General features: G+C 54.8%; 60 protein-coding genes and 1 other annotated feature (1 of these 61 cut by a window edge). Of the genes, 18 read left to right on the top strand and 42 right to left on the bottom strand.

The genetic code is table 11. The features are described 5' to 3' along the window. Together GYRE_RS10385 and smpB are read right to left on the bottom strand one after the other, a co-directional pair. A protein-coding gene (locus GYRE_RS10385; protein ID WP_038255082.1) for a BapA/Bap/LapF family large adhesin crosses the window boundary here: on the bottom strand, positions 1 to 8,622 show its 5' portion. Its footprint begins 2,622 nt before the window's first position; only the first 8,622 of its 11,244 coding nucleotides appear in the window; the start codon lies at positions 8,620 to 8,622; its stop codon lies beyond the left edge, outside the window. A gap of 719 nt (positions 8,623 to 9,341) precedes the next feature. After that, on the bottom strand, positions 9,342 to 9,824 hold the full coding sequence (gene smpB, locus GYRE_RS10380; RefSeq protein WP_006817446.1) for an SsrA-binding protein SmpB: 483 nt from the start codon (positions 9,822 to 9,824) through the stop codon (positions 9,342 to 9,344). 150 nt (positions 9,825 to 9,974) lie between these two features. On the opposite strand from smpB, the gene GYRE_RS10375 reads away from it, so the two are divergent. Further along, a complete protein-coding gene (locus GYRE_RS10375) occupies positions 9,975 to 10,412 on the top strand; it encodes a type II toxin-antitoxin system RatA family toxin (RefSeq protein ID WP_038255080.1) in 438 nt (145 codons plus the stop codon). Then, on the top strand, positions 10,402 to 10,692 hold the full coding sequence (locus tag GYRE_RS10370; protein ID WP_006817448.1) for an RnfH family protein: 291 nt from the start codon (positions 10,402 to 10,404) through the stop codon (positions 10,690 to 10,692). Before GYRE_RS10375 ends, GYRE_RS10370 begins: the two co-directional genes overlap by 11 nt. A gap of 66 nt (positions 10,693 to 10,758) precedes the next feature. Here the strand turns inward: GYRE_RS10370 and bamE are convergent, their stop codons facing one another. The 3 genes from bamE to nadK form a co-directional block, all read right to left on the bottom strand. Beyond that, a complete protein-coding gene (gene bamE / locus GYRE_RS10365) occupies positions 10,759 to 11,097 on the bottom strand; it encodes an outer membrane protein assembly factor BamE (RefSeq protein ID WP_006817449.1) in 339 nt (112 codons plus the stop codon). Positions 11,098 to 11,245: 148 nt separating this feature from the next. Next, positions 11,246 to 12,907, bottom strand: coding sequence for a DNA repair protein RecN (gene recN / locus GYRE_RS10360; protein ID WP_006817450.1), 1,662 nt, complete (start codon positions 12,905 to 12,907; stop codon positions 11,246 to 11,248). 85 nt (positions 12,908 to 12,992) lie between these two features. Next, entirely contained in the window at positions 12,993 to 13,871 is an 879-nt protein-coding gene (gene nadK, locus GYRE_RS10355) for an NAD(+) kinase (protein WP_038255078.1), read from the bottom strand. A 122-nt stretch (positions 13,872 to 13,993) separates the two neighbouring features. On the opposite strand from nadK, the gene grpE reads away from it, so the two are divergent. Then, positions 13,994 to 14,587, top strand: coding sequence for a nucleotide exchange factor GrpE (gene grpE / locus GYRE_RS10350; RefSeq protein ID WP_038255076.1), 594 nt, complete (start codon positions 13,994 to 13,996; stop codon positions 14,585 to 14,587). 52 nt (positions 14,588 to 14,639) lie between these two features. Here the strand turns inward: grpE and GYRE_RS10345 are convergent, their stop codons facing one another. Together GYRE_RS10345 and GYRE_RS10340 are read right to left on the bottom strand one after the other, a co-directional pair. After that, complete coding sequence (locus GYRE_RS10345) at positions 14,640 to 15,926, bottom strand: HlyC/CorC family transporter (protein ID WP_006817453.1); 1,287 nt, start codon at positions 15,924 to 15,926, stop codon at positions 14,640 to 14,642. Between the two features lie 18 nt (positions 15,927 to 15,944). Next, positions 15,945 to 16,736, bottom strand: coding sequence for a cytochrome C assembly family protein (locus GYRE_RS10340; protein WP_006817454.1), 792 nt, complete (start codon positions 16,734 to 16,736; stop codon positions 15,945 to 15,947). Positions 16,737 to 16,901: 165 nt separating this feature from the next. Between GYRE_RS10340 and ffh the strand changes: the two genes are divergently transcribed. From ffh to GYRE_RS24720, 6 genes are all read left to right on the top strand, one after another. After that, positions 16,902 to 18,263 (top strand): signal recognition particle protein, encoded by a 1,362-nt coding sequence (ffh, locus tag GYRE_RS10335; protein WP_006817455.1) that lies wholly within the window; start codon positions 16,902 to 16,904, stop codon positions 18,261 to 18,263. 114 nt (positions 18,264 to 18,377) lie between these two features. Further along, positions 18,378 to 18,626 (top strand): 30S ribosomal protein S16, encoded by a 249-nt coding sequence (gene rpsP / locus GYRE_RS10330; RefSeq protein WP_038255074.1) that lies wholly within the window; start codon positions 18,378 to 18,380, stop codon positions 18,624 to 18,626. Positions 18,627 to 18,644: 18 nt separating this feature from the next. Next, positions 18,645 to 19,193 carry a ribosome maturation factor RimM gene (rimM, locus tag GYRE_RS10325; protein ID WP_038255072.1) on the top strand — a complete coding sequence of 183 codons (549 nt, stop codon included), beginning with the start codon at positions 18,645 to 18,647 and terminating at the stop codon, positions 19,191 to 19,193. A gap of 45 nt (positions 19,194 to 19,238) precedes the next feature. Beyond that, positions 19,239 to 20,006: a tRNA (guanosine(37)-N1)-methyltransferase TrmD gene (gene trmD, locus GYRE_RS10320; protein ID WP_038255070.1), complete on the top strand. Its 768-nt coding sequence runs from the start codon at positions 19,239 to 19,241 to the stop codon at positions 20,004 to 20,006. Positions 20,007 to 20,046: 40 nt separating this feature from the next. After that, a complete protein-coding gene (rplS, locus tag GYRE_RS10315; RefSeq protein ID WP_004104634.1) occupies positions 20,047 to 20,394 on the top strand; it encodes a 50S ribosomal protein L19 in 348 nt (115 codons plus the stop codon). Positions 20,395 to 20,446: 52 nt separating this feature from the next. Continuing rightward, complete coding sequence (locus GYRE_RS24720; protein ID WP_167829687.1) at positions 20,447 to 20,623, top strand: hypothetical protein; 177 nt, start codon at positions 20,447 to 20,449, stop codon at positions 20,621 to 20,623. Here the strand turns inward: GYRE_RS24720 and GYRE_RS23700 are convergent. The 27 genes from GYRE_RS23700 to GYRE_RS10185 all read right to left on the bottom strand — a co-directional run bounded on the left by GYRE_RS23700 (position 20,540) and on the right by GYRE_RS10185 (position 38,910). Next, positions 20,540 to 20,758 (bottom strand): DNA-binding transcriptional regulator, encoded by a 219-nt coding sequence (locus GYRE_RS23700; protein WP_072009061.1) that lies wholly within the window; start codon positions 20,756 to 20,758, stop codon positions 20,540 to 20,542. The two genes, GYRE_RS24720 and GYRE_RS23700, sit on opposite strands and share 84 nt — an antisense overlap. A gap of 62 nt (positions 20,759 to 20,820) precedes the next feature. Next, the gene (locus tag GYRE_RS10310; protein WP_038255066.1) at positions 20,821 to 21,996 is read right to left on the bottom strand and encodes a phage late control D family protein; all 1,176 of its coding nucleotides are present in this window, start codon (positions 21,994 to 21,996) and stop codon (positions 20,821 to 20,823) included. Beyond that, entirely contained in the window at positions 21,993 to 22,478 is a 486-nt protein-coding gene (locus tag GYRE_RS10305) for a phage tail protein (RefSeq protein WP_038255064.1), read from the bottom strand. Before GYRE_RS10305 ends, GYRE_RS10310 begins: the two co-directional genes overlap by 4 nt. Before the next feature lie 14 nt (positions 22,479 to 22,492). Then, positions 22,493 to 24,937, bottom strand: a complete 2,445-nt coding sequence (locus tag GYRE_RS10300; RefSeq protein WP_038255062.1) for a phage tail tape measure protein — start codon at positions 24,935 to 24,937, stop codon at positions 22,493 to 22,495. Continuing rightward, positions 24,930 to 25,067 carry a GpE family phage tail protein gene (locus GYRE_RS10295; protein ID WP_006817463.1) on the bottom strand — a complete coding sequence of 46 codons (138 nt, stop codon included), beginning with the start codon at positions 25,065 to 25,067 and terminating at the stop codon, positions 24,930 to 24,932. The genes GYRE_RS10300 and GYRE_RS10295 overlap by 8 nt, the downstream gene beginning before the upstream one ends. A 14-nt stretch (positions 25,068 to 25,081) precedes the next feature. Continuing rightward, positions 25,082 to 25,417: a phage tail assembly protein gene (locus tag GYRE_RS10290; protein WP_038255060.1), complete on the bottom strand. Its 336-nt coding sequence runs from the start codon at positions 25,415 to 25,417 to the stop codon at positions 25,082 to 25,084. A gap of 64 nt (positions 25,418 to 25,481) precedes the next feature. Beyond that, positions 25,482 to 26,000, bottom strand: coding sequence for a phage major tail tube protein (locus tag GYRE_RS10285; RefSeq protein ID WP_006817465.1), 519 nt, complete (start codon positions 25,998 to 26,000; stop codon positions 25,482 to 25,484). A gap of 15 nt (positions 26,001 to 26,015) precedes the next feature. Beyond that, positions 26,016 to 27,203 (bottom strand): phage tail sheath protein, encoded by a 1,188-nt coding sequence (locus GYRE_RS10280; protein WP_038255057.1) that lies wholly within the window; start codon positions 27,201 to 27,203, stop codon positions 26,016 to 26,018. Positions 27,204 to 27,355: 152 nt separating this feature from the next. Continuing rightward, positions 27,356 to 27,883, bottom strand: coding sequence for a tail fiber assembly protein (locus GYRE_RS10275; RefSeq protein ID WP_244922371.1), 528 nt, complete (start codon positions 27,881 to 27,883; stop codon positions 27,356 to 27,358). Positions 27,884 to 27,885: 2 nt separating this feature from the next. After that, positions 27,886 to 30,018, bottom strand: a complete 2,133-nt coding sequence (locus GYRE_RS23205) for a phage tail-collar fiber domain-containing protein (protein ID WP_051860946.1) — start codon at positions 30,016 to 30,018, stop codon at positions 27,886 to 27,888. Continuing rightward, on the bottom strand, positions 30,015 to 30,557 hold the full coding sequence (locus tag GYRE_RS10265; protein WP_038255055.1) for a phage tail protein I: 543 nt from the start codon (positions 30,555 to 30,557) through the stop codon (positions 30,015 to 30,017). Before GYRE_RS10265 ends, GYRE_RS23205 begins: the two co-directional genes overlap by 4 nt. Then, complete coding sequence (locus GYRE_RS10260; protein ID WP_038255053.1) at positions 30,550 to 31,458, bottom strand: baseplate assembly protein; 909 nt, start codon at positions 31,456 to 31,458, stop codon at positions 30,550 to 30,552. Before GYRE_RS10260 ends, GYRE_RS10265 begins: the two co-directional genes overlap by 8 nt. A 6-nt stretch (positions 31,459 to 31,464) precedes the next feature. Next, positions 31,465 to 31,812, bottom strand: coding sequence for a GPW/gp25 family protein (locus GYRE_RS10255; RefSeq protein ID WP_038255051.1), 348 nt, complete (start codon positions 31,810 to 31,812; stop codon positions 31,465 to 31,467). Then, a complete protein-coding gene (locus GYRE_RS10250) occupies positions 31,809 to 32,450 on the bottom strand; it encodes a phage baseplate assembly protein V (RefSeq protein ID WP_006817475.1) in 642 nt (213 codons plus the stop codon). Before GYRE_RS10250 ends, GYRE_RS10255 begins: the two co-directional genes overlap by 4 nt. An 89-nt stretch (positions 32,451 to 32,539) precedes the next feature. Continuing rightward, positions 32,540 to 33,007 (bottom strand): phage tail protein, encoded by a 468-nt coding sequence (locus GYRE_RS10245; RefSeq protein ID WP_038255049.1) that lies wholly within the window; start codon positions 33,005 to 33,007, stop codon positions 32,540 to 32,542. After that, entirely contained in the window at positions 32,970 to 33,215 is a 246-nt protein-coding gene (gene lysC / locus GYRE_RS10240; RefSeq protein ID WP_081874645.1) for an Rz1-like lysis system protein LysC, read from the bottom strand. Before lysC ends, GYRE_RS10245 begins: the two co-directional genes overlap by 38 nt. Then, positions 33,115 to 33,528, bottom strand: coding sequence for an Rz-like lysis system protein LysB (gene lysB / locus GYRE_RS10235; protein WP_038255047.1), 414 nt, complete (start codon positions 33,526 to 33,528; stop codon positions 33,115 to 33,117). The genes lysC and lysB overlap by 101 nt, the downstream gene beginning before the upstream one ends. Further along, on the bottom strand, positions 33,525 to 34,022 hold the full coding sequence (locus tag GYRE_RS10230; protein ID WP_038255044.1) for a glycoside hydrolase family 24 protein: 498 nt from the start codon (positions 34,020 to 34,022) through the stop codon (positions 33,525 to 33,527). Before GYRE_RS10230 ends, lysB begins: the two co-directional genes overlap by 4 nt. Next, complete coding sequence (locus GYRE_RS10225; protein WP_006817480.1) at positions 34,009 to 34,305, bottom strand: phage holin family protein; 297 nt, start codon at positions 34,303 to 34,305, stop codon at positions 34,009 to 34,011. Before GYRE_RS10225 ends, GYRE_RS10230 begins: the two co-directional genes overlap by 14 nt. Before the next feature lie 5 nt (positions 34,306 to 34,310). Continuing rightward, a complete protein-coding gene (locus GYRE_RS10220) occupies positions 34,311 to 34,514 on the bottom strand; it encodes a tail protein X (RefSeq protein WP_038255042.1) in 204 nt (67 codons plus the stop codon). Then, positions 34,511 to 34,939 (bottom strand): head completion/stabilization protein, encoded by a 429-nt coding sequence (locus tag GYRE_RS10215; protein ID WP_081874648.1) that lies wholly within the window; start codon positions 34,937 to 34,939, stop codon positions 34,511 to 34,513. Before GYRE_RS10215 ends, GYRE_RS10220 begins: the two co-directional genes overlap by 4 nt. Before the next feature lie 351 nt (positions 34,940 to 35,290). After that, positions 35,291 to 35,473, bottom strand: a complete 183-nt coding sequence (locus GYRE_RS10210) for a hypothetical protein (RefSeq protein WP_038255040.1) — start codon at positions 35,471 to 35,473, stop codon at positions 35,291 to 35,293. 138 nt (positions 35,474 to 35,611) lie between these two features. Beyond that, positions 35,612 to 37,594: a replication endonuclease gene (locus GYRE_RS10205; RefSeq protein WP_245939512.1), complete on the bottom strand. Its 1,983-nt coding sequence runs from the start codon at positions 37,592 to 37,594 to the stop codon at positions 35,612 to 35,614. A gap of 1 nt (position 37,595) precedes the next feature. After that, positions 37,596 to 37,817, bottom strand: coding sequence for a TraR/DksA family transcriptional regulator (locus tag GYRE_RS10200; RefSeq protein WP_038255038.1), 222 nt, complete (start codon positions 37,815 to 37,817; stop codon positions 37,596 to 37,598). Further along, the gene (locus tag GYRE_RS10195; protein ID WP_006817487.1) at positions 37,817 to 38,044 is read right to left on the bottom strand and encodes a DUF2732 family protein; all 228 of its coding nucleotides are present in this window, start codon (positions 38,042 to 38,044) and stop codon (positions 37,817 to 37,819) included. Before GYRE_RS10195 ends, GYRE_RS10200 begins: the two co-directional genes overlap by 1 nt. 67 nt (positions 38,045 to 38,111) lie before the next feature. After that, entirely contained in the window at positions 38,112 to 38,450 is a 339-nt protein-coding gene (locus tag GYRE_RS10190; RefSeq protein ID WP_006817488.1) for a DUF5347 domain-containing protein, read from the bottom strand. An 82-nt stretch (positions 38,451 to 38,532) separates the two neighbouring features. Beyond that, a complete protein-coding gene (locus tag GYRE_RS10185) occupies positions 38,533 to 38,910 on the bottom strand; it encodes a regulatory phage cox family protein (RefSeq protein WP_038255037.1) in 378 nt (125 codons plus the stop codon). 113 nt (positions 38,911 to 39,023) lie between these two features. Between GYRE_RS10185 and GYRE_RS10180 the strand changes: the two genes are divergently transcribed. The 4 genes from GYRE_RS10180 (at position 39,024) to GYRE_RS10165 (ending at position 43,003) form a co-directional block, all read left to right on the top strand. Then, a complete protein-coding gene (locus tag GYRE_RS10180; RefSeq protein WP_038255035.1) occupies positions 39,024 to 39,869 on the top strand; it encodes a phage repressor protein CI in 846 nt (281 codons plus the stop codon). Positions 39,870 to 39,945: 76 nt separating this feature from the next. After that, positions 39,946 to 40,995: a site-specific integrase gene (locus tag GYRE_RS10175; RefSeq protein ID WP_038255032.1), complete on the top strand. Its 1,050-nt coding sequence runs from the start codon at positions 39,946 to 39,948 to the stop codon at positions 40,993 to 40,995. 210 nt (positions 40,996 to 41,205) lie between these two features. After that, entirely contained in the window at positions 41,206 to 41,610 is a 405-nt protein-coding gene (locus GYRE_RS10170; RefSeq protein ID WP_006817493.1) for a DUF2946 domain-containing protein, read from the top strand. 34 nt (positions 41,611 to 41,644) lie between these two features. Further along, complete coding sequence (locus GYRE_RS10165) at positions 41,645 to 43,003, top strand: PepSY-associated TM helix domain-containing protein (RefSeq protein ID WP_038255030.1); 1,359 nt, start codon at positions 41,645 to 41,647, stop codon at positions 43,001 to 43,003. A 3-nt stretch (positions 43,004 to 43,006) separates the two neighbouring features. Here GYRE_RS10165 and GYRE_RS10160 read toward each other — a convergent pair whose 3' ends face one another. From GYRE_RS10160 to GYRE_RS10145, 4 genes are all read right to left on the bottom strand, one after another. Beyond that, positions 43,007 to 43,489 (bottom strand): OmpA family protein, encoded by a 483-nt coding sequence (locus tag GYRE_RS10160; protein WP_006817495.1) that lies wholly within the window; start codon positions 43,487 to 43,489, stop codon positions 43,007 to 43,009. A gap of 17 nt (positions 43,490 to 43,506) precedes the next feature. After that, the gene (gene dgcN / locus GYRE_RS10155) at positions 43,507 to 44,727 is read right to left on the bottom strand and encodes a diguanylate cyclase DgcN/YfiN (protein WP_006817496.1); all 1,221 of its coding nucleotides are present in this window, start codon (positions 44,725 to 44,727) and stop codon (positions 43,507 to 43,509) included. Beyond that, complete coding sequence (gene yfiR, locus GYRE_RS10150; RefSeq protein ID WP_038255103.1) at positions 44,720 to 45,238, bottom strand: regulatory sequestration protein YfiR; 519 nt, start codon at positions 45,236 to 45,238, stop codon at positions 44,720 to 44,722. Before yfiR ends, dgcN begins: the two co-directional genes overlap by 8 nt. 169 nt (positions 45,239 to 45,407) lie before the next feature. Beyond that, positions 45,408 to 45,782 (bottom strand): DUF2799 domain-containing protein, encoded by a 375-nt coding sequence (locus tag GYRE_RS10145; RefSeq protein ID WP_038255028.1) that lies wholly within the window; start codon positions 45,780 to 45,782, stop codon positions 45,408 to 45,410. A gap of 216 nt (positions 45,783 to 45,998) precedes the next feature. Between GYRE_RS10145 and aroF the strand changes: the two genes are divergently transcribed. Continuing rightward, positions 45,999 to 47,069: a 3-deoxy-7-phosphoheptulonate synthase AroF gene (gene aroF, locus GYRE_RS10140; protein ID WP_038255026.1), complete on the top strand. Its 1,071-nt coding sequence runs from the start codon at positions 45,999 to 46,001 to the stop codon at positions 47,067 to 47,069. Between the two features lie 10 nt (positions 47,070 to 47,079). Beyond that, positions 47,080 to 48,201 (top strand): bifunctional chorismate mutase/prephenate dehydrogenase, encoded by a 1,122-nt coding sequence (gene tyrA / locus GYRE_RS10135; RefSeq protein WP_006817500.1) that lies wholly within the window; start codon positions 47,080 to 47,082, stop codon positions 48,199 to 48,201. Positions 48,202 to 48,263: 62 nt separating this feature from the next. Here the strand turns inward: tyrA and pheA are convergent, their stop codons facing one another. From pheA to bamD, 4 genes are all read right to left on the bottom strand, one after another. Further along, on the bottom strand, positions 48,264 to 49,424 hold the full coding sequence (gene pheA, locus GYRE_RS10130; protein WP_006817501.1) for a bifunctional chorismate mutase/prephenate dehydratase: 1,161 nt from the start codon (positions 49,422 to 49,424) through the stop codon (positions 48,264 to 48,266). Positions 49,425 to 49,448: 24 nt separating this feature from the next. After that, positions 49,449 to 49,573: a sequence feature (Phe leader region), on the bottom strand. Continuing rightward, on the bottom strand, positions 49,525 to 49,572 hold the full coding sequence (gene pheL, locus GYRE_RS24485) for a pheA operon leader peptide PheL (protein ID WP_112471513.1): 48 nt from the start codon (positions 49,570 to 49,572) through the stop codon (positions 49,525 to 49,527). It overlaps the preceding feature by 48 nt. A gap of 104 nt (positions 49,574 to 49,677) precedes the next feature. Beyond that, positions 49,678 to 50,010: a ribosome-associated translation inhibitor RaiA gene (gene raiA, locus GYRE_RS10125; RefSeq protein WP_006817502.1), complete on the bottom strand. Its 333-nt coding sequence runs from the start codon at positions 50,008 to 50,010 to the stop codon at positions 49,678 to 49,680. A gap of 272 nt (positions 50,011 to 50,282) precedes the next feature. Beyond that, a complete protein-coding gene (bamD, locus tag GYRE_RS10120) occupies positions 50,283 to 51,020 on the bottom strand; it encodes an outer membrane protein assembly factor BamD (protein ID WP_006817504.1) in 738 nt (245 codons plus the stop codon). 133 nt (positions 51,021 to 51,153) lie between these two features. Between bamD and rluD the strand changes: the two genes are divergently transcribed. From rluD to clpB, 3 genes are all read left to right on the top strand, one after another. Beyond that, complete coding sequence (gene rluD, locus GYRE_RS10115; protein WP_006817505.1) at positions 51,154 to 52,134, top strand: 23S rRNA pseudouridine(1911/1915/1917) synthase RluD; 981 nt, start codon at positions 51,154 to 51,156, stop codon at positions 52,132 to 52,134. After that, positions 52,131 to 52,862: a purine nucleoside phosphorylase YfiH gene (gene yfiH, locus GYRE_RS10110; RefSeq protein ID WP_006817506.1), complete on the top strand. Its 732-nt coding sequence runs from the start codon at positions 52,131 to 52,133 to the stop codon at positions 52,860 to 52,862. Before rluD ends, yfiH begins: the two co-directional genes overlap by 4 nt. A 128-nt stretch (positions 52,863 to 52,990) precedes the next feature. Further along, on the top strand, positions 52,991 to 55,564 hold the full coding sequence (gene clpB / locus GYRE_RS10105) for an ATP-dependent chaperone ClpB (protein ID WP_038255024.1): 2,574 nt from the start codon (positions 52,991 to 52,993) through the stop codon (positions 55,562 to 55,564). Positions 55,565 to 55,801: the final 237 nt, after the last annotated feature.

The following is a 55,801-nucleotide window of genomic DNA, read 5'->3' as shown; positions in this document are numbered from 1 at the left end:
CAGCGCCAGAGTGGTGATGTTGTCTTCCGCCAGCAGCGGCAGTACCGGTGCGGTAATCGACGTTGGCGATGAGGTGTTGCCCGCCGAGTCGGTGGCCGTCGCGGAGAGCAGTTGCCCTTCAATCTGGCGCACCGGCAGGGTGACACTGTACACCCCGCTGCTGTTGGCGATAGCCGTGACCGTGCCACCACCCGGCAGGGTGATAGTGACCGTACTGCCTGCTTCCGCGACCCCGGTAATGGTGCCGCCGTCGGTGCTGATAAGCGCCGTCGGTGCCCCCGGAGGGGTGGTGTCGACAACAACGCTGTAGGAGGTGGACAGAACCCCTGTGCCGTTGACGTTGGTCGCGGTTGCAGTAAAGGCGTGCGCCCCTTCGCTGATAGCGTTGGTTGGGGTGAAGCTCCAGTTGCCGTTGCCGTCGGCGGTAGTGCTGCCCATCAGTACGCCGTTGTTGAAGACGTTGACGGTGGCGTTTGCCTGCGCCGTACCGGTGATGGTCGGACGGGTGTCGTTGGTGCTGGCACCGGCGGCCACCGTGCCGAGGATCGGGCCGACGTCGTCAATCACACTGATAAGCAGCGGTGCTGGTGGGGCGCCGGTGAACGGTGCCAGCGCGTTGCCTGCTGCGCCGACGTTGCCTGCGGCATCCTGAGCGGTGACCAGCAGCGTTTGTCCGCTTATCTGCGGTGGGCTCAGCGTAAAGCTGAAGTTACCAGAGCCGTTCGCCGTTGCGGTGCCAAGTACCGTCCCGGTGCTCGATGTAATCGTGACGGTGCTGTTCGGCTCCGCCACCCCGGTGAGCAGCGTACCGTTGGCGTTCACCGTCAGGCCGGTCGGAACCGGCGGCGGCACGGTATCAACGATAATGGCTGCCGCTGCTGACATACCGCTGGTGTTACCGGCGACGTCGGTGGCGGTGATGGTGAACGAGTGCGAGCCTTGTGCCAGCGCGGTCGGCGGGGTGTAGTTCCAGTTACCGCTGCCGTCGGCGGTGACGCTGGTGACGAAGGTGCCATTGTCATAGATGTTGACCGTGGCGTTGGCTTCGGTAGTGCCGTTCAGCGTCGGCTGCGCATCGTTGGTTAGCTGGTTGTTACCGATCGGGCCATTGAAAATACCGCCGGCGACATCATCAATGATGCTGGTGATCGACGGCGTGGCCGGTGGTGTGGTGTCGACGACGATACCGAAGCCCGCGGTGGCGCCGCTGGTGTTGCCTGCGGCATCGGTCGCGGTCACCGTGAAGCTGTGCGAACCGGTGCCGAGCGGGGCGGTTGGAGTAAACGTCCAGCTGCCGTTGCCCTGAACCAAGGCGGTGCCGAGCAGGGTGCCGCCGTCATAAATATTGACGGTGCTGCCTGCCTCAGCGGTGCCGTTCAGGGTTGGGCGGGCATCGTTGGTCAGACCGCCGTTGGTCAGCGCGGCGTTGAAGACGCCACCCGCAACGTCATCGACGACCGTCAGCAGCACCGGCGTTGGTGGTGCAACGGTATCGATATTGAGGGTGAAGCCCGGCGACGTCGGGCCGACGTTACCGGCGGCATCGGTGGCAATGGCGGTGAACACGTGCTGACCGTTCCCGAGCGCCGCTGGCAGATAACTCCAGCTGCCGTCCGCCGCTGCGGTAACCGTTGTCAGCAGGGTGCCGTTATCATAGATAGCCACTTTCGCGTTGGCTTCCGCCGTACCGCTCAGCAAGGGTTGGGTGTCGTTAGTGAACGCACCGCTTAGCAGGATCCCGGTGCCAGGCTGCACATCATCAACCGCCTGAATAATCGCCGGTGCCGGAGGAGCTACCGTATCCACCACGATGTTGAACGCCGTCGATGGTGCACTGACGTTACCTGCTGCATCCGTTGCCGTGACGGTCAGCGCATGCGGGCCGTTGGTAAGCCCGGTACCCGGCGTGAAGCTCCAGGCTCCGGTGCCATCCGCCGTGACGGTGCCTATCAGGCTGCCGTTATCGTAGATTTTCACCGTTGAGTTGGCCTCAGCGGTGCCGCTGAGCGCCGGACGGGTATCGTCCGTTGCCTGGCCGCTGCTGAGGTCACCCTGCAGCGCGCCCACATCGTCAACCACCTGACCGATCGCCGGGATCCCCGGCGCGGCGGTATCCACGGTATAGGTAAACCCGGCGGACGGTGCGCTGACGTTGCCTGCGCTGTCCGTCGCGGTGACGGTCAGCGTGTGCAGGCCGTTAGTGAGCGCGGTACCTGGCGTAAAGCTCCAGGTGCCACCCGCCCCCACGATGGTGGTGCCGATTGCCACGCCATCGCTCATTACGGTGATAGTCGCCCCGATTTCGCCGGTCCCGGTCAGACCCGGATGGCTTTCGTTGCTGATGCCACCGCCGGCGATCGGGCCGGTCACCGGCGCGGTATTGTCCTGCACCGTCACAATGGCCGGGGCCGGCGGCGCAATGGAGTCCACCTGAATGGTAAAGGACGCCGACGGTGAACCGGTGTTGCCCGCCGGGTCAGTGGCGACGGTGGTGAATACGTGCGGTCCCTGACCGAGCGCGGTGCCCGGGGTGAAGGTCCAGTTGCCGGAGCCATCGACGACAGCGGTGCCGATAGGTGCGCCATTATCGCGAATGGTGATGGTCGCACCGATTTCGCCGGTGCCGTTAAGCGTTGGCTGGGCGTCATTGGTGAGCTGGCCGTTAGTCAGCTGTACGGTACCCCCCACATCGTCCACTACCGTGACGATTGCCGGTGGAGGCGGCGGCGTGGTGTCGACGACAATCGGGAACGCCGTCGAGGCAGTACCGATGTTGCCTGCCGCATCGGTTGCGGTGGCGGTCAGCGAATGGTTTCCGTCACCGAGTGCCGTGCCCGGGGTGAAGGTCCAGCTCCCGGAGCCGTCGGCGGTGGCGGTGCCGATTACCGTACCGTTGTCGCGGATGGTCACGAGTGCGTTAGGTTCGGTGGTGCCGGTCAGCGTCGGGGTGTTGTCGTTGGTCACCTGACCTGGGGTGAGGTTCACCACGGTACCGACATCATCGGTTACGGTCACGATGGCCGGAGCGGAAGGTGCAGCCGTATCGATGGTTATCTGGTAGCTACCGGATGCCACGCCCTGGTTACCTGCCGCATCGGTGGCGCGGGCGGTAAAGGTGTGGCTACCGTCACCGAGCGTACCCGTCGGGGTAAAGCTCCAGTTGCCGCTGCCGTTCACCACCGTGGTACCAATGGCCACGCCACCATCGTAAATGGTGATGGTGGCGCCGACTTCGCCGGTACCGTTAATGGTTGGCTGCGCGTCGTTGGTTGCCTGACCATTATTCACCGTACCGACAACCGGTGCTACGTCGTCAGTGACCGAGGTAATGGCCGGTGCCAGCGGTGCGCTGGTATCGATGGTGATGCTGTAGGTCGGTGACTGGCCGCTGTCGACCCCGGTGACGGTCTGGGACACCGCAAAACTGTGGGTGCTGCCGTTCACCAGCGGCGTCGGGAGCGTGTAGCTCCACGCCCCGGTGGTGGCATCAGCCGGTACGGAGGTAATCAGTACGCCGTCCTGGTAGATATGCACCGTTGCGCCCGCGGTGGCAACGCCCTGCAGGGTAGGCAGCGTGTCGTTAGTGGTTTTACCGTTACCGACGACGCCGGTAATCGGGCTGACGTCATCAAACACTTCAAGCGTTGGCGGATGCGGGACCGTTGAGATGGCGGAAATAAACGGCGTCTGGAGACTCTGGTTGCCCGCCGTATCCTGCGCGGTCGCCGTCAGCGCCGTACCGGTGGTCTGCGCCGGAGAGATAGTGACGGTAAATGCCCCGGTGATCGCATTCGCCAGGCCGGTGCCAAGCACATTGCCACCGTTGTCTTTGATAATCACGGTGCTGCCGGGCTCGGCGGTACCGCTGACCAGCGTACCGTTCGGATCGACGATAGTGACCAGCGGAGGGGCTGGCGGGCTGGTGTCCAGATTCAGGACTATCGGGTTACCGGCAGGAAGACTATTGCCTGCGGCATCCTGGGTGCCGAAGGTGATGGTATGCGGGCCGTTGACCACGCCCAGCGGAACATCGACGCTCCAGGTACCATTTGCCCCCACCGTGGCAACGGCTACGGCAATCGGCAGGCCATCAACATAGACCAGTACGGTGCTGCCTGGTGTACCGGTGCCGCTGAAGGTTGGCGTGGTGTCGTCGGTTACCCCACCGTTGCTTACGGAACCGGTAATGACCCCTACGTTATCCTGAATATCGGTCACCTGCGGCAGGGTCAGCGGCACGGTGTTAACGGTAAACGAGATGCTGTTGGAGCTGCCGCTGGGGTTACCGGCCGCGTCGGTGGCAATGGCGGTGATGGTGTAGCTGCCGTCGGCAAGGGCGGTACCAGGGGTAAAGCTCCACAGTCCGCCGACGACGGTAGTGGTACCGATCACGGTGCTACCGTTGTACAGAGTGATGGTCGCTCCGTTATCTCCGGTTCCGCGAATGGTTGGCGTGTTGTCGTCGGTGATAGCGTTAGGTGCCAGGTCGCCCTGGATGGTACCGACGTTGTCGTTCGCCGCGAGGATCGTCGGGTTACCCGGAGGGGTGATATCGATGTTCAGCGTAATCGGCAGCGACGGCAGGCTGACGTTGCCGGCGGCGTCGGTCGCGGTGATCGTAATCTGATAGCTGTCCGGGTTTATCGCGGTGCCTGGCGTAAAGCTCCAGGTGCCATCAGCGGCCACCAGCGCGGTGCCGAGCGGGGTAGCATTACCATCGAGATAGACCGAAATAGTATCGCCCGGGTTCGCACCCGTGCCGCTGAAGGTTGGTGTGGTGTCGTTGGTGTTGCCGTTGGTCACGACCCCGACCACCGGCAGGACATCATCGGTAATGGTCGGCGGCAGCGGCTGCGACGGCGGCAGGTTGTCGACCGTCAGCGTGAAGTCGGCGGATGGAATACTAATGTTGCCTGCCACATCGGTGGCGGTGGCGGTGAAGTGGTGCTGGGCATTATCGGCCAGCGGCGGTGACGGAACAAACGTCCAGGTGCCGTTTGGCTGCACCGTCGTGTTGCCAATCACCGTACCGTTATCCGAAATGATAATTCTCGCTCCAGCTTCACCGGTGCCGGAAATAGTTGGAGCCGTACTTTTGGTGCTGCCGCCGTCAACGAGCGTGACGGTAGTACTGCCGATCAGCCCCTGCGCCGAGAGAATAACCGGTGCGGCTGGCGGGGTGGTGTCGATAGTCAGGGCAAAGTTTCCGGCGGCACTGGTGTTGCCAGCGGCGTCGCTGGCGACGGCGGAGAGCGCGTGCGCCCCTTCGCTCAGCGGCTGCGTCACCTGGAAGCTCCAGGTGCCGCCGGCGATAACGGTGGTGGTACCGATGGGGGTTGCGCCATCGTAAATGGTAATGGTGGAACCGACGTCGCCGGTGCCTTTCAGCAGCGGCAGGGTGTCGTCAGAGCGCGAGGTGGTCGGGAGATCGCCCTGCACGCTGCCGACATTGTCTGCCGCGGCGATGATAACGGGGGCCGAAGGCGCCTGAGTGTCAACGGTAATGGTTACCGTAGTCGGAGAGGTAGTGACGTTACCCGCCGCGTCGGTGGCGGTGAGGGTGATGTTGTGATCGCGATCGCCCAGCGCCTGACCAACCGGCACCGGGTAGCTCCAGGCTCCTCCGCTGTCGACGGTGACGGTGGCCATCAGGACCCCGTCGTCGTAGATACTCACCTGCGTGCCGGGTTCGCCGGTACCGGAAAGGGTCGGGGTCGTATCGTTGGTCACGTTACCGTTGTTGAGGACGTTGCCGGTAATGGTGCCCACATCATCGTTCACCAGGGTTAATACCGGGACCTGCGGCGGGACAGAGTCGACGATGATGTTCCAGCTGGCGGCGGGGCTGGTATTACCCGCCGCATCGGTAGCGGTCACGGTCAGCACGTGTGCGCCCTGACCCAGCGACGTCCCCGGCGTGTAGTTCCAGTTACCGCTGCCATCAGTACCTACGGTTGCCAGCAGGACACCGTTATCGTAGATCTTCACCTGCGAGTTAATTTCCGCCGTGCCCTGCAGCGTGGGTTTGTCGTCATTGGTCAGTTGACCATTGCCAATCGGCCCCAGGCCGTTGGCCACGTCGTCGATGACCGCGCTGATAATCGGCGTGGCGGGTGGGGTGATATCCGGGGCAACCGCCGAGGCGTTCGGGCTGGTGTTGCCGCTGCCGTCGGTTGCCGTCAGACCTATCGTTTCACCGTTAGTCTGCGCCGGTGAAATTGGGATCGTGAAGTTACCGCCGGCATCTGCCTGGCCCTGGCCGATAGTATTTCCGTGATCGTCTTTAATGATGACCGTGCTACCCGCTTCAGCGCTGCCGGTAACGGATGCGCCATCTCCGGCGACGACGACGCCTGTCGGGGCGTTTGGTGGTGTGGTATCCGGTGCGGTAACCGGCGTGTCGGTGCTGGTGTTACCCGCCGCATCGGTCGCGTTTGCTTCCAGTACTTCGCCGTTAGTCTGTGGTGGAACCAGCGTGGCGGTGAAGGCTCCGCTGCCGTCGGCGGTGGCGGTGCCGATGATATTGCCGTGCGGATCAAGAATATGCACGGTGCTGTTCGGCTCTGCGGTACCGGTGACCTGATCCCCTGCATGGTTTATGACCAGGTTGGAAGGTGGTACCGGAGCGGTGGTGTCCGGGGCGGTGGCTATGCCCGGTAAACCTGGGTTTCCGGCAGGATCCGTCGCCACCGCCGTCAACGTTTCACCGTTGGTCTGTGGCGGGGCGATGGTAATACTGAAATGACCATCAGGCCCGGCGGTGCCGGTACCAATCGGGTTACCGTGGCTGTCGTTAATGACCACCGTGTTTCCGGCTTCTGTGATACCGGTGACCGTGACGCCATCGTGTGAGACGGCCAGGTCGGTGGGGGGCGCCGGTGGCGTGGTATCGATGTTAACGGTGAATGCCCCGGAGCTCGCGCCGGTGCCCGCCGCGTTGGTGGCGGTCACCGTAAAGGCATGTGGGCCATCCGGTAGCGCGACCAGCGGCGTCCAGCTCCAGTTCCCGCTACCGTCAACGGAGACGCTGACCAGCAGAGCACCGTTGTTATAGATATTAACGGTGGTATTTGGGTCCGCAGTACCTGAAATGGTCGGGGTAGAGTCATTGGTGGACTGATTGTTGCTTAACGGGCCCGTGCCCGGTGCAACATCGTCCACGATGCTGACAATCACCGGTACCGTCGGGAGGCCGGAGCTGGTGGCGTTGAACGGAGTATCCGGGCCTGTGTTACCGGCGGCATCGTGAATTTCTGCGGTCAGGGCTTCGCCATGCGTTTGCGCAGGCGTAATACCGATACTGAAGTTGCCGCTGTTATCAACGACAACGGAACCGAGAACATGATTATTGCTGTCGATGATGGTGACCGTGCTGCCGGGCTCTGCGCTACCGGTGACGGTAGTCCCTTCAGGGTTAATCCCGGTGATCGTCGCGGCCAGCGGCGGGGTGGTATCGACAGTAAAGGCTGGAACCGTGGTGGCAACGCTTGGGTTGCCCGCGGCATCTGACTGAATCACCGTCAGGTTATGGACACCGTCGCTCAACGGTGTGCCCGGGGTGAAACTCCAGTTACCGCTGCTATCCACAACGGTGGTACCAAGCAGTACGCCGCCGTTGTCGTAAACCGAAATAGTGAATCCGGCGACGCCGGTACCGGTGAGCGTTGGCGTGGCATCGTCGGTGACGCCGCCGCTGGGGATGGCGCCCTGAATGGAGCCGACGTTATCAATTTCCTGGCTGACGGTCGCCGCCGGCGGTGGGTCGGTATCCACGACGATGGGCCACCCGGCAGAGGTTTCGCTGCTGCCCGACCCATTAGATGCGCTGACCGTTATCTGGTGCGAACCGTCGGCCAGCGGGGTTGTCGGGGTAAATGACCAGTTACCGTTGCCATCGACCACCACGCTACCTATTTCAGTGCCGTTATCATAGATATGTACCGTGGAGCCCGCGGTACCGGTACCCTGCAGGGTCGGCGTGTTGTCATTGGTTGCCTGGCCGGGTTGCAGCGTGCCGGTTACCGGGGCGACGTTATCGGTAATGCTGCCGAGGACAGGTACAGAAGGGGCTTTAGGATCCGGGCTGGAGGGATCAGGATCTTTGCTGCCACCAGGGTTGACGCTTCCTGGATTGCCATTTCCGTTGCCATTGCCATTTCCGCTACCGTTATTGCCTGAGTTGTTGTCACTTCCTCCGCCGCCACCCCCGCCGCCGCTGGCTGCCAGAGCAACACCACCGCCAACCGCGAGTGCACCCAGCACCCACGGCCAGGCGGCAGCGCCGTCATGACTCCCTTCGGCGGCCATCAGCGGGGTTAAATCATCAATATGTTCGAAGTGGAAGGCACCGTCGGTGTCCTGAACCCACCACAATGCACCGTGGTTATCTTCAAGCACCAGCTGACTGGGATCCTGATTACCACCGGCATAGAAATTATGAATGGTGATTTTTTCACCAGAGTGCAGGGTGATAATCATGTCCTGACCGGAGCGGACAATGCTGGTGATGTCTGAACGCTCAAGCTGCAGCTTGACGATAGAAGGTGCACTTAGCGTAATTTCAGAGGCTTCAACCTTGTTACTCACGCCAGTTAATTTTGAAATTATAGATATAGGACGCATTGTTATCACTCCGTCATTGAGAGCGTGGTTGTACTGCAATCGCCGTGTACTGGCGTGCAACAATGACCCTGATGACAGGGCTTAAAACAACAGGTCCATTTGCAATTTAAAATGTGTAAAAAACACTTCACCCGCCGTCGTTGGGCGGATATTTTTTTCGCTCAGATGGTAAAAATAACGCTGTGTGATTATCCGTAACGACGGATCTTAAAATCGTCTTTTTAATCTGGCAGTTAAAAAAGATATAGTCAGGAATGGGTAGGACCGCAACTTAAGCCAAAGTGAAATAAAGATTAGATAGAGTTAAATACAAATCTTGCAGGTATGAGAAAAGTACTAGTTGTAGTGATAAAATTTTTTAAAGTTTAGGTTTTATTTTTATCTTTTTGATTGATATGGATATTTCTGCTGACACTTGCCCCTTCTTTTTATGGGCTTTAAGTGCAGGGATAGTGCTAAACCCTACGAAAACTAAGGAGAGGATATTGTGATATTTGTCGCAATAAATAATGTACGGCTTATATGCGCGGAATGAGTTAATTAAAATTCCAGCTCCTGTTGAGATGAAAAAATGATTAACTGAAATATGATATATTGTGATAGATGTCCCAGCTAATTATTAAATATAATTGCTGACGACTATCTGTCAATATTTGCGCTGGAATAGAATCTCAGTAAAAAAACAGGTGGCACCTGGCCACCTGCTGATTTGGGCTGTTTTAGCGCCCGGCATTTTTCATAATACGGGCTTTATCAACCTGCCACTCACGCTCTTTCACGTCAGAACGTTTGTCGTGCTGTTTCTTACCCTTCGCCACGCCGATTTTGACTTTGCACCAGGCATTTTTCCAGTACAGCGACAGCGCAACGATGGTGTAGCCTTCGCGGTTAATCCGCCCATACAGGGTGTCCAGCTCGCGCTGATTCAGCAGCAGCTTACGGGTGCGCGTTGGGTCGCAGACGTAGTGAGTAGACGCGACCGCCAGCGGGGTAAAGTTAGCGCCAAACAGATACGCTTCACCTTCTTTCATGATCACGTAGCTGTCGCCAATGTTGGCTTTACCGGCACGCAGTGATTTTACTTCCCAGCCCTGTAAAGACAGGCCTGCTTCGAACTCTTCTTCGATAAAGTATTCGTGACGGGCGCGTTTATTCAGCGCAATGGTGGCTGATCCAGGTTTGTGTGTTTTCTTCTTAGTCATAATTTCCTGAAGTCATCGCTTATCTGGTACTCATTAACCCCGGTCCATCCTGCGGGTGTGATGCGCTATCTTAGCACGAGTTGTGGGCGAGCGTGTTTTTAAGCAGGGATAAATGGTATTATTTCGGCGTGTTCGAGAATGGAAATTGTTATGCCTCAGATTAGCCGCACTGCGCTGGTGCCCTACAGCGCGGAACAGATGTATCAACTGGTCAACGATGTACAATCCTATCCTGCGTTTTTGCCCGGCTGTACCGGAAGCCGGGTGCTGGAAGCCGGTCCTACGCAGATGACGGCGGCAGTTGATGTCTCGAAAGCGGGAATAAGTAAGACGTTTACTACCCGCAACGTCCTGACCGATAACCAGAGCATCCTGATGCATCTGGTCGACGGGCCGTTCAAAAAACTGATTGGCGGCTGGAAGTTCACTCCGCTGAGCCATGACGCCTGCAAAATTGAGTTTCATCTCGATTTTGAGTTCACCAATAAGCTGATTGAGCTGGCGTTTGGTCGGGTGTTTAAAGAGCTCGCGACCAATATGGTGCAGGCGTTTACCGTACGTGCAAAAGAGGTTTACCGTGTCGCCTAAGATAGTTGTCGAGGTGGCCTATGCGCTGCCGGAAAAACAATATCTGCAGCGTGTGACCCTGGAAGAGGGGGCGACGGTGGAGCAGGCGATCCTCGCCAGCGGCATCCTGGAGCTGCGTCCGGACATTAATCTTAGCCAGAATAAAACCGGTATCTATAGCCGCCCGGCTAAGCTGCAGGATGAAGTCCATGACGGCGATCGCGTTGAGATCTATCGTCCACTGATTGCGGATCCGAAAGAGCTCCGTCGCCAGCGGGCTGAGAAATCCAGCGGGAAGTGATGTCCTGGTTTCAGAATAATAAAAAAGCGCTCAGAAGAGCGCTTTTTTGCATTTCAGCCAGCGGAATTACTTACTCAGCGCCGGTTTGTTGTCGATGTTGGTCAACACGCCGCTACCGTTAAAGGTCAGAGTCAGGGTCTGCTGCGTCGGGTTTTCATGGCCCGGCTGCTGACGGAAGACGTAGAACCAGGTGTTGGAGCCAAACGGATCCGACATCATCGGGGTTCCCAGCGCATACGCAACCTGCTGTTGCGTCATACCCACACGGATTTTTGATACATCGTTCGGTGCCAGGTAGTTGCCCTGGTTGATATCAGGACGGTAAACCACTCGCTCCAGAGTGGAACAGCCTGCGGTCAACATCAGAAGAACTGCTGCGGCAGCAGTCAGCGTTTTACAGCGCATAGTGATTTGATTCCTTTTCGGGTCCGGGCAGTACGCGGCTCATATGTATTATGCCGATGATAATAGACCTTTAGTCAGTTTAAAACCTTTGACGTTATGTCTGACGGCGTTTTTATTGTGAACTCAGACTCCGGGAAGCCCAAAAAGTTTATGCCGCCAGCAACTCTTTGGCATTCGCCAGGGTGTTGCGAGTGACCTCGCTGCCGCCCAGCAAGCGGGCCAGCTCCTGTAAACGTGCCTTTTTGTCGAGCGGCTGCATGTGGGTTTCGGTCATCGCGCCGTCGGTCTCTTTGCTGACATAAAAATGATGATGACCACATCCCGCAACCTGCGGAAGGTGCGTTACGCACATGACCTGGGTAGATTCACCCAGCTGGCGCAGCAATTTGCCGACCACGGCGGCAGTTGGTCCGCTGATACCGACATCCACTTCATCGAAGATCAGCGCCGGGGTTTCCATTTTCCGGGCGGTGATCACCTGAATGGCAAGCGCGATACGGGAGAGTTCACCGCCGGAGGCGACTTTGGCGATGGGCTGCAGCGGCTGCCCCGGGTTGGTGGTCACGCGAAACTCGACGCGATCTGCCCCTTCGGCGGTGAGGTGTTTCTCCTCAAAGGTGACGTCGATAGTGAACTGCCCGTGCGGCATAGCGAGCATATGCATGCTGTCGGTAATGAGTTCTGACAGCTCCTCGGCATTAGCCTGACGCAGTACGTGCAGCTGCTGTGCGGTTTCCAGCGCCAGCTGGTGATGCTTCGTGACCGCAAGGCTCAGGGTTTCGAGAGAATCGGCCTGATCGTCAAGCTGCTGCTGCTCGTCGAGCAGCGCCTGGTGGAAATCGGGCAGCGCCTCTGGGCTAATCTGATGCTTACGCGCGAGGGCAATCTGGCGCGAGATACGCTGTTCGAGCTCGAACAGGCGGTTGGGATCGAGATCGAGGCGATCGCAGTAGTGACGCAGTTCGTCGCTGGCTTCGCTGAGCTGAATGGCGGCTTCCTCGAGCATATCGAGCACACCGGCGAGTTTGCTGTCCATACCGGCAAGCTCTTCGACCAGCTGCTTTGCCGTATAGAGTTGGCTTTGCAGGTTGGCCTCTTCGCCATCGGCGAGGATCGCCAGCGCGTGCTGGCTGGTGGAGAGTAGCTGACCACTGTTAGCGAGGCGCTTGTACTCTTCATCAATCTGCTCAAATTCGCCGGGCTGCGGGTTGAATTCGTTGAGCTCTTTCAATTGATATTGCAGCAGCTCCGCGCGGGCGATGCGCTCCTGGCTCTGCTGCTGGTGCTGCGCCAGGTCGCGACAGCTCTGATGCCACTGCTGGTAGCGTTCCGCCATTTGCTGGGTAAGCTGGTACTCACCGGCATAACCATCGAGCAGTGATTTCTGGTGTTCGGGTTTTATCAGCAACTGATGGGCATGCTGGCCGTGGATCTGGATAAGCAACTGGCCCAGCTCGCGCAGCTGCGACAATGGCACGGCGGTACCGTTAATGAAGCCACGGGAGCGGCCGTCGGCGCTGATGACGCGGCGCAGCAGGCATTCGCGGCCCTCTTCAAGCTGGTTATCTTCGAGCCAGCGCAGGGCTGCAGGGGTGTCTTTCAGCGAGAAACGCGCGCAGAGGTCAGCACGGCTGGCACCGGCACGAACCATGTCGGCGTCGGCACGACCCCCGAGGCAGAGCCCGAGGGCATCGATGGCGATGGACTTACCGGCACCGGTTTCCCCGGTGATGGCGGTCATGCCGTGGTGAAAGTCGATTTCCAGTTCACGAACGATGGCGAAGTTGCTGATGGTCAGTTGTGCCAGCATAGCTGTTTTCCTGTATGAAAAACCATAACTGTGTTTTCATACAGTATAAACTGGTTTTTTATACAGTAAAGCCCCTAATTCGAAATCAGAATAATTTTTTTGACCAGCCCAGCTTGGTGCTCAACGTGTTGAAATAGCTGTAGTCTTTCGGGTGGATAAGATTGAGGTGGTAGTCACAGCGGCGAATCAGCACATCTTCTCCCTCCTGAATCGGCAACGCAATCTGGCTGTCGCAGCTGATTTCAAGGTCGCTGCGACGGTGCGAGAAACGCAGACGGATGGTGCTGCTGCTGTTGATCACCAGCGGCCTGGCCGAGAGCGTGTGCGGGAACATCGGCACCAGCGTGATGGCGTCTAACTGTGGGGTAAGAATAGGGCCACCCGCCGAGAGTGAATAGGCGGTGGAACCGGTCGGAGTAGAAATGATCAGGCCATCAGAGCGCTGCGAGAAAGCGAAGATCTCATCGATATAGACTTCGAATTCAATCATATGCGCCACTTTTCCCGGATGGAGCACCACTTCGTTAATAGCGGTGCTGATGCGCTTCTGGCAGTCCTGCTGGCAGACCTGCGCCTCCAGCAAAAAGCGTTTCTCGGCAATGTAGTGGCCTTCCAGCACGTCGGCGAGCTGCTGATGGGCGTTGTCCGGATCGAGGTCGGTCAGGAACCCCAGGTTGCCACGGTTGATACCAATGACTTTGATATCGTAGCGCGCGAGGGTGCGCGCTGCGCCCAGCATGTTGCCATCACCACCGACCACGACGGCCAGATCTGCCTGCTGGCCGATTTCCGCCAGCGTGCCGGTACGCACGTTGTTCAGCTGCAGTTCCCGGGCAATCTGTTGCTCGATGATGACTTCGTAGCCTTTGGTGTTCAGCCAGCGGTACAGCATTTCATGTGTCGTCAACGCAGTAGGGTGACGCGGATGTCCCACAATCCCAATACACTTGAAATGATTATTCATTCTCTCGAGGTCCTTGTAGCCAATGTGTGATGACAATGTGCCTGCTTCCCTTGAATCCCGGAAACTGATCCCCATAATAAGCGATGTTAGCGAGACGAAAACGAAAAAACGCGGAGAAATTCATGAGTAGTAAAGAACAGAAAACGCCTGACGGGCAAGCCCCGGAAGAAATTATCAAGGAACAGCACGATGAAGTTGAGGCCGTAGAGGCTGATGCATCGGCTGAGCAGGTGGATCCGCGCGAGGAACAAATTGCGAATCTGGAAGCTCAGCTTGCTGAAGCACAGAACCGTGAACGTGAGGCGCTGCTGCGCGCGAAAGCGGAAATGGAAAACCTGCGTCGTCGTACCGAGCTGGACGTTGAAAAAGCGCACAAGTTTGCGCTGGAAAAATTCGTCAATGAACTGCTGCCGGTGCTCGACAGCCTCGATCGCGCGCTGGAAGTGGCTGACAAAAACAACACCGACATGGCCGCGATGGTTGAAGGTATCGAACTGACGCGTAAATCCATGCTCGACGTGGTCGGTAAGTTTGGCGTGCAGGTGGTGGGCGACATCAATGTGCCGATGGATCCGAACGTTCACCAGGCCATTGCGATGGTGGAGTCTGACGACGTGGCGCCGGGTAACGTGCTGATGGTGATGCAGAAGGGGTATACCCTGAACGGTCGTACCATTCGCGCGGCGATGGTGTCGGTTGCCAAAGCGAAGGGCTAATACGCGCTTTACGCTAACCCTCTCCCCGCGGGGAGAGGGTATCATTCCTTAGCTACTCTGCCACGCTCTCACGCAGCGATTTCACTGGCACCACTTTCACCTGCTTAATCATATTGTCCTGTACGTCGAGAATATCGATATCGTACTGCTGAATGCGCACGCGCGTGCCAACGGCGGGGATCTCTTCCAGTGCTTCCAGAATCATGCCGTTCATGGTGCGGGCTTCATCTTCCGGCATATGCCAGTTGAAGGCTTTGTTGAGTTCGCGAATGTTGGCGCTGCCGTCGATAATCACCGAGCCGTCGTTCTGCGGGGTGACCTCTTCGGCAAGCGACGGGGACATTGACGTAGTGAAGTCGCCGACGATCTCTTCCAGAATATCCTCAACCGTGACCAGCCCCTGAATGTCGCCATATTCATCCACCACCAGGCCAACCTTCTTTTTATTGCGCTGAAATTTTACCAGCTGGGTACTGAGCGGCGTACCTTCCGGAACGTAGTAGATTTCGTCGGCGGCGCGCAGCATGACTTCTTTGGTGAACTCTTTTTTCTCGGTCATCAGACGATAGGCTTCGCGCACGCGCAGCATGCTGATGGCGTCATCCAGCGAATCGCGATACAGCACGATGCGGCCATGCGGCGAGTGGGTGAGCTGGCGCACGATGGCTTTCCAGTCGTCGTTGATATCGATACCGACGATTTCGTTGCGCGGCACCATGATGTCGTCGACGCTGACCTTTTCCAGATCCAGCACCGACAGCAGCATGTCCTGGTTGCGGCGGGAAATCTGCGAGCGGGATTCGTTAACGATGGTGCGCAGTTCGTCTTTACTGACCGCTCCGCTGATGACGGTGTCGGTTTTAATGCCCATCATGCGCATCAGTACGCGGGTGATGGAGTTCAGCAACCACACCAGCGGCATCATGATGACCTGCAGCGGGGCCAGCAGGAAGCTGCTCGGGTAGGCGACCTTTTCCGGGTACAGCGCGGCAATGGTCTTCGGCAGGACTTCGGCAAACACCAGTACCACGAAGGTGAGTACCCCGGTGGCAATCGCGACGCCAGCGTCGCCATACAGGCGCATCCCGACAATGGTGCCGAGAGCCGATGCGAGGATGTTGACCAGGTTATTGCCGATAAGCACCAGACTGATTAAGCGGTCGGGTTTACGCAGCAGTTTTTCCACGCGGCGGGCCTGACGATTTCCCTGTTTAGCGAGGTGACGCAGCCGGTAGCGGTTCAGCGTCATCATGCCGGTTTCGGAACCAGAGAAGTAGGCTGAGATGACCACCATGATAATCAGCGTAACGATTAGCTCGGTGGTTGAGATGTGTTCCAATGAGAATTCCTTTGTGACTTAGCCTGCGAACTGCTGGATAACCCGGCTACCAAAGTAGGCCAGGGTCAGAATGCCGGCACCCGCGACGTTGAACCAGACTACGCGGCGACCGCGCCATCCTTCATGATAGTGGCCCCACAGCAGAACGATATAGACAAACCAGGCGACAATAGACAGCACGGCTTTATCGATGTTCTCCATGCTGAACAGGTTGTGCATGTAAAACAGGCCGGTACAGAGCGTTAATGTCAGCAGCACAACGCCCACCTGGGTGATGTGGAACATTTTACGTTCAATACTCATCAGCGGCGGCATTTCGCTGCTGAAGGCGAGCTTTTTATTCTTGAGCTGGTAGTCAATCCAGGCGAGCTGCAGGGCATAGAGGGCGGCGATAATCAGCGTGGCGTAGGCAAACAGCGACAGGCCGATATGCACCATCATCCCCGGCGTTGCCTCGAGATGGGTGATGAATTCGTTGGGCATAAACGTTGCGAACGCCAGATTGATGAGCGCAAAGGTATAGACAATCGGCAGCAGCAGCCAACCACGGTTGCGTGAGGCAACAATCGTCATCACCGTACAGATCATCAGACTCACCAGCGAGCCGACGTTCAGCAGGCTCAGGTTCTGCCCGGATTCGCCGCCCGGGAAGATGCGTGATTCCAGCGCGAAGGCGTGGCACACCAGCGCAATGACCGCGGAGAAAATAGCCATTCGCCGCCAGCCGCTATTTTTTTGCAGCAAACCGGGAACGATCAGCGCAAGGCTGATGGAGTAGGCGACCAGAGCAAGCAGGGCAAAAACAGGCATATAGGCGTCGATGGTTGGTTCATAAGAAAGAGAAGCAGTATAGCGTTAGCTGACGTCTGCTCCAACCGTTGCATCACATCTCAGGGCGGGTCGTGTTATACTGCGGCAAAATTCTGGCTTATCGTCGCGCTAGCGACTGAACGTTTCCACCTCAGGCGAGAGACAATGTTTGATAATTTAACCGATCGTTTGTCGCGTACGCTGCGTAATATCAGCGGTCGCGGCCGTCTTACCGAAGACAACGTAAAAGAGACGCTGCGTGAAGTGCGCATGGCGCTGCTCGAAGCCGACGTGGCGCTGCCGGTCGTGCGTGAATTTATCAATCGCGTAAAAGAGAAAGCGGTTGGTCACGAAGTGAATAAGAGCCTGACCCCGGGTCAGGAGTTCGTCAAAATCGTTCGCAACGAGCTGGTTGCGGCGATGGGCGAAGAGAACCAGGTGCTGAATCTTGCCGCTCAGCCGCCGGCCGTGGTGCTGATGGCGGGCCTGCAGGGTGCCGGTAAAACCACAAGCGTGGGTAAGCTCGGTAAATTCCTGCGTGAGAAGCATAAAAAGAAAGTGCTGGTGGTATCGGCAGACGTTTATCGCCCGGCGGCGATCAAACAGCTGGAAACGCTCGCAGAGCAGGTTGAAGTTGATTTCTTCCCGTCAGACGTCGGGCAGAAGCCGGTTGATATCGTCAACGCGGCGCTGAAAGAAGCGAAGCTGAAATTCTACGACGTGCTGCTGGTGGATACCGCCGGTCGTCTGCACGTTGATGAAGCGATGATGGACGAAATCAAACAGGTACACGCCGCGATTAACCCGGTAGAAACCCTGTTTGTGGTCGATGCCATGACCGGTCAGGATGCGGCGAACACCGCAAAGGCGTTTAACGAAGCGCTGCCGCTCACCGGTGTGGTTCTGACTAAAGTAGACGGTGATGCGCGCGGCGGTGCGGCACTTTCTATTCGTCATATTACCGGCAAACCTATTAAGTTCCTCGGCGTCGGTGAGAAAACCGAAGCGCTGGAGCCGTTCCACCCGGACCGTATCGCTTCCCGTATTCTCGGCATGGGCGACGTGCTGTCGCTTATCGAAGATATCGAGAGCAAAGTTGACCGCGCTCAGGCGGAAAAACTGGCGACTAAACTCAAAAAAGGCGACGGGTTCGACCTGACCGATTTCCTTGAGCAGCTACGCCAGATGAAGAACATGGGCGGCATGGCAAGCCTGATGGGCAAACTGCCGGGCATGGGCCAGATCCCTGACAACGTGAAATCGCAGATGGATGACAAGGTTTTGGTGCGTATGGAAGCCATCATCAACTCGATGACGCTGAAAGAACGCGCTAAACCGGAAATCATCAAAGGTTCGCGTAAACGCCGTATCGCCGCAGGCTGCGGTATGCAGGTGCAGGACGTTAACCGCCTTCTGAAACAGTTCGACGACATGCAGCGCATGATGAAGAAAATGAAGAAGGGCGGAATGGCGAAGATGCTGCGTGGTATGAAGGGGATGATGCCCCCAGGATTCCCGGGGCGTTAATCGCTTTATAGATTGCAATTTCCCCAGAAATCAGTAAAATTTTCGGGCTTTTAATATGACACCGGGCTCCGTTCCTCGATGGGGCCCGGTGTTTTATTCACACAAGAGGATGTTATGGTTACTATTCGTTTAGCACGTCACGGCGCTAAAAAGCGTCCGTTCTACCAGGTTGTTGTTACCGACAGCCGTAATGCACGCAACGGTCGCTTCATCGAGCGCGTTGGTTTCTTCAACCCGATCGCTTCTGGCGCGGAAGAAGAAACTCGTCTGGATCTGGATCGTATCGCTCACTGGGTTGGCCAGGGCGCTACTATTTCCGATCGCGTTGCTGCGCTGATCAAAGCCGCTAACAAAGCAGCTTAATCTGTCACGGTGGTCATGATGAGCAAGCAACTCACCGCAAAAGCGCCCGTCGACCCGATCGTATTGGGAAAAATGGGTTCTTCCTACGGTATCCGTGGTTGGCTCAGAGTGTTTTCCTCCACCGAAGACACCGAAAGCATTTTTGACTATCAGCCCTGGTTTATCCAGAAGGCGGGTCAGTGGCAAGAGGTCGAGCTGGAAAGCTGGCGTCACCACAATCAGGATATCGTCATCAAGCTGAAAGGCGTTGACGATCGCGATGCCGCGAATCTGCTGACTAATTGTGAAATTGTCGTGGATTCCTCGCAGTTGCCGAAGCTCGAAGAGGGTGACTACTACTGGAAAGACCTGATGGGCTGCCAGGTAGTGACAACTGAAGGCTACGATCTGGGTAAAGTCATCGACATGATGGAAACCGGGTCAAATGACGTTCTCGTCATTAAGGCAAACCTGAAAGATGCGTTTGGTATCAAGGAGCGGTTGGTTCCGTTCCTCGATGGGCAGGTTATCAAGAAAGTCGATCTCACTACTCAAACGATTGAAGTAGATTGGGATCCTGGTTTTTAAATTCTCCGGATAAACGGTGAAAGACGGTTCAGTGGGGATTGGCTCGTGTTTATTGGTATTGTTAGCCTGTTTCCAGAAATGTTCCGCGCGATTACCGATTACGGGGTAACTGGCCGGGCTGTAAAAAATGGCCTGCTGAACATCCAGAGCTGGAGTCCTCGTGATTTCGCTCATGACCGGCACCGTACCGTGGACGATCGTCCTTACGGCGGCGGACCGGGGATGTTAATGATGGTGCAACCTTTACGGGATGCTATTCATGCAGCAAAAGCCGCGGCAGGAGAAGGTGCTAAGGTAATCTACCTGTCACCTCAGGGGCGCAAGCTTGATCAAGCGGGCGTCAGCGAACTGGCAACGAATCAGAAACTGATTCTGGTGTGCGGTCGCTACGAAGGCGTAGATGAGCGCGTGATCCAAACCGAGATTGACGAAGAATGGTCTATCGGCGATTACGTTCTCAGCGGTGGTGAGTTACCAGCGATGACGCTGATTGACTCCGTCGCCCGGTTTATTCCGGGTGTTCTGGGACATGAGGCTTCGGCAACGGAAGATTCCTTTGCCGATGGATTGCTGGATTGCCCACACTATACGCGTCCTGAAGTGCTGGAAAGTATGGAAGTCCCGGCAGTTTTACTGTCTGGTAACCACGCTGAGATTCGCCGCTGGCGCCTGAAACAGTCGCTGGGCCGTACCTGGCTGAGAAGACCTGAACTTCTGGAAAACCTGGCTCTGACTGAAGAGCAAGCAAGGTTGCTGGCAGAGTTCAAAACTGAACACTCGCAACAGCAACATAAACATGATGGGCAGGCGTAAGCCCCCAAATATCAGTTTACCCAGGATAAGAGATTAAATTATGAGCAACATTATTAAGCAACTTGAACAAGAGCAGATGAAGCAGGACGTACCTTCCTTCCGTCCGGGTGATACCGTGGAAGTGAAAGTATGGGTTGTTGAAGGTTCCAAAAAACGTCTGCAGGCATTCGAGGGCGTGGTTATCGCTATTCGTAACCGCGGTCTGCACTCTGCATTCACTGTTCGTAAAATTTCCAACGGCGAAGGCGTTGAGCGTGTCTTCCAGACTCACTCTCCGGTAGTTGACAGCATCTCTGTCAAACGTCGTGGTGCCGTTCGTAAAGCTAAACTGTACTACCTGCGTGAGCGTACTGGTAAGTCTGCTCGTATCAAAGAGCGTCTTAACTAATAACGCACTCACGCTGCATCCTAAGCGTGTTATGAAACAAGGGGTTAGCAATATGCTAACCCCTTTTTTATTGGCGATGGCGGCAAAGTGGCGATGGAGAAATCCGCCTTTGGCGGCAGGCATAAAAAAACCTGCCGAAGCAGGTTTAAAGCGCCAGTTTCTGTTGTTGGCTTTTCGCTGGATGAGGTGGGGCGGGTTCAACCTCTCCTGGTCTGACGATAAAGCGTGAAAGCGTTTCGAAGGTGATAAACGTACATCCACAATTGATGTTCTGACACTGGTGGTAACGCTCTTTTGTTTCGGCGCTCAAATATCGGCTGGTACGTGCATGTGCAGCATTCTGGCATAGCGGACAGTGCATCATAGTCGTTTCTCCCTGCAGTAATTCTAAGAGAGATAATAAACCCTTAACTTGCATTTGCAAGTTTAAGTGTCATTTTCAACATCGATCGCGTCATACTCTACCTCTGTGGTCCTGACCTCAAGCTCTAAACTCGTCGTAAAACCCTTGTTGCTGAGGCTATGCGTGACCTTACTGATTAACCAGTCCTGTTCATCGATGACGCTCTTAAAACCGGATACCTGGATTGGCGTTTCGGGGTACAAATCAGCTCGACCGAACGCCAGCGTGACAGAGAACTCTGCAATGCCTCGCTGAAGCTCGTCCCACTTTGCCTGAGCGGCGCGCATGGCTTGTTCCTTTGAAGCAAAGACCGTCGTTAGCGCCAGCACATTTTCAGGCTCGCCGGCCATGTATTCGCGCGGCTTAGCTTCCTGGTCCTTTTTGTCTTTCGTTTTTTTACTGACGGGTTTTGCATTCGGGTGTTCCTGTGTACCCGTGGCCGGTTGCTCAGGCTTACGCTTGATGGCGACCTCCGGCTGTTGCCGCTTCGGGTTTCTGGTCTGCAGCCATTTTGCAGTCACGCCGGTGTACGCACTTCGGTCGGCAATTGCAAACCTGTGACGATCGCCATCGCTGCGGGTCAGCGTTAATTGTGCAATAGGCTTACCGCTGGCGTTCACTGCGCTACCCGCTTTCAACATCAATAACTTCCCCGCTTTCACCGACACGCTGGCTCCGTTGCGAACGGCCAGGCGGCTCAGAAATGCCGCATCGGACTCCTGCGACTGGTCAATGTGGGGGATCGGTATTTTCTGCAGTGGCGCTGCTACGCTTGCCGTTAACTTGTTACGTCTGGCAATCGCATCAACCAGTTCTCCGAGCGTGGTGTCGTGCCATGACTCTTCCCGACGGGAGTTGAGCGAACCACGGAAATCAGCACTGCGGGCGCGAATGGTCAGCGTGTCCGGAGCCCCACTATGTTGTATTTCATCTACGGTAAAAACCCCCATTTTCAGAAGCGCCGAGTCCTTCCAGCCGAGGTACAGCGTCAGTACAGCGCCGCGTTGTGGGAGCTCGATTTGCCCGTCGATGTCATCAAGCGCTATGTCGAGCAGGTCAGCTTCAAACCCCCGGTTATCGGTCATTGTCAGAGAGATTAGCCGGTCGTAAAAGTTGTGGGTAATATCCTTGTCGTTTAGCTCTAATATGAATGCGGGGGCGATCCTGGCGCCAGCATCAATCGCCATGCCGATTATCATCCTGCTATTCCTCCGAATGAACCCTGCCATTTTTCCGCCTGCTTAATGGCGGAGTCGAGTAGCTCGCTTGCCTGGTTCTTCAGGTCACCAAACATTGCAATCATTGACTCATCGACGCGCTTCAGCGAAATCGTGAAATCAATTTTCCTGGCCGCGCCATTGCTGAGAAGTTCGGTGTTTGCGGCCGTTATCTTATCGACGATAAACATCCCAAGAATGTTGCCGGTCCCTTCGATGAGTGGCCAGGCTCTGGCTTCATTTGCCATGAGCTCGAGTGCCTGCAGGGAGATTCGGCCGCCGGTTATCTCTGGATAAAGTGTTCCTGAAAGTTGAAGAGCACTTTCTCCGTCACCAAGAAACTGATACGCAGGAAGTCTTCCAATCCGGTCATTAGACGCCCAGCGATAATCCTTCGAGTACTGTGTCGATTGATAGGGCAGGGTTCGCCGTTCAAATACAAACATGCCAAGTGCAAGCATCATTTTCGGTTATCTCCTTAGCCGTTTAGCGCAAATTGGCTGTTTCTTCTTGCGCGGCTTTCTTGCTGACGTTTATCGAGCTCATCAGACACTATTCGGGCAAGCTCCAGGGGGGTGGTATTTCCAGCCTGTATTGTGACGTTGTAGGTGTGATGGCTTTGATCGGAATATGAGTTAGCAACCGATGTTTTCACCGGCTGATAATTTTGGTTGCCATTATTTGCAAAGGAGGGCTGGGAGTCGGCGTTATCCTGCTGTTGGGCTCTGGCGTTCTCCGTTTTCTTGTCGAGGTCGTTCGACTCTTTATTAATTACTCCGATTTTTTCGAGGAGCCAGGAGACACCGCTGCGCAGTTTATTAAACGCATCAAGAGGGGCCGTGAGCGCTGAGGCCAGCGCTTGCCCGAACATGACTCCTGCATTTTTGCAGCTGTCGAGCGTCTCCTGGGTAGATTTGACGGGTTCAATCAGTTTTGTGAACCAATCCCAGACGCCGCTCAGCTTTTCACCTAGCCAGTCAAAAACAGGCAGCAGTGGCTCGAACAGGGTAGCGATGGGGGCAAAGGCAGCGGAGATACCCTCTATGACGCCGGAGAAAAAGGCGCTTATAGGCTCCCAGTATTTGCGAATAAGTAATGCTCCGCCGACGATCGCTACGCCAACGGCGACAATCGGCCAGGTCATAGCACCAAGAACCGTTGCAATGGCACCACCAACCGTACTGAACACGATGCCCAACATGTTGGCTCCCAAAGTAATGGCGTTAATGCCCATCAATATTGGCCCTGCGGCCAGCGCAATATTGCCAATGATACCAATCAGCATCATTGCCCCGCCGGCAATGACGCCAATAGTTTGCGCCAGGCCTTTGTTGTTGTTTATCCAGCCGTCAAGCTTTAACACATACTGCGTGGCGGTTTGCGTCAACTTACGTAGCGAGCCTTCCTGCTGGTCAAAAACATCCGTGCCGATTGACTGATAAGCGGACTGTAGTTTTGCCAAATCGCCGCCAAGGTTATCCTGCAATACGCTGATTTTCCCTGCGGTTTTGCCGTCAGAGGTTTTATTCTGGTGGGTTAAACTCTCGAGCTTTCCGCTGGCAGCCGCATCCATCAACACCCCGGCGGCGGGGCTCCCCTCGGCACCGAAAATGGCGTTTGTATATTGGTCTTGCTGACCAGCGCTGAGCTTATTACGCACAAAACTGGCCTGAATATCTTTCAGGATGGAGACGGCGGAGCGAGAGTTACCCTGGCTGTCCGTGGTGTTAACGCCGAGTGAGTTAAGCGCATCGCTGGCTTTACCGGTGGGAGTCTGCAGATGCTGCAATACGGCATTGCTACCGGCACCTGCAGCTGAGCCGGTGATGTTTTTATCATGCAGGACGCCTACCATCGCGGCGGCCTCCTCCAGGCTTACGCCGGCCTTTTGTGCAGCTGGTGCAACGAGCGCCAGTGAGTCACTGATTCCTTCAAACGTGGCCTGTGTTTTTTCCATCGTCATCGAGATAACGTCGGCGATATGCGAAGCCTTGTCGTCGGTCAGCGCAAAGGCTGATTTCGTACCGATGATTAAAGCGGCACTTTCCTCCAGCGTTTTTTTGTTCGCCAGCGACATATTAAGGATCGCGGGGGTTTGCGCCAGAATGCCATTCGCATCCGCGCCGGAATTCGCGACGACCAGCTGCGCCGCAGCCGCATCGGCTGGTGATACCGTGGTGTTTGCTCCCAGCGATTTTGCCTGGCTTTTTAGCGCCGCCAGTTCTGGAGATTGCTTTTGCAGACCCAGAACTGCCTGTAGTTCAGCGCTTTTCGTTGACAGTTGGTAACCAGGTTTGAGCAGACCTGCACCTGCGGTTACTCCGGCAGTGGTGACCCCAGCTGCAGCACTACCCGCCGCGCTTATCTTTCCAGCAAGCTGTGTACCTGACTGATAGCGCGATTTTACCCGACCTAATCTTTCCTGCTGCGCATTGACCCGCTGCAGCGACTCTTGCTGGCGGTTTCGTTGCGCCGTGGTCGCACTAATGTTGTTTTTCAGCCGGCGCTCGTCAGAAGACAGGGTACGGGTATTGATGCCCGTCTGGGCCAGTTCCGTGCGTTGGCGCTGAAGTGAGATCTTCAAATCGTTGTACTGGTTTTTCAATCTTGAGGAGGTGTGAATTGCAGCCTCCAGAGCCTGCGCCTGCGCCCGGGTTGGATTGACGGTGTTCCTGAACTGTACGGCAAGCTCGGCGGCTTCGTGTTTCGCGTTCGCAAGTGAGCGGCCAGTGGTGGCCAGCTGCGCGCTTGCAGTGCGAAAACCAGTGATTTTCGCGGCCTGAACGTTCAGGTCGCGTAGTTTTTGTTCGGTATCGCGAATATCACCCGACAAGGACTGACTCGCGACCCGGATGGAGTTAAACGGTCGGGTCGCCTGGTCGACCGCTTTCAGCAAAACCTCAAGTCTCAGATTTTTACTCATTGTGGTTTCCGCTACGCTGTAGCGCCTTTTCGCGCCATGTGATGAGCTCGGCCAGACTCAGGGAATAGAGCTCTGACGGCGGCCAGTGAAAAATCACCGCGATATCCGCCATCAGATCATCAACCGACATAGTTGGGGGAAAATTCAGTCCGCCGAAACCGGTGACAAAAAACCGATCACCTTGCCGGCAAGCTGCAGCAGGTCCGGCAATTTCATCGCGGCGACTTCGGTTTCGGTAAGCGCAGGATAGGTCATGCGCGGCAGCACCTTAATCAGCGCATCAACTTCGGATTGTGCGACGGCAGCCAGGCTGACTCCGCGCAAGGTGCCGGCATTCGGCTCTGTCAGGGTAATGCTTTCGAGCGTCTGACCCGCACGCTTAATCGGCGTATCGAGGAAAACTGTATTCGGGTTTACCGTCGCCATGTCTTCCGCGGCGGTCTCTACGGATCCCGGCGTTTTGCTTTTTTCTTTAACCATGATGTCTACAGCTCCGAATATGGGCAGGATAAATAACCGGCCAGCAGTACTGGCCGGTCAGGGGTTACAGACCGATAGCGCGGCGGTGTTGCTCCAGACGGTCGATACCGTTCACCTTTTCAACCATGTTGATGGTGTCGATTTCGATGATGTCGCTACCGTCAATAGAGAGGCGGTAGTAGGTGCAGACGGTCGACATTTTGGTCGAGGTATTCTCACCTTGCTTATTTTCACCGCCGTCGATCTCTTTGTGACGGCCACGCATGACCACTTCAACCGCCACAATGTCACCGGTGTCATCGCGTTGGTAAGAGCCTGCAAAACGCAGCGGTACAGCATCTGCACCCGGGGCCGCATATTGTGCCCACAGTGCAACATCCGGCAGGCCGCCGACGGACCACTCGAGGGTTAGCGCGTCGTCATCAAGACCCAGGTCAATCGACGCTGCACCATTCATACCGCCTCCGCGGTAGTTCTCGAGCTTGCGGGTGAGCTTCGGCAGGGTCACGGATTCAACAACGCCCATGTAGCTCAGGCCATCGTTGAACATGTTCAGGTATTTAAGTTTGCGAGGTAGTGCCATGTGGTTTCAGGCTCCTTAGCTGTTGACCGATTCGGCCAGATTCACCAGGTACTTATCGGTGATACGCTGACGCATTGTCAGGCTTTCCAGTGGTGGGACTGGCGTATAGTCGTAGTCGATATACAGTTTGCCTGCCTTGAGGCTCTCTTTATCGTTGGACTCTTCATCGAACCAGCACTCGCCGTCAACGATGTAACCGTTGGTGCGCAGCTCGCGGAACTTGGCGTTGATACCATCAACAATGTCGCGAATGAGCGTCGCGGTGATCGGCTTATCAACCGCCCACATATGTGATTCGGCCATTGTGTCTGCCAGCACCTGGGCAGTACGGGTGTAGTTCTCGAAGAGGAATAACGGATCGTCAGAACAGGTACGGTTACCCCAGAAGCGGAAACCATCCTTGCGTACAAGCGTGGTGACGCCGGCTTCGTTCAGCAGATCTGCATCAGTCCCGGATGCCTGCAAATCCCAGAATACGGAGGCGCTGATGCCGGTGACACCCTGCACGCCAACGTTGGACAGCGTTTTATGCCAGCCGACGCTCTGGTCGATTTTGGCTCGCAGACCGAGTGCCCGTGCGGTGGCGAAAGCCGTTGCGGTGGCGTTTGCGGTGGTGTCCCATGCGAGGAAGTCAGGCCAGATGACCATCAGTTCGCGCTGACTGAAGTTTTCGCGATATTTGATAGCATCAGCGATGGTTTTACAGCCCCAGGCACTGATATAACCAAACGCGCGCAGATTAATACACACAGATGCAAGCGCGGTAGCGACCTCCTGAGTATCAAGACCCGGCACACCGAGGATGCGCGGTTTGACGCCGGTCACCGCTTCGGCGGTCAGAAGCGCTTTAATACCGGTGTATTTACCATTTTCATCCGTACCGCCGATGATGTTGGAGATGGTTTTCTTCTGCGCTTCTTCCGGGCTCTCGTCGGTGCCTTCTTCGACTCGGACAACGATGGTGACCGGTTTTGACTGGTCGGCGATCGCCTGCAGGGAAGTTGCCAGGGTGCCTTTTTTACCGGCTTTCGCAATGGCGCTCTGGACATTGGTAATCAGAACCGGTTCATTGAGGGGGAATAGCTTCGCGTCAGCATCGCTGGCCGTACAGACCATGCCGATGATAGCGGTCGAAACTGTGGAAATGACGCGGGTGCCGTCGTTAATCTCAAGCACCTGTACGCCGTGGTGGAAATCACTCATCCGGTTAACTCCTTGGTTAATGGGCGAAGGTTATTTTCCTTACTGGGTGGGCGCGAGGCTATTGATCCGCGGTGGGTGGGTACTGGTACAAAAGAAAGGCGGGCTTGAGCCCGCCAGGAATGGTTATCGAATAAGAAAACGCTTTGGCTTAATTACTCCGGCTTCGGCGGCCAATCGATTTTTGGCGCATCTCCGGGGTTAATTCGATTCAGTAAAACGCTGTATTTTTCCCATTCAGTAAGTCGTGCCTTTTCCTCAGCCGTCGCCATATCAAGTTTAATGGCTCGTTCCAGAGGACCCATCACGCGCTCAGCCTCGCTCATGAGCCTATCTTTTTTTCGTTCTGCCACAGCAATGAGTTGCTCAGGTGTCGGCTCTGGCTTGTCGACCCAGCAAGGATTGTCTTGAACATCCGAACTCAGTACTTTTCCTTCCGGAGGAACGGCGATAAATTTTGCATATATTTCATCAGTAACCGGTTTAGCATCCTGCGGCCATGAACCCGCTGTGATGTAATCCTTTTTCCAGGCACTTGCGACGAACACAAGTTCAGAGGGTGAAAAATTAAAATTTGCTTCCATTTTCTCTAAGTTTTCTCCCATATCATCTGAAGGTTGAATCGCTGAAAAAGCCATCGCTCTGGCACTGAACTCTGTTGCTGGTATGTTGAGATCAGTCATTGCTACCTCCCAATCGCAAAAATGATTGCCCGCATAGGCTGCCACCATGAACTATCACCAGGAATATTCATTTGTACCCGACAGATTTCCTGATTCCAGCCATAAACCACAGCATTGGCATCGCTACGGTTACCCTCACCCTGTCCATTAGTACCCACGTTTACCGTGCAGCATTGATTCGGGAAACGAAGAGGGAACCCCACTGAGTAAACGGTCTCGTCATCTTTGACCCAAGGGCCGACAGTCCACTGGTAGATCAAACCGGTGTTTTCATCTTTCCACCAACCGCGTTCGCCGTCAGTCCACCAGTGCGTGCGGCCATTAACGTAGTCCCACGTAGCGCGGGTATTAATATTGACATCGCGAGCGGCATACTGATTATTCAGCCAGCCGCTTAACCAGCCGTTCCATACAGTGCCGTTAACATCGCCGTTAGCGTTAAGCGTGGCACCACCTGCATGGATGTGAGACGGAGAGTAGAAATTGTTATCTACACCAAAAACAAACTCTGAAGCACTATCCACACCGTTATTAACACGGATACCGGTATCGCCTTTATCCTTGTAGATATAAGCCCGTGCCGTACCATCTGCATTGAACAAGGCAAAGTGACCACGACCATCGCCCCTGAGAGCTATGAGGTTGCCAGCGGAATAGACGTTTCCGGTAAACGAGGCGGTTCCTTCTGGGGTGATATTCACTAGGCTGTTGCCGTTCAGCGTAATAGCTAAGCCGCCTGTGTGGTCATCGGCGGTTCTGACAATACCGACCTGAATTTTGTTTGCGTGCCAGTTGAACTCTGCGCCAGAAACTATTCCACCAGGTGTTGTCTCCTGACTGAATAGCGCCGTGGCGTTTTGATCCTGCGGCAGGGTTTCAACCCGACCAAATTTGAAAGTGTGGTTGTAGCTTCCACCATTAGCCGATACTGCTCCGACATCGGATGCAGACGGTTTATTCACGGTGTTGTAATCACGTCGCCAACCTGGTGCATAGGCATCACTATGATTGATATAGGTGAATTGTGCATTAGCTATGCCCCCACCTGATGTGGTTGATGGTGTGGTGATACGAATAGTCATTGCCCCACGAGTACCCATCACCTCAACAACCGCACCAGCCAGGCAGATATCCCCGCATCCCGTGTCTGTAATGACCTTATTGTTGGCATAAGCCCATGATCCCTTACACATCCAGTACGGGTGATTAAATGCTCCCTGGCTCTCCAGCCAGGCAATCAATTCAGCGGTAGTCCATGGATTGCTGTCGCCGCCAATACTGATTCCGGCACTGTACGCCCTTGCGGCACCAGCGGTACGCACGAATAAATCTTTATCTGGAATATCTGCGCCGTTCTGGCCTTTTTGCATAGCGTCAACGATGCGGGTGTCATCACCTGCGGCAACGGTATTGGCCGTTGTGCCGGTGTTTTTGGTCGCACTGTCACCCAGTTGCAGGCTCTGGCGTGCCTGTGCTGGATTCGACAAATCAGCGAGGTTGCTATCTTTAGCCAGCCTCACATTCGCGTTATCCATCGCTTTTTTTACCGCCTTTGGGGTGGCTGCGGTAGTTTCGTCTTCGCTGTCGACAGAGCTGTTCAGCCGCGTGAACCCTTTTTCGGTCAGGCTGGCATCTGGGTGGCGGCGTGACTTCTCGTGTTCGGTGAGCAGATCGTCCACGTAGTCTTTCGTTGCCATCACCACTGAGCCATCAATCGACAGTTCGACGGATTCAAGATCGCTGACCACAATGACCATACGCACGGTTTGTGCGCGGCCGGAGCCTTCAGCCAGCTCTGGCTTATAGCTCTCCGCCATGTTCGCTACGGCGACCAGGGTACCGGTATCGTCGTAAAGCCCCATTTCCCGCGACCAGAATCCACCCACTTCCGGTGGGATAACCAGTTCGGCCACGATGTAATTCTTTCTCTTGTTATCCTGGCTGATTTTATTCAGCGTATGGCGCCAGACCTCATTAATGAGTTTTGTTTGCCCGGCGTTTGGCTCCGGTAAGCTCCCGCCGCCGTCGCCGATGGCCATCGCGGTAATGTTGACTTTTTTCCCACCCGGAAGCGTTGCGGCAGCAAATTTCTCCGCACCGGCGTGGGTGATAATCGTCTTATATTTAGTGCTCATAACGCCTCGCTTTCAGGATAAACCGTAATAATGTCGCCATCCCAGGCCACGCCGCCGGTGTACATTTTACCGATGACGTCCTGTGTAATATTCAGGCCAATAAGATGACGGCTGGCTGATTTTGCATCATCAATCAACCGTTCCATTTCGAAATACATTTCCTCCGTGATACCGCTTTCCAGTACGCCGATATCAAGGCGAAAGGTGCCTGGAGGATCGCTGGTTTCCCACCACTCAGCGACGTTGATGATATAGCCGAGCGGCTCGACAACGCGTCGGATTGCCCCAATCGTGCCTTTACGGCGGTGGATGAAGTAGGCGCTGCGCACCACGTCTCGCTTGGTCTCTTCTGGCCAGTTTTCATCCCAGCGATCGACGGAGAACGCCCATGCCAGATAGGGCAAGAGGCTGACCGGGCAGGTATCAGGGTTCCAGAGCACGCGCAGAGTCACCGGCGTTGCCTGAATTTCTGCGCAGGCTCGCGCGGCCGCTACCTCAAGTGCCGAAGAGCCAACCGGCAGCAAGCGCGAATCACTCATCAGAACCTCCGACCGTAATGTGGTATTCGGTGCAGAAAGAGGCCTGAGTCTCATCGAGAACAATATCGTTAGCCGGCGCGGTCAATTCGACGCGCTGGACGCCTTCAACGTGCAGTGCGGCATAGATAGCCGATTTACGAATATCCCGCCCGAGCCGGTGCTGTGTGGAGATATACGTTTTTAGCTTCTGCTCTGCGGCTTTGCGGATGGGTTCGCTCTCAGGGCCTGGATAGAGGAACAGCGTGGCGTCAATGGTGTAGTTGATGATACTCGCTGACTGGACCGTGACACGATCGGCGACGGGGCGTACATCCTCACTGTTGAGGGCGTTACGCACCACGCCTAGCAGCGATTCAGAAGCGATACCGTTGTCTTCTCGCGATAGCACCGAAATCGTCACACAGGCCGGAGACGGGCTGATGACCGAGATATCCGCGACGCGACCGTCGGCGCTACGGCCGTGATACTGATAAGCACCAACCGGTCCCGCTACGCTGAATCCTTCAAATGCCTGTTGCGTGCGCAGGCGTAAATCGGTGTCTGACTCCATGACTGCGGGAGTTGGAGGAATGGTCGAGTTATCCGCCGGTGTGATAACCAGGCGCTTAACGTTCGAGTTTGCACAAAGGACATCAAGATCGTGCTTTTCTGCATAAGCCAGCATCACCGCCCGGGCGGCTTCGTTGACACGCTGGCGCCAGATAACTTCCCGATACGCATTTTCTTCGAGTAGTTTAACGAGAGGTTCCGACTCAAAGGTCAGCGTTCGGGCGATGGCCTCCTGCTGATCCTCCGGATAGAGGGAAACCAGCGTTGCTTTGCGTTCGGCGAGAATGTTTTCAAAATCAAGCTCCTCAACGATATCCGGGGCAGGGAGCAGGCTCAGGTCTACGGTTGCCATAGTGATTTAACTCAGTGAAACGGTGGAAGAAAACGGCAGGCCGGTGTCTGTCCGGGTGCCAGTAATGTCGACATACATCGCCCCTGTTTCTGCGCGTTCGAAGGTGATGTTTGAAAGCCGCATGCGTGGCTCCCATTTCTGGACCGCCGAATAGCACGCCACCATGATTTGCAGTCTGAGCGCCTCATTTTGCGGTTGGTCAATCAGGGCGGAGAGCAGGGAACCATAGTTGCGCCGCATCACGCGTGAACCAATCGGCGTTATCAATATGTCGCGTACGCTCTGGCTGATATGTTCACCATCCGTGATACTCATTCCGCTGCTGCGGTTCATCCCCAAAAATCGCTCGGTCATTGTGTGCCCTCCGTCCAGCTCCCGCCTGATTCCACGCCGCCGTGGCGGTGGTTATCCACTTGCACGCCGTTCGATGTAAAGTTGCCACCGGTGTGTTGAATGCTGCCGCTCATCGTCCCGCCTTTCTGTACCTCAAGCGATGAGGTTGTCAGCTTATTGGTGCAGATGACTTCCGGGGTATCGAGGGTAATGCGCTCCGAGGCTTTAACCAGAACGACCGGGACGGTGGCGGTAATCGACGCTGAGGCGGTGACGTCAGCCGTTTTAATCCCACTAGCGGTCAGGGCGCCCGTTTCGGGCTCGTATTCGATAACCGCACCATCAGGGAATACCGAATGCCAGGCATCTGCCGAGGCTGAAGGTGCAGGGTGGTCATCGGAGAAAATTCCCGGTAGGACAAAAGCGGTATCCAGCTCGCCGCCAACGGCCAGCAGCAATACTTGCTCACCGACAGAGGGAGCCCACCATGTGCGGGAGCGACCCGCTCGCGCCGACAGCCAGTTAAGCCAGGTCGTCTGAAGCCCGCCGCTCTGGACGCGACAGAGTGCCTGTGAAGTATCAACCTCAATAACCACACCGGTACGAATGAGGTTGCGTACCGCGCGGGCGAGTTCCTGTATCGAAGATAATGTATTCATAGTGGAAGGATGCCTTTGGTCTGCAGCGGCGCCAACCGTAGCGCCTGCGGTGATGGCTCACACAATATTTACTTGCTCAGAAGGTTGTTTCACTCAACCCACTTACTGATCAGTTCGCCGTTGATGTAGAGCTCAACCGGTCGGGTAACCGGCTCCGGCAGCGCTGGCTCAGGTGAATAGCTCGCGTGTAGCTCACCATTCACCTCTTTGACCAAGGTGCGCTCGGTAAGCTTCAGGGTGAGGGTGATGTTGAGTGAGTCGTCGGTGTTGACAGCAACAAGCCAGGTGAACCCGTTTTTCTGCCCCTCATCGGTGGTCATCAGGTCTGGCTGATGCTCACGTAGCCACACCAGGACTGGCACGAAAATCGCGTCAAGGTCGCCGGTGAAGTTGGTGATATGAATATTCAGCGTGTAGATCTTCTCAAACGACAGTGAGCTGGCCAGCCGGGAGTCTGTGCGCCCGCTTTCAACCGAGAGTTGTAACATCTCCGGGTGGGTACTTAGCTGCGGTACGGCGTTAATCAGCGCGTCGCGCAGGTTTTTCGGTTTCTGCATCGAGTTCATCCTGACAGTCTTTGATAGTTTTAACCTGAAGCGCACAGGCGGTCAGCCCGCTTTCAAGGCGGCGAATATCCGCGCTCAGGTCGCCATTGGTTTTCGGATCACTTTCCGGCATTGGGCACAGGCTCACCCTTGGGCAGCCCTGGATGGCAATCACCGGCGCTGGCACAGGCGGGGCGGATGTGCACCCGACGCACAGCATCAGGAAGCTGAGTGTTGTACCAGTGCTGAAATGCTTTGTTTTCATTGAGTAACCTTGTGATGTCCTGTTCGCGGCGCCGGGCCTCCTCGTTGACGTTTGCGAGTTGTTCGCGCAGCGTGACCTGAGCAGATTCATTACGTCGGGCAAGTTGGCCAGCTGCCCGGAGCTGTGAATTCAGCAGGACAATCTCTGATTTCTGCTGACTGGTGATGTGATTTGCTGACGCCAGTGAGCGGGTTAGCGTGCTGTTTGTTCGCTGCATCCACAGGAGTCCGGATACGGCCAGCGCCAGTAAAATGGCCAAAATCTTCATGCCATTACCCCACCTGCGTTGCGCCAGACGGTGATAAGCTTTTCGAGGTTGTGTTCACGCTGCCCGTAACCGGCACCTGGCAAAGAGGCCCAGATATTGCAACAACGTGAAATTGCGCTCTCAATCCTTCCTTCTCGTAGATCCTCAAGCGCACTACGTTCGCGGATGAGCTGAATGGCGAGTTTGTCCTGTGAAAGCGGGCTAAAGTCTGGCAGCGAGAGCTGCTGCTGATAGTGTGGCCAGTAGCGATAAAGCTGCTGGTAACGGCCTGAGGCGGTAGATTTTTCACCGCGACGGTTAAACACTTTCGCAGGCCGGCCTTGTGCAAAAGGGTGATCGCGGTAGTCAGTGAAAATCTCCGGTTTGCCATCAATCCCGGTGACGATCACGTCGTAGCCGCGATCTTTCGTCAGCGGATGCGTGGCGGTTCCTTCGGAATAAGCCAGCATATCGAGAAAGGCCGCAATATTCGGGTGTGTATTAATGTTCGGCATCCTGTTTTTTCCTCGGGGATTTGAGACGACGCTGAATGGCAATTTCAACGGTCTGATAACCGGCAATGCCCAGCATGGAACCTATTCCGCACACGGCGGGTAACGACATGTCGGGAAACTGCACCAGCACTACGCCCGCCACCATCGATACAAACCCGCCAAGCAGCATGCGACCGATGAACAGGCGCGGAGTAATAGGTTCACCGCCTGACAGTACTTTCCCGACGACGATCAGTGCACCAATGACAAATAACGACAGGACACCTTTTTCACCTTCTGTCATACCTCTCAGTCCCACAGGTTAAGCGTGGCAGCAACAGGTGATGACTGGACGTCAGGCACGTCAATGGCGGTTCCGTGCGGCAGGACGACGTCCAGCTCAGATAATCCGGAATTAGCTTGTAATACAGTCTCGACCACACCCTCAGTACGTCCGTAGTAGCGGGCGCATAGTGCGTCGAGGGTGTCGCCCTGCAGAGCGTAAACTTTCATCGGCGTTGTCCAGGATTGTTGAATGGTGTGTTATTGCCGGCCGCTATCATGTTGCCGTTGCGTCCAGACAGGGTGGCCGTTGCCAGTGCGGTCACGGCCTTCAGGTAGTAGAAAACGCGTTCGCTCTCATCATCGATTTTTACCGCCGGTACGTCTGCCAACAGCTCAAACCCCGCCGCCATCTGCTGCGCCCGGTAGTCGTACAGTTCAGCATTGATTTCTGCCATAACGGTTTTTATGACCTGACGAAGGCGAAGAGGAGAAACGCACTGTTTCAGCCTCATCAGCTTGCGGATCCGTGCTGGATCTACATCAGGGAAGAAGAACGTGTTTTTAATCACTGCATCACCGATGTCAGAAGAGAGGTTGACCACGACGGGGGCATCCTGCTGTGCATCGGATTTTTTTAATACTCGTGTCGCCATGACAACCTCATCAGACTGAGCGGTTATCGCCAGTTTCCAGACTCCTGGCATGTCAGGCCACTCATGACGGCCTGCTGATGTCTTGCACAACATCCGCGGTGAAGGCGCTACGGCGTGGTGTCTGGAAAAATGGAAAATGAGGCGGGATCAAAAAACTGGCATGCAGGGCGCCAGTACGGGAAAGGAGTGGGGGAACGTGTTTTTGTGAGGTCAGGATTCAACCACACCGACGCAAAAGGGCTTTCTTTGCGTCAGCGCGATTAGGTCATTACTGTTTGCTCTCGTTTTTCAGGGTTGTTGAAATCTACCACCTGGCGCTTCCCTGCCAGATACGTGGTGAAACCCCATATTTTATTCAGCCTTATAAAAAATTTCTTTTTCTGGTTCGATATTCTCGCTGTTTGCTAAATCAGCAATAAGAGTCAGTGCGAGCTTAAGGTCTGACGGTTTGCAGTTTGCAATCAGAGACACCTCTGCGATGAATTGCACGCAAGCCCATTTTTGTTGCGTTCGGCTGAAATGCTCCCCAACCATGAAATCCCTCCCAATACGAATTACTGTATATTTATACAGTAGCACGTTCTGGCAAATGATGTGAAGTAAAAATGTCAATCAGGCAAATGATGTATGTGCATGATATGGATGTGAATTAGCTCACTATCGGTTTTGTGGCTACTGACACGTTCGCTGCTCTTTTGAGGATATTCCTGGCGCCGAAACGGGTTTTAGCACCTTCAACCGGTTTGTGAGTTTCCGTCTTTCGTATCGGTTCAACGGTTTTGTTAAATCGATAAGAGGCGGATCAGAATCACCTGCCGTACAGTTATTGACAGAACTCCGAGAGGGCGCAGGAGCGCCCTTAACGTCAACGGCCCGCTTTGGCACAATTTTCCACTGCGTCAGTCGGGTTAAAATCGGGGTGCCAGCCCCGATGCTGGGATCGTACACGCCGCGGATGCAGACCATTTCCTCGCCATAGCGGTTGAATTCGTTGCGGGGCTCATAAAGAGTGCGTACCTGCAGGTTATCGCGGCGCACGAAGGGCCCCCCCTGTGCATTTACATAGCCAGCCCAGTCACCGGCGTCGGCGGCATCATGGACGGCGGCAAACTCAACGCTCAGGCCGTGTGCCGTCTCACTATCAGCAAGACGTCGCAGTTCACGGTAAACCGTCACCGGCGCACCACCGATAAACTGAAACTGACGAATGTGCCAGCGCGCGGCCCAGGCTGAAACGGCGGGTGCGGTCTCTTTCAGGAGTTCGCCGCTTTCGGCGTCGGTTTCGCCATCAAGGGCATAGCCGTCGATGTTTTTGGAGATGTATTTAGCAACATAACCCGTTGCGCTACCTTTTTCTGGATCGATGGTTTCACTGTGAAAGCGCGCTTTTTTCGCCTTGTCGCTTTTCAGTTCGTAGTTGTCTTCTTCCCACGCGTAGTCACGAATGATGCGGCGAACGCGTTGGGCGTCCTCTGGCAGCATAAACATCAGCATATGCCAGTGCGGGGTGCCATCGTGATGGGGTTCGGCAACGCGGATGCCGAAAATGCGGATCTCCTCCCGATGTAGCCTGGCTCGAATACGTGCCCAAAGACGAGTGAGATAACCTTGCGTGTCTGACGGGCTGGCGCCGTTCCATTTGCTGTTGCGATAGCCGGCTTTAGTGGTTGCGTGGTATTTAGACGGGGCGGTAAGGGTGTAAAACTCGCCGACATAGCCAAGCTCATTGCAGATGTTTTCAAAACCACGAATACGGGTCATGAGCTCACAGCGGCGTATTGCAGGGTTAGCGACCGAGCCGTCGTATTTTTCTATCAGGCTAATACGGTTGCCATCTTCATCCTCGAGCTCCATTCCTTTAAGAAATTCGCGCGTGCGGCGTTTCTGCTCACGCCACTCCGTCACGCATTTTTTACTCGCATAGACGTGTCTTTTCTTGCTGACATTACCGACAGCGATTTGCAGATGTTCACGCCATGCCGCTGCTGCGCGACGCAGGCGGCCACGCCACCATATTTCGTTAAACATGCGCATCACTGCCGGAGCGATTTCCTCCTCACCGACATATTTCTTCGTTACCCGTTCCCATTGTGGCGGGGGAACATTGAACTGCTGTGAAATTAACGCGGCTCGCATGTACCAGCTGTGCAGTGTTTTAAGCTCACTTAAACCGGAGTCATTAATGTCGGCCAGTTCGGCACGAATGAAATTAGCGATGTCAGCGGCCAGTAGATCAATATCGGCGCGAGACATATCCGGGAGACGGTTATATCTGGCGACCAGATTGACCATGCGTGACGCCAGGTACTGCATAAGTCTGCTATCAAAATGCCCGCCAAAAACAGCGGCGGACACGTTACAGGTAATTCCCGCGCACGCGTATTTTTTTGCGACCAGTTCAAGACGCGGCAATGCCTTTTTGCAGAAGCTAATTAAAAAAGCATTGGCTCGTTGACTGCCGTGATATTGCTCCAGCGCCGCTGCGCTGCGATAAACATCGAAGCGGATGCATTCGGGCTGGAGAGAAAGCGCTTTTCGCGCATGCAGCAAAGCCGCGAACATACGTTCGCGGCGCTGCAGTTGGTCGTGAGTAAGATAAGGTGTGGCGATGGCCTGCCGCGGAGCATTCCACGGGTAAGCATATTGAATGGCCAACTCATACCCCACGGTAATGTTTACTTTTTAGCTCTGCGATTTGCTGGCAGGTCACGCATAACGTCACCCCGTGAATGGCGATTCGGCGAGCTTCCGGGATGGGGGCGTCGCACTCCTCGCAAAAGAATAGAGAGGGCGCAGTAATACGACTTCGCGCGTTATGTATATGGCGCTCGCGGTCCTCCTGCTCGCGCTGTTGTGCAAAATCCATCGCGTCCGCCATTAGTGCAGCTCCTGTGATTCATTTGCAAAGCGCACAGCCTCATGTCGCAGAAGTTCTGCGGCTTCTGTACTGTTCAGTTCTCGGTTGGTAATGTGAGAGGCCAGCGTTTCCAGACGCATTGCAACGGCGCGAGCGCGGTCTTTACGTTCTTCATTTTTGGCATCGGCCAGTAATACGCTCAGCGTGTCGCTATCGGTTTTAACGTTATGGCTTTCGTTATTTCGCATGGTTAATTTTCCTGATTTTGGGCAATAAGAATCCCGGCGGGTTTACGCTATTTGTTTGCGGTTAGGGTTAATTCGGCATGGTTAGCCGTTTGGGGAATAAACTCACTACTGCGCGAAAATGGTTCATGGCAGTAATAAGCGCTTTTTTCTCCTCAGTAGTCAGTTCACTTAATTCGAGCTCATGACGAGCCGCCGGTATTTTTGCCAGAAAGAAAATGGCGGCCATCGCTCGGGTATTTTCGACAACGTGCGGGTCACGTTTATCACGCATATCATCGACAAATTGCTCAACGTCTTTCCAGCTATCGCTCCAGTATCTGGCACGCAATTCAGCGACATGATTGAGGCCGTTCAGGCGTTCTCCCGCTGTCAGCGGGGTCGTTACCGATGCAGCTTCGATAGCCATGATTCCCCCTGTCTCAGGTTAGAGAGGCTAACCGGTGGTGAGGTTGGTATATCGTCAGATAGTGACAATGAAGTTTGCATATTCAAGCTAGGTTCACCGCGGAGCGGTGATCGATGTAGCGGCAATCAATCGCCTGCTGAGTCAACTTGTCGCGCCATGCTTTGACGTTGATGAGTGTGCGGCTACGTTTGCCAGCTTCTTCTTTGTTCGAGAAGTCTTTGGTTGGGGCTTTGAGTAAGATGCCCTCATCCAGCCATTGCCAGACCAGACGCTCACTGACACCGCGTGCGGCCGCAAAATCTTTCACGGTCATGGTGTCGGACATTGCTGAGCGGATCATGTTTTCCATTGCGGGAAGCATGGCCGTGACGATGGCGCTGAACTGTGCTGGATCTAACAGCACAGTTTGATTTTGTAAGTTCTGCGAGTCATACGCCGAGATTGATTTTGCATCTGACATGTCGCATTATCTCCTGTTGTGTGAAATGAAGTGCAATGGTGTGCATCCTGGCCGATGAACATCAATATAGATCGCTAAAATTTTGATGTAAACAAAAATATTGTTGGTGGTATATGTCTAAAAATGATGTTAGTGCGCCAGCAGCCCTTGAGCGCGTGCTTTCCGCGTACGGCTTTAAGCAGCAAAAAGAACTTGCTGAAAGGCTTGGCATTCATGCGAATAACGTCAGTAGTTGGCTTGCAAGAAACACAATCCCCAGTAGTGTTTTTGTTGAATGTGCGCTGGACACTGGCGCTGATGTAGGCTGGCTGGTGAATGGTGAGTTTGCAAATGCAAATCATGGTGGGCGCGAGAACGACCTCAAAGGCAAACCGCTTTATGATGAGATAATGGCAAGCGGTGGGAAGCCGGTTTTACGCCGGATCCTTGATGCCTACGGATTCACCATGCAGAAGGAGTTGGGCGATTTACTGGGTATCTCTTCTGGCACTATCAGCACATGGGTCCGGCGTGAATTTTTCCCCGGTGATGTGGTGGTAACCTGCGCCCTTGATACCGGAGCGTCTTTGGCCTGGCTTTCTACAGGAAAAGGGAGCATGTGGGAAAACAAAGAAGCGCCGGCTGTCAGCCGCCCTGAGATTAATAAATTCCGGCTTGAGGCCGGGGAGCTCAAGCCGTCAGGACATTGGTGCCCGGATCCGTCAATGATCCCTGAGAACCACGGTGAGTTGATGTACATCGATGGGGTGAGTTCGTCGTGGCTCGTCGATAAATCTGCGTCAAAAATCAGCAACGGGCGCTGGCTTATCAGTATCGATGGTGCTCTCGACGTATTTGACGTTATTCGCCTGCCGGGTAATAAAGTCAGATTGTCTAACCGGACGGCAGAGTTCGAGTGCAACATCGCGGACATTACGCCATCCGGAGCGGTGATTTTCTCGCTGGAGAAACATATTTAAGGGGAGGAGGGAACACCTCAGGTTTAGCGTTACCCCTATTTGAGCATGTTCTGCGAGTCCCTCAGTCTGGAATGCTATGACGGTAAGTAAACAAAAAAACGGCAAGTGGTTATGCGAGCTCTATCCGAACGGTCGGGAAGGGCGGCGCATTCGTCGCCAGTTCAATACTAAAGGCGAAGCTGAGGCGTTCGAGTCATTCACCAAAAATGAGAGTGACGACAAGCCGTGGCTCGCTAAGAAAGAGGACCGCCGGCGCTTAAGTGAGATTATCCAGCTTTGGCATAATTTACATGGGCAGGCGCTGGTCGCCAGCAAGTCACGGCTGGCAAAACTTCAGATCGTGTGTAACGGGTTGGGCGACCCTGTCGCATCCCGTCTTACCGCTAAAGACTGGGCGCATTATCGTGACCGTCGACTGCGTGGCGAGATAGACAATGGATACCATAAAGATCCGGCGAAATGGGTCGCTAAGCCGATTACCGTCAACCGCGAGCAGCAGTACCTTGAAGCGGTGTTTAATGAGTTGCGGCGGTTAGGGGAGTGGAGTTTGCCTAACCCGCTAGATGGAGTTCGGGTGTTCAAAGAAGCCGAGAAGGAAATGTCCTGGCTGACGCTTTCGCAAATCTCCGAGCTGTTCCGAGCGTGCGAGCAATACGGTAAAGAACATCTTACGATAATTGTTAAAGTGTGCCTTGCAACGGGCGCGCGCTGGGGCGAGGCGGAGAGACTTACACGCCCCCAGCTCTCACCGTGCAAACTGACGTTCACCAAAACAAAAGGCAAAAAGAACCGAACGGTACCGATACCTGAATGGCTCTACGATGAGTTATCCGGGCGGCAGGGCAGGATGTTTAAACCCTGCTATCAGGAGTTTAAAAAGATGCTCAGGCTGACGAATATCGAGCTAAACGAAGGGCAGAAAACACATGTCTTACGCCATACCTTTGGCGCGCATTTTATGATGAATGGCGGAAACATCCTGGTTCTGCAAAAAATACTCGGTCATGCCAATATTCGCGAAACGATGAAGTATGCGCACTTCGCCCCTGACCATCTCGAACAGGCGGTTACCCTCAATCCACTTTCTCTCTATGTTGGCGACAAGATGGCGGCAGAGGTTGCATAACACTGCAATTCACTGCACCAAATATAACGTTAACCTTCTGTTTGATAAGGTAAGTGTATGTTTTTTACCGGGTGATAAAAGGAGCGTCTTAACTAAGTGTTACTCTTCTGGCTGGCTGCCAAAAAAAGGTATCAATAAAGCGATTTTTATCTCTACGTTAACAGTTTCCCTGTAATTCATTTACACTAGGCCTCCGCAACCGGAGGTGTCGTGACCCGCAATCCCCTTCAGCATCTACGCTTACAACGCGCTGCCGCCTGGCTGGCGCTGTTCGCCGTTGCGCTGATTATCATTGCGCCACTTATCTCCGTCTCGTTGCAAAAAGATCCCATGAGCGCCATGCCGGGTATGCATCACGAAATGAGCATGCCGATGGAGCACCACAGCGGTGCACCGGTGATGATGCCGGTCGATCACGCTGAGGCGTGCGGCTACTGCGTTCTGCTGGCTCATGTGCCGGGAATGCTGATGGTGCTTACGCTGCTGGTGTCAGTGCTCCAGCGTTATACCCGCCGGCGCATCGCGCGTGCGGTGGTGCAACTCTGGCACTTCTTCCCCTGGCTCTACCCGCAAACCCGCGCTCCGCCTGGTCGTCCTGCTTTTTCCTTCACATAACAACAATCTTAATCTGCTTTCTAAAAGGAAAAGTATGACGACCTGCACCTCGCGTGCGGCATGGGTGAACCTGCTGCGGCGCTTCCATTTCTATATTGGTCTGTTTGTCGGACCATTCATTTTTGTCGCGGCGCTAACCGGCACGCTGTACGTTGCCGCCCCGCAGCTGGAGAGCCTGATTTATCGTCAGGCGCTACAGGGCGAATTACAGGGGGAGCCGAAACCGCTGGCCTCACAAATAGCCGTAGCCGAGCAGCTTACCGGCGGGCATCTGCGCCTGCATGCGGTACGTCCGGCGTTAACGGCCGGGGAAACCACCCGGGTAATGTATGCCGATCCGTCTTTAGGGGAGTCGGAGAATCGGGCTATTTTCATTGATCCGGTAACGCTGGCGGTGAAAGGCGATCTCACGGTGTATGGCACCAGCGGGATCCTGCCGCTGCGCCAGTGGATTGATTACGCGCACCGCTCGCTGCTGTTGGGGGATGCAGGGCGGAACTACAGCGAGCTGGCGGCATCGTGGATGTGGATTGCGGCACTCGGTGGCATCGCGCTGTGGTGTTTTACCCGCCCGAAACGGCGTATCAACAATCGCTTCCAGAATACCCGTCGGCTGCACGTGACGCTAGGCTGGTGCCTGCTGGCCGGGATGCTGCTGTTCTCTGCCACCGGGCTAACCTGGTCGCAGTGGGCGGGTAATAACGTCGATAAGCTGCGCGCCACTATGGGCTGGTTGACGCCGCAGGTGAATACCTCGCTACAGGGCCAGGCAATGGCGCATAACCCGCATGCTGAGCACATGATGAATGGTGATGAGATGTCGATGCCGGTGGACGGCGCGCTGTTCGATAAAGTGCTGCATCTTGCTCAGCAATCCGGTATTGATGCCCGTAAGCTGGAGATCCGCCCGGCGAAACGTAGCGATAAAGCGTGGACGGTGACCGAAATTGACCGTAGCTGGCCTACTCAGGTGGATGCGGTGGCGATCGATCCTGAACAAATGCGGGTGATTGACCGCACAGAGTTCGAGCGCTTCCCGCTGATGGCGAAACTCACCCGCTGGGGCGTTGATTTCCATATGGGTATATTGTTTGGCCTGCTTAACCAGTTGCTGCTCATCGCCTTTGGCGCGGCGCTGTGCGTGGCTATCGTGCTCGGATATCGACTGTGGTGGATGCGGCGTCCGGCGCAGGGTAGCAATAGCCCTCTGCAGACGCTTTCTCAGGCCTGGCTGGCGCTGTCATGGACGGCCCGGACTGGTGTACTGGCCACGGTAGTGGTATTTGGGCTGGCAATGCCGCTGATGGGAATAAGTCTGGCGCTGTTTATGCTGGTCGACTGGCTGCGCTGGCGACAATCGGTAACAACATCGCTGGCGCAGTCAGTGGAGTAAGCCTTATGGCTCGCTGATAACAACCGCAACACGGCGGTTCTCGGCGCGGCCCTGGGCGGTTTTATTACTGGCGACCGGGAACTGTTTCCCCAGGCCCCGCGTCGTCAGGTTGCTGCGTGGAATTTTTGCGCCTTCAGCCCAGGCGTCGGCCACGATGTTGGCACGTTTGAGCGACAGCGCTTCGTTGTAGCTGTCTTCACCGTAGTTATCGGTGTGACCGTCCATGCGTGCATGGGTGATCCCGGTTGCGGCCAGGCGGGAGGCCATTCCGGCAATCTGCTGTTGGCTGTCGCTGTTAAGCTGGTAGTCATTTTTGCCAAACAGAATTTTGTCAGAAAGCCCCAACGACCAGTCACCGTTCAGCTCGTTAAAGCCGTATGATTTCATGGCGGCAACCTGCTCGGGTGAGAATTTGCCTTGCGGCGCCTGGCAGCCCGTCAGAAAGAGCGTTGCCAGCAAAGCCGGTGCGATATAACGGCTGAGCATAATAGATTCCTTATTGCTTATGTAGTTTTCTTCGCGCGTTGGTTTTTCATTAAATACATATTTCGGTCGGCCAGTTCCTGCAGGCTTTCTACCGAATTATGTTCCCACGTCAGGGCATAACCGACACTCAGGCTGAATGGGGTATATAGACCATTACGCAGATCAAAAGGATGAACAAAGTGCTGTGCGAGGGCAGTGCAAATACGCTGAACCTCATGCTCGCTATGTACACCATAGAGGATCATAGCAAATTCGTCGCCGCCGAGACGATAGGCAATATGGCGTTTACCGCCAAATTCTATCAGCCTTCTGGCCACTTCGATTAATACACAATCCCCTGCGGCATGGCCCCAGGTATCGTTAATATATTTAAAATTATCGCCATCAAGGAACAATAGCGCTGAGCTGGTCTTCGCGTTGCTGTCATTCATCAGTGCGGCAATGCAGCTGAGGAAAGAGGCACGATTGGCAAGCCCGGTCAGCGGATCGTGCAGGGCTGTACGCAGCAACTGCGCGTTCTTGGCCTGCAGTTTCAGCTGCCATTCCTCCATTTCGTCCAGCAGGCTGTTGAAGTCCTGGGCGAAATGGTGAAATTCTTCAATGGGTTCTTCAGGAACCCGGCGTGAAAAGTTACGGTTGGTGCGCACATCGTGCACGACGTCGTTAATGTTTTGCAGCGCGGTGACCACGTCGGAATGCAGGTGCCGCGTCACCAGCAGCGCTACCGCCGAGGCAAGCAGGATACAGGCGGTTAGTACCGCCAGCGACATCCAGATAAAGTGGCTTATCAGACTCGCTCGGGCCGTCAGGTGCAGGGCTCCGACAAACTGCTCATTGTGCCAGATGGGCTGAGAGACCGGCACCGGGAACAGCCAGCGGTTGATCAAATGGTTAAGCGTGTCCTGCTCTTCGCCCGGGCGGTAACTCCAGTAGGCGAAACGCTGGTGATTGCGGTCCACGACCTCGGCTTCGGAGAATTGCCCCTGTTTGCCAAGCGTTGCAAGCGTTTCGTTGGCGACCGTGTTATCCCCAAACACCAGCGCGGCTTCAAGGCTACGGCTCATGGTGGCGCCGGTCAGCTCGAGGTTTTTTTGGGCATACTGTTTTAACGTCAGGACAGAAGCAATGCACAATAGCAGCCACACCAGCACCATCGTAATGATGACGCTAATGACGCTGATTCGTCGCAACGTTCTTTTAAACGTTGGACGTTGAGAAGGGATAATATCCTTATTCATGCTTTTTAGTCCGGGCAAGCATTAACACATCAGGGTTAACCCTGACACCGCTGCGGGAGAGCACGTCAAGGTTTACTGAAAATCTCACTTCGTTTGCATCAAATATCAGGCAGAAAGCACTTCCCGCCGTGCAATCCTGGTTCTGCTCGGCGATGGTTAGCAAAGGCTTTGGTTGGTACTTTCCCACCAGCGCTATTTGTTGTGACGGCGATTCATGACCGAAATATATCGCGTCACAGCGCGCCGTTAGCGCTTCTTGTTCGCTGTGAATAAGCACAGGGAAATAGGGTTGCGGGTCGGCAGTTGTTCCGGTAAGCACACTCACATAGCGTGATGATGAAAAAACGCATAAGCGTGGCTGTCCGGAGAGCGCCGGCCAGCGCGTGTAGCTGACAATGCCTGAAACAATAGCACGTACTGATTTCTCCGGAACAGGCTGTGTCCCGGCAAACAGTGGCGGGCCAATAAATATAAGGGGCAGCATCAACATCAGTTGGCACAGAAATTTCAACAGTTGGTTGCTCACCAGGGTCCGCCGTACAGCCTGAAATAAAAACATAAGTGAATGTAATATTAAGGATATCATTATTGCTCCAGGCAGTCATTACGTCCTGAAACGGTTTGTTTGTACTTAAGTTAAATCTTAAATGCCGAAAATATCGCAGTTTGTGCTGTTAAATTTAATTAAGTCGAGAATTACGACTGCCATCGTCGAGTCCTTTTTGCCATGATGCGCGCAACTCACGGGCATTTTCGCGCGAGTCGCAGCCATCAGGATATATTTTCCCATTCATTCCCCAGCCATACAGAAGCTTCTCCTGACAGATATGTGACAGACCCTCGTTATAGCCTTTCATGTAGCTAACGCGATCGACCTTTTTATCATTCCAGTCATCGGCAAGATCGTCGTCACTTTTAGCATTAATACCCGAAAGTCCATCTTCCCGGCCTGCTTCGTACCAGTTGGTGCTTGTCCAGTGAGGTGAAAAGGTATAAGGATTGATCTGACAGCCGCTCAACAACAGCAGCATCACTACCATCATTATTCGGATCATTGGGTTCTCCTTGCGCTGATCTCAGCATAGTTGAACTGACGGAAATGGATGGTGTAAATTAATGTGTACATAATAATGGGTAATTAAATGGCGATAAATTGCCTATTGTAAACTTATGTTTACGTATTGTGGCTTGTAATCTTTACTGCCTGTGGTATTGTGACTTCATCTTCACTAAGACATGACTATCGCAAACGAGCTACACAGGACACCATCATGCAAAAAGACGCGCTGAACAACGTACATATCGCCGACGAACAGATCCTCATTACGCCTGAATCGCTGAAAGCAGAATTCCCGCTGACAGCATCACAGGAAGCGCAGATCGAGCAGTCGCGTAACACCATCTCCAATATTATTGCCGGGCGCGATCCGCGCTTGCTGGTGGTGTGCGGTCCTTGTTCTATCCACGATCCAGAGGCGGCTCTGGAATACGCTCGTCGTTTTAAAACGCTTGCAGAAGAGGTCAGCGATAGCCTCTACCTGGTCATGCGCGTCTATTTTGAAAAACCACGTACTACGGTGGGCTGGAAAGGGCTGATTAACGATCCGCATATGGATGGTTCGTTTGATGTTGAAGCGGGTCTGAAGATTGCGCGTCAGCTGCTGGTGGAACTGGTGAGCATGGGGCTACCGTTGGCGACGGAAGCGCTGGATCCGAACAGCCCGCAGTACCTGGGGGATCTGTTTAGCTGGTCCGCGATTGGGGCGCGCACCACGGAATCACAAACGCACCGCGAAATGGCCTCCGGCCTTTCGATGCCGGTAGGCTTTAAAAACGGTACTGATGGAAGCCTTGCGACAGCGATTAACGCGATGCGTGCCGCTGCGATGCCGCACCGTTTTGTCGGCATTAACCAGGCGGGCCAGGTTTGCCTGCTGCAGACCCAGGGCAACCCGGATGGTCATGTGATCCTGCGCGGTGGTAAAGCGCCAAATTACAGCCCGGCGGACGTTGCGCAGTGCGAAAAAGAGATGGAGCAGGCGGGACTCAAACCGTCGCTGATGATCGATTGCAGCCACGGCAACTCGAACAAAGACTACCGCCGTCAGCCAGCGGTGGCAGAATCCGTCGTCGCGCAGATCAAAGACGGAAATCGTTCTATCATTGGCCTGATGATTGAAAGCAATATTCATGAAGGCAATCAGTCTTCCGAACAGCCGCGTTGCGATATGAAGTACGGCGTCTCGGTTACCGATGCCTGCATCAGTTGGGAAACCACTGACGCGCTGCTGCGTGAGCTTGATAAAGACCTGCGCGGGCATCTGTCCGCTCGCCAGGGGTAAGAGGATAGTTATGGTTGCTGAACTGACCGCATTACGCGATCAAATTGATGAAGTGGATAAGGCGCTGCTGGGATTGCTGGCGCGCCGTCTGGAGCTGGTTGCAGAAGTTGGCGAAGTCAAAAGCAAATACGGCTTGCCGATTTATGTGCCAGAGCGCGAAGCCTCAATGCTGGCATCCCGCCGCGCGGAGGCGGAATCGCTCGGGGTTCCTCCCGATCTGATTGAGGATGTCCTGCGTCGGGTGATGCGGGAGTCTTACTCCAGCGAAAATGATAAGGGCTTTAAAACACTGCGGCCGAACCTGCGTCCGGTGGTGATCGTCGGCGGCGGCGGGCAGATGGGGCGTCTTTTTGAAAAGATGCTCACGCTCTCTGGCTACCAGGTGCGCATCCTCGAGAAAGAGGACTGGGCGCGGGCAGAAGAGATTGTCGCCGATGCCGGGATGGTGATTGTCAGTGTACCGATTCACGTGACGGAGCAAACCATCGCGAAGCTGCCACCGCTGCCAGCTGATTGCATTCTGGTCGATCTGGCTTCGGTAAAAGCGGGGCCGCTGCAGGCGATGCTCGCGGCGCACGGTGGTCCGGTGCTCGGGCTGCACCCAATGTTTGGCCCCGACAGCGGGAGCCTGGCAAAGCAGGTGGTCGTCTACTGCGATGGCCGCCAGCCTGAGGCTTACCAGTGGTTCCTGGAGCAGATTCAGGTCTGGGGCGCGCGATTGCATCGCATCAGTGCGGTTGAGCACGATCAGAATATGGCCTTTATTCAGGCGCTGCGTCACTTTGCCACCTTTGCCTACGGCCTGCATCTGGCGGAAGAAAACGTGCAACTTGAACAGCTTCTGGCGCTGTCATCGCCGATTTATCGCCTTGAGCTGGCGATGGTCGGGCGGCTCTTTGCCCAGGATCCGCAGCTTTACGCCGACATCATCATGTCGTCGCAGAGTAACCTGGCGCTGATTAAACGCTACTACCAGCGTTTTGGTGAAGCGATAGGTTTACTGGAGCAGGGCGACAAGCAGGCGTTTATCGATAGTTTCCGCAAGGTCGAACACTGGTTTGGCGATTACGCGAAGCGCTTCCAGAATGAAAGTCGGGGATTACTGCGTCAGGCGAACGACAGCCGGTTGTAATGCTTCCTGAAATAATAAAAGCCAGCGGAGATGCCGCTGGCTTTTTGCTTTCTGTTTCTCGCTTAAACCGGGTCGACCGGGACGACGTTTTCGCTGGGGTAGCAGCCCAGCACCTTCATCGAGCGAGTAATGTCTGAGAGCTCTTTCAACGCGTGCTGCATCGACCCGGCTTCCAGGTTGGCCTGGATATCCAGATAAAACATTTCTTCCCACGGATTACCGTAGATGGGGCGTGACTCGAGTTTGGTCATGATGAGGTTGTGGTTGCGCATGACCAGCAGCGCTTCAACCAGAGCACCGGCCTGCTGTCCGGTGGCGATGAGCAGCGTGGTCTTCGCCGGAACCTGGTCAGAGACGTTAATCGATTTACGCGCCAGTACGATGAAGCGGGTAATGTTCTGCGTCTGGTTTGCCAGGTTACGCTCAAGCACCTGTAATCCGTACAGCGCACCACCCGCTTCGCTGCCGAGAGCTGCCACGTGCGGAGAGTTTGCCTGCGCGACTTTCTCCATTGCTGCCGAGGTGCTTTCGGTGTACTCAATTTTCCAGTTCGGATAGCGGTTGAGGAACTGGCTACACTGCTGGAAAGGCTGCGGGTGGCTGTAGACGGTTTCAATTTTGCTGAGATCGGTAGAGCCGGACACCAGTACGCAGTGATCGATAGGGATAGTCATCTCGCCGACGATAGACAAGCTGGTGTGCTGCAGCAGATCGTAAACGTCGTTGATGGCGCCGGAGCTGGTGTTCTCAATGGGGACGACGGCGTAATCAGCCTGTCCGGTTTCAACCTGATTGAAGATGTCGGCAAACTTCGCGCAACCGCTCTCAATAAACTGTTCAAAATGACGCGCGGCGTACTGGCGGGCTGCCAGGTGTGAATAGGAGCCTTTCGGGCCGAGGAACGCTACGCGTGCGGAATGTGGATTGGTTTTATTCAGATGCTGCTGAAGCAGAGCCTGCTGGGTCAGCACCGAGTCTTCAATGATGAGCTGAAAGAGACGGGTGATGTAGTGGGCATCCAGATGATGAGCTTTCCCGAGGGCAATCAGGCGCTCCAGCAAATCGCGTTCGCGGTCGATATCGCGCACCGGGCGATGTGAAGCCAGCTTCGCTTTACCTACTTCTACCGCCAGCTCACGGCGTTCTGCCAGCAGTGCCAGCAGTTTTTCATCCAGGGCGCTGATTTTGTCGCGTAACGCCAGTAACGGGTTTTCAGATGTCATGTCGTGTTGCCTTTATCGTTATCAATAAAAAAGGCCTCCCGCTTGGGAGGCCTTATTGTTCGTCTTCGCATTCTTTCTTATACGACGAAACGCCTCCCAGTCAGGGGAAGGTAAAAAAGAATGCGAAGAAGAACGGTGTAGATTTCACGGCGATTTCCTTGAGTTGCCTGACTTAACAGTACCCGTACTGTTTTCATGCTGTCAACAAAAAACGCGCCCGAAGGCGCGTTGGCGATACACTCAATTGTGAAGGTTACTCTTGTTCAACGAAGTTAACGTCTTTCACCGATGCATTGGCGCGACGTGCTTCCCCTTTGTGCTGTACCTTATTGAGCTGCCGTTCCAGCTTGTTGATCAAATCGTTAATCGCGGTGTACATATCTTCGTGTTTAGCGCTGGCGACCAGGTGTCCGTTTGGCGTATTTATTGTGGCGTCAGCGATGAAGCCCTGTGGGTCCTTCGACAGAATGATATGTGGGTTAATTAAATGGGTCTGCCATTTTTCCAATTTGGTGAGACGGTCTGCGACATGCTGGCGAATAGCCGGGGTGATTTCCATTTGCTTGCTGGTAATGTTCATTGTCATAAATTATACCTCTTGTCTTTCCCGTCTTGGTGATTCCAGCATACCGTTCCTAATGTCAAAATGTGTGATGTAAATCACATTATTTTGTCACATTTTGTCAATGGATTCTTTTTGTGAGAAAGGACAGGAAGAAGTGATTTTTACCTTGTCGGATTGCGAAAAGAGAGCCATATTTGATGGGATGCGCTGACGAAACTACGCCTCCGTCAACGCCAAAATCGCATAAAAAAACGGCAGCCATCTGGCTGCCGTTTTTATGTTCATCGAGTGACTCAGGTTTTGCTGCCGTTAGCGGCAATAATCTTCGCGACTTTGTCGGCCTGCGCAGTCATCTGCATCTGGCGGTAGGCGTTTTCCATCTTCGGTAACGCATCGCGGGTTGCCTGCGTATCCGGGTAGTCACGCAGCATGCCTTCGGTACGGTTCACCACCGCGACCCATGCGCCACGTGCTGTGTAGTAATCTACGACGGACAGCTCGTACTTCGCCAGACGGTCCTTCAGGAATACCATGCGCTTATAGGCATCAGTAGAGTACTGGCTTTGCGGGTAGCCGCGAACCAGTTTCGAGAAGTCACGGAACGCGTCACGAGCGTGCTGCGGATCGCGATCGGAACGATCAACCCCGAAGAAGCCCTGCAGCGCACTGTCATCCAACGCCATGTTGGTTAAACCACGCATGTAAATGACGTAATCAATGTTAGGATGAGTCGGGTTCAGGCGCATGAAACGATCGATAGTGGCCTGAGCCAACGGCAGATCGGCGTTTTTGTAGTAGGCGTAGATCAGATCGAGCTGCACCTGCTGCGAGTACGGGCCAAACGGATAGCGGTTATCCAACGCTTCCAGTTGCGTTATCGCCTGTTTCCAGTTACCGTCCTGCAGCTTTTGCTGGGCGGTGGCATAAATTTCATTCGGCGGATTATCAGGCACCACTTCCTTTGAACCCGAGCACCCCGCCAAAGCCAGGCTCAACGTGGCAGCTGCCACCAGATATTTCATGCGCGTCATGACGTTTTGACTTTCCTCAAAATGTTTATACGGGAGATTCTCTGTTCCTGCTCCCGGTTAAGACCAGCTACAATAGCACACTATATTAAACGGCAAAGCCGTAAAACCCCAACGATAAACGAAGAAGCTGTATATGGCACAACGAGTACAACTCACCGCAACGGTGTCCGAAAACCAACTCGGTCAACGCTTAGATCAGGCTTTGGCCGAATTGTTCCCGGATTATTCACGTTCGCGGATAAAAGAATGGATCCTCGACCAGCGTGTGCTGGTTAACGGCAAGGTCACCGACAAGCCGAAAGAGAAAGTGTTGGGTGGTGAAATCATTGCGGTCGACGTCGAGATCGAAGAAGAAGTTCGTTTCGAAGCGCAAGATATCCCCCTGAACATTGTTTATGAAGATGACGATATTCTGGTCATCAACAAACCGCGTGATTTCGTGGTTCACCCGGGTGCCGGTAATCCGGACGGCACGGTGCTGAATGCGCTGCTGCATTACTATCCGCCTATTGCTGACGTGCCGCGTGCGGGGATTGTACACCGTCTGGACAAAGACACGACGGGGCTGATGGTGGTGGCGAAAACCATCCCGGCGCAGACTCGCCTGGTGGAATCGCTGCAGCTGCGTGAAATCACCCGTGAGTATGAAGCGGTGGCCATCGGTCATATGACTTCCGGTGGCACGGTGGAAGAGCCTATCAGCCGTCATCCGACCAAGCGTACCCACATGTCTGTTCACCCGATGGGTAAACCGGCGGTTACTCACTATCGCATCATGGAGCACTTCCGTGTGCACACGCGTTTGCGGTTACGTCTGGAGACCGGTCGTACACACCAAATCCGCGTGCATATGGCGCATATCACTCACCCGCTGGTGGGCGATCAGCTGTACGGTGGCCGTCCGCGCCCGCCGAAGCATGCCTCTGACGAGTTTATTACCGAACTGCGCAAATTTGACCGTCAGGCGCTGCACGCAACGATGCTGCGTTTGTATCATCCTATCACCGGTATTGAAATGGAGTGGCATGCGCCTATCCCTCAGGATATGGTGGATCTGATTAACGCGATGCGGGCCGATTTTGAAGCTCATAAGGATGAAGTTGACTGGTTATGACTAAGGTAATCGTTCCACAGTGGCCTGCTCCGCAGGGAGTTGCGGCCTGTAGTTCTACACGTGTCGGAGGCGTAAGCCTGCCGCCCTATGATTCGCTGAATCTGGGTGCCCACTGTGGCGATAACCTTGAGCATGTTGACGAAAACCGCAAGCGCCTGTTTGCGGCAGGTGCCTTGCCGTCAAACCCGGTCTGGCTTGAGCAGGTGCACGGGAAAGATGTGCTTAGATTACACGGTGGATCTTATTCATCGAAGCGGGCGGATGCGTCATACAGTAATACGCCAGGGTTGGTGTGCGCAGTGATGACCGCTGACTGCCTGCCGGTGCTGTTTTGTAATCGTGATGGGACGGAAGTGGCTGCAGCTCATGCCGGCTGGCGTGGGCTGTGTGAAGGTGTACTGGAGGAAACGGTAGCCTGTTTCGCTGATAAACCGGAAAACATCATGGCCTGGCTCGGGCCTGCTATTGGCCCTGACGCGTTTGAAGTGGGGCCAGAAGTACGTGAAGCGTTCATGGCGAAAGATGCCAACGCGAACCGCGCATTTCGTCCGGTCGGTGAAAAATTTTATGCGAATATTTATGAGCTTGCACGTCAGCGTCTGGCAAACGTCGGGGTTGATAGCGTCTACGGTGGAGACCACTGTACGCTCAGTCAAAAGGATGATTTTTTCTCTTATCGCCGCGACAGAACGACAGGTCGTATGGCAAGTTTCGTTTGGCTGATATAACCTAAAGAATCAAGACGATCCAGTACGCAGATTTATTTTTCGCATAGTCCAGGTCTTTAACCTTGAATAATTGAGGGATGACCTCATTTAATCTCCAGTAGCAAATTTGACCTGTTATGGGAGGAGTTATGCGTCTGGATCGTCTTACCAATAAATTCCAGCTTGCTCTTGCCGATGCCCAGTCATTGGCACTGGGGCACGACAACCAATTCATCGAACCTCTTCATCTAATGAGCGCCTTGCTGAATCAGGAAGGGGGATCGGTACGTCCTTTATTAACCTCGGCGGGCATTAATGCGGATTCGCTGCGTACTGCTATTGAGCAGGCGCTGAGCCGTCTTCCACAAGTGGAAGGCACCGGCGGCGACGTCCAGCCTTCACAGGATCTGGTCCGGGTCCTGAACCTTTGTGACAAGCTGGCGCAAAAACGAGGTGATAACTTTATTTCGTCAGAACTGTTTGTTCTGGCCGCACTTGATTCGCGCGGCACGCTGACTGATTTACTGAAATCCGCTGGCGCGACAACGGCCAACGTGACTCAGGCGATTGAACATATGCGTGGAGGTGAAAGCGTGAACGACCAGGGGGCTGAAGATCAGCGTCAGGCATTGAAGAAATTTACCGTCGATCTGACCGAGCGTGCCGAGCAGGGCAAACTCGATCCGGTTATCGGCCGTGATGAAGAGATTCGTCGTACCATCCAGGTACTGCAGCGTCGTACCAAAAATAACCCAGTGCTGATTGGTGAACCTGGCGTTGGTAAAACCGCTATCGTTGAAGGGCTGGCGCAGCGGATCGTCAACGGCGAAGTGCCGGAAGGGCTGAAGGGCCGCCGGGTGCTTTCTCTCGATATGGGGGCGCTGGTGGCCGGTGCTAAGTATCGCGGGGAATTTGAAGAGCGCCTGAAAGGGGTGCTGAACGATCTGGCAAAACAGGAAGGCAACGTTATCCTGTTTATCGACGAACTACACACCATGGTTGGGGCCGGTAAAGCAGACGGCGCGATGGATGCCGGTAACATGCTGAAACCGGCGCTGGCGCGAGGGGAGTTGCACTGTGTGGGGGCGACTACGCTTGATGAGTATCGCCAGTTTATCGAGAAAGATGCTGCCCTTGAGCGTCGTTTCCAGAAAGTGTTTGTTGCCGAACCGACGGTAGAAGACACCATCGCCATTCTGCGTGGTCTGAAAGAGCGCTATGAGCTGCACCACCATGTGCAGATCACTGACCCGGCGATTGTGGCAGCGGCGACGCTTTCGCACCGTTACATCTCCGACCGTCAGCTGCCGGATAAAGCTATCGACCTTATCGATGAAGCCGCGTCCAGCATTCGTATGCAGATTGACTCTAAACCGGAAGAGCTCGACCGGCTTGACCGCCGCATCATCCAGCTCAAGCTGGAGCAGCAGGCGTTGAAGAAAGAGTCCGACGAAGCGAGCCGTAAACGTCTGGATATGCTTAACGAAGAGCTCGACGACAAAGAGCGGCAGTATTCGGTATTAGAAGAAGAGTGGAAGGCAGAAAAAGCATCACTCTCCGGTACGCAGACGATCAAAGCAGAACTTGAGCAGGCGAAAATCGCCATTGAGCAGGCCCGCCGCGTGGGTGACCTCGCCCGTATGTCGGAGCTGCAGTACGGTAAAATTCCTGAGCTGGAAAAACAGCTTGCTTCGGCGACGCAGTCTGAAGGTAAGACCATGCGTTTGCTGCGTAACCGTGTGACCGACGTTGAAATTGCTGACGTGCTGGCGCGCTGGACCGGGATCCCGGTAGCTCGCATGATGGAAAGCGAGCGCGATAAGCTGCTGCGCATGGAGCAGGACCTGCATCAGCGCGTGATTGGCCAGAACGAAGCGGTTGAAGCGGTATCAAATGCGATTCGTCGTAGCCGTGCCGGGTTGTCTGACCCGAACCGTCCGATTGGCTCATTCCTGTTCCTCGGGCCGACCGGGGTCGGTAAAACCGAGCTTTGCAAAGCGCTGGCTAACTTTATGTTCGACAGCGACGATGCAATGGTGCGTATTGATATGTCCGAGTTTATGGAGAAACACTCCGTGTCTCGTCTGGTCGGTGCGCCTCCGGGATATGTCGGCTATGAAGAAGGTGGCTATCTGACAGAAGCGGTGCGCCGTCGTCCGTATTCCGTCATTTTGCTGGACGAAGTAGAGAAAGCGCATCCGGACGTGTTCAATATTCTGTTGCAGGTACTGGATGATGGTCGTCTGACCGACGGGCAGGGGAGAACGGTCGACTTCCGTAACACGGTTGTCATCATGACCTCTAACCTCGGTTCTGATCTGATTCAGGAGCGTTTCGGCGAGCTGGACTATAGCCATATGAAGGATCTGGTGTTAGGTGTGGTGAGCCACAGCTTCCGTCCGGAATTCATCAACCGTATTGATGAAGTGGTCGTGTTCCATCCGTTAGGTGAAAAACACATTGCTTCTATTGCCAGCATTCAGCTGCAGCGTCTTTATAAACGTCTTGAGGAGCGTGGCTATGAAGTCCACATCTCAGATGATGCGCTGAAGCTGTTGAGCGAGAATGGTTACGATCCGGTATATGGTGCGCGTCCGTTGAAACGTGCAATCCAGCAGCAGATTGAAAACCCGCTGGCGCAACAAATACTGTCCGGAGAGTTGGTTCCGGGTAAAACGGTGCGTCTGGAAGTCAAAGACGACAAGATTGTGGCAGTGCAGTAAGTCACAAAACAAAAAAAACGGGCCCTGCGGGGCTCGTTTTTGTTTAAAAACCAGGCAAAACTTACTGTCCGGTGCATGATTTGAGTGAAAAGTGAACGAACGAAAAGTTTTTTTGAATTTATGCTTGTCACTTCAGAATTACTCCCTATAATGCGCCACCACTGACACGGAACAACGGCAAACAAGCCGCCGGGTCAGAAGAGAAAAGCGAAATTAATCGCTTGACTCTGAAAGAGG

The sequence above is a fragment of the Yokenella regensburgei ATCC 49455 genome, assembly GCF_000735455.1.
Lineage (GTDB): Bacteria > Pseudomonadota > Gammaproteobacteria > Enterobacterales > Enterobacteriaceae > Yokenella > Yokenella regensburgei.
Note: the sequence above shows the minus strand (reverse complement) of the source record. Positions and strands in the feature narration are given on the sequence as shown.

Excerpts from the sequence above, each read along its gene's own strand:
- smpB (WP_006817446.1), bottom strand. The coding sequence starts at position 9,824 with ATGACTAAGAAGAAAACACACAAACCTGGATCAGCCACCATTGCGCTG.
- GYRE_RS10375 (WP_038255080.1), top strand. The coding sequence starts at position 9,975 with ATGCCTCAGATTAGCCGCACTGCGCTGGTGCCCTACAGCGCGGAACAG.
- bamE (WP_006817449.1), bottom strand. The coding sequence starts at position 11,097 with ATGCGCTGTAAAACGCTGACTGCTGCCGCAGCAGTTCTTCTGATGTTG.
- recN (WP_006817450.1), bottom strand. The coding sequence starts at position 12,907 with ATGCTGGCACAACTGACCATCAGCAACTTCGCCATCGTTCGTGAACTG.
- nadK (WP_038255078.1), bottom strand. The coding sequence starts at position 13,871 with ATGAATAATCATTTCAAGTGTATTGGGATTGTGGGACATCCGCGTCAC.
- grpE (WP_038255076.1), top strand. The coding sequence starts at position 13,994 with ATGAGTAGTAAAGAACAGAAAACGCCTGACGGGCAAGCCCCGGAAGAA.
- GYRE_RS10340 (WP_006817454.1), bottom strand. The coding sequence starts at position 16,736 with ATGCCTGTTTTTGCCCTGCTTGCTCTGGTCGCCTACTCCATCAGCCTT.
- ffh (WP_006817455.1), top strand. The coding sequence starts at position 16,902 with ATGTTTGATAATTTAACCGATCGTTTGTCGCGTACGCTGCGTAATATC.
- rpsP (WP_038255074.1), top strand. The coding sequence starts at position 18,378 with ATGGTTACTATTCGTTTAGCACGTCACGGCGCTAAAAAGCGTCCGTTC.
- rimM (WP_038255072.1), top strand. The coding sequence starts at position 18,645 with ATGAGCAAGCAACTCACCGCAAAAGCGCCCGTCGACCCGATCGTATTG.
- rplS (WP_004104634.1), top strand. The coding sequence starts at position 20,047 with ATGAGCAACATTATTAAGCAACTTGAACAAGAGCAGATGAAGCAGGAC.
- GYRE_RS24720 (WP_167829687.1), top strand. The coding sequence starts at position 20,447 with ATGCTAACCCCTTTTTTATTGGCGATGGCGGCAAAGTGGCGATGGAGA.
- GYRE_RS23700 (WP_072009061.1), bottom strand. The coding sequence starts at position 20,758 with ATGATGCACTGTCCGCTATGCCAGAATGCTGCACATGCACGTACCAGC.
- GYRE_RS10310 (WP_038255066.1), bottom strand. The coding sequence starts at position 21,996 with ATGATAATCGGCATGGCGATTGATGCTGGCGCCAGGATCGCCCCCGCA.
- GYRE_RS10305 (WP_038255064.1), bottom strand. The coding sequence starts at position 22,478 with ATGATGCTTGCACTTGGCATGTTTGTATTTGAACGGCGAACCCTGCCC.
- GYRE_RS10300 (WP_038255062.1), bottom strand. The coding sequence starts at position 24,937 with ATGAGTAAAAATCTGAGACTTGAGGTTTTGCTGAAAGCGGTCGACCAG.
- GYRE_RS10295 (WP_006817463.1), bottom strand. The coding sequence starts at position 25,067 with ATGTCGGTTGATGATCTGATGGCGGATATCGCGGTGATTTTTCACTGG.
- GYRE_RS10290 (WP_038255060.1), bottom strand. The coding sequence starts at position 25,417 with ATGGTTAAAGAAAAAAGCAAAACGCCGGGATCCGTAGAGACCGCCGCG.
- GYRE_RS10285 (WP_006817465.1), bottom strand. The coding sequence starts at position 26,000 with ATGGCACTACCTCGCAAACTTAAATACCTGAACATGTTCAACGATGGC.
- GYRE_RS10280 (WP_038255057.1), bottom strand. The coding sequence starts at position 27,203 with ATGAGTGATTTCCACCACGGCGTACAGGTGCTTGAGATTAACGACGGC.
- GYRE_RS10275 (WP_244922371.1), bottom strand. The coding sequence starts at position 27,883 with ATGACTGATCTCAACATACCAGCAACAGAGTTCAGTGCCAGAGCGATG.
- GYRE_RS23205 (WP_051860946.1), bottom strand. The coding sequence starts at position 30,018 with ATGAGCACTAAATATAAGACGATTATCACCCACGCCGGTGCGGAGAAA.
- GYRE_RS10265 (WP_038255055.1), bottom strand. The coding sequence starts at position 30,557 with ATGAGTGATTCGCGCTTGCTGCCGGTTGGCTCTTCGGCACTTGAGGTA.
- GYRE_RS10260 (WP_038255053.1), bottom strand. The coding sequence starts at position 31,458 with ATGGCAACCGTAGACCTGAGCCTGCTCCCTGCCCCGGATATCGTTGAG.
- GYRE_RS10255 (WP_038255051.1), bottom strand. The coding sequence starts at position 31,812 with ATGACCGAGCGATTTTTGGGGATGAACCGCAGCAGCGGAATGAGTATC.
- GYRE_RS10250 (WP_006817475.1), bottom strand. The coding sequence starts at position 32,450 with ATGAATACATTATCTTCGATACAGGAACTCGCCCGCGCGGTACGCAAC.
- GYRE_RS10245 (WP_038255049.1), bottom strand. The coding sequence starts at position 33,007 with ATGCAGAAACCGAAAAACCTGCGCGACGCGCTGATTAACGCCGTACCG.
- lysC (WP_081874645.1), bottom strand. The coding sequence starts at position 33,215 with ATGCTGTGCGTCGGGTGCACATCCGCCCCGCCTGTGCCAGCGCCGGTG.
- lysB (WP_038255047.1), bottom strand. The coding sequence starts at position 33,528 with ATGAAGATTTTGGCCATTTTACTGGCGCTGGCCGTATCCGGACTCCTG.
- GYRE_RS10230 (WP_038255044.1), bottom strand. The coding sequence starts at position 34,022 with ATGCCGAACATTAATACACACCCGAATATTGCGGCCTTTCTCGATATG.
- GYRE_RS10225 (WP_006817480.1), bottom strand. The coding sequence starts at position 34,305 with ATGACAGAAGGTGAAAAAGGTGTCCTGTCGTTATTTGTCATTGGTGCA.
- GYRE_RS10220 (WP_038255042.1), bottom strand. The coding sequence starts at position 34,514 with ATGAAAGTTTACGCTCTGCAGGGCGACACCCTCGACGCACTATGCGCC.
- GYRE_RS10215 (WP_081874648.1), bottom strand. The coding sequence starts at position 34,939 with ATGGCGACACGAGTATTAAAAAAATCCGATGCACAGCAGGATGCCCCC.
- GYRE_RS10210 (WP_038255040.1), bottom strand. The coding sequence starts at position 35,473 with ATGGTTGGGGAGCATTTCAGCCGAACGCAACAAAAATGGGCTTGCGTG.
- GYRE_RS10200 (WP_038255038.1), bottom strand. The coding sequence starts at position 37,817 with ATGGCGGACGCGATGGATTTTGCACAACAGCGCGAGCAGGAGGACCGC.
- GYRE_RS10195 (WP_006817487.1), bottom strand. The coding sequence starts at position 38,044 with ATGCGAAATAACGAAAGCCATAACGTTAAAACCGATAGCGACACGCTG.
- GYRE_RS10190 (WP_006817488.1), bottom strand. The coding sequence starts at position 38,450 with ATGGCTATCGAAGCTGCATCGGTAACGACCCCGCTGACAGCGGGAGAA.
- GYRE_RS10185 (WP_038255037.1), bottom strand. The coding sequence starts at position 38,910 with ATGTCAGATGCAAAATCAATCTCGGCGTATGACTCGCAGAACTTACAA.
- GYRE_RS10180 (WP_038255035.1), top strand. The coding sequence starts at position 39,024 with ATGTCTAAAAATGATGTTAGTGCGCCAGCAGCCCTTGAGCGCGTGCTT.
- GYRE_RS10175 (WP_038255032.1), top strand. The coding sequence starts at position 39,946 with ATGACGGTAAGTAAACAAAAAAACGGCAAGTGGTTATGCGAGCTCTAT.
- GYRE_RS10165 (WP_038255030.1), top strand. The coding sequence starts at position 41,645 with ATGACGACCTGCACCTCGCGTGCGGCATGGGTGAACCTGCTGCGGCGC.
- GYRE_RS10160 (WP_006817495.1), bottom strand. The coding sequence starts at position 43,489 with ATGCTCAGCCGTTATATCGCACCGGCTTTGCTGGCAACGCTCTTTCTG.
- dgcN (WP_006817496.1), bottom strand. The coding sequence starts at position 44,727 with ATGAATAAGGATATTATCCCTTCTCAACGTCCAACGTTTAAAAGAACG.
- GYRE_RS10145 (WP_038255028.1), bottom strand. The coding sequence starts at position 45,782 with ATGATCCGAATAATGATGGTAGTGATGCTGCTGTTGTTGAGCGGCTGT.
- aroF (WP_038255026.1), top strand. The coding sequence starts at position 45,999 with ATGCAAAAAGACGCGCTGAACAACGTACATATCGCCGACGAACAGATC.
- tyrA (WP_006817500.1), top strand. The coding sequence starts at position 47,080 with ATGGTTGCTGAACTGACCGCATTACGCGATCAAATTGATGAAGTGGAT.
- pheA (WP_006817501.1), bottom strand. The coding sequence starts at position 49,424 with ATGACATCTGAAAACCCGTTACTGGCGTTACGCGACAAAATCAGCGCC.
- raiA (WP_006817502.1), bottom strand. The coding sequence starts at position 50,010 with ATGACAATGAACATTACCAGCAAGCAAATGGAAATCACCCCGGCTATT.
- bamD (WP_006817504.1), bottom strand. The coding sequence starts at position 51,020 with ATGACGCGCATGAAATATCTGGTGGCAGCTGCCACGTTGAGCCTGGCT.
- rluD (WP_006817505.1), top strand. The coding sequence starts at position 51,154 with ATGGCACAACGAGTACAACTCACCGCAACGGTGTCCGAAAACCAACTC.
- yfiH (WP_006817506.1), top strand. The coding sequence starts at position 52,131 with ATGACTAAGGTAATCGTTCCACAGTGGCCTGCTCCGCAGGGAGTTGCG.
- clpB (WP_038255024.1), top strand. The coding sequence starts at position 52,991 with ATGCGTCTGGATCGTCTTACCAATAAATTCCAGCTTGCTCTTGCCGAT.